We start from the raw sequence: 56785 nt of genomic DNA, 5'->3' as shown, positions 1-56785 counted from the left end.
GCCGCGGATCTCGGAGGCCAGCTCGGTCCACTTCTGGGGGTTCTCGCCCAGGGTGCGGGTCAGCAGCTGGAGGATGACGCGGTGCTCGTCGGACTCGGCGGTGTCGGGCGAGGGGACCTTGCCGTCCTTCTCGTACTGGACGCCGTTGTGGACGAGGAGGGTGGCGTCGCCGCCGTCGTCCAGGATCATGTTCGGGCCGCCGGTGGGGCTGTCCGGCCAGGTGAGCGCCTGCTCGGTGCACCACCAGTACTCGTCCAGGGTCTCGCCCTTCCAAGCGAAGACCGGGACTCCCTTGGGGTCCTCGGGGGTGCCGTCGGGGCCGACCGCGATCGCGGCGGCGGCGTGGTCCTGGGTGGAGAAGATGTTGCAGGACGCCCAGCGGACGCGGGCGCCGAGGGCTACCAGCGTCTCGATGAGGACGGCGGTCTGGACGGTCATGTGCAGGGAGCCGGTGACGCGGGCGCCGGCGAGGGGCTGGGCCTCGGCGTACTCCTTGCGGATCGCCATCAGGCCGGGCATCTCGTGCTCGGCGAGAGTGATCTCCTTGCGGCCGAACTCGGCCAGGGACAGGTCGGCGACCTTGAAGTCCTGTCGGTTGTCGACAGTCGTCATGAGGTGCTGCTCCTCGGTGGTTGGGGCGAGGTGGGTACGGCTGACCTGCGCGGCGGCGGACACAGGGGTGCCCCCGGAAGGACACGGGCAGGCCCGCGTGCGCGCAGCGCAGTCCGTCGGAGGCCCTCTCTCCCTCGGACGGTCCGTCATCGGACCGCCCGACCGCCATCAGCAGCGACGTCTGGCTCCGTCCCAAGCTACACCGGAGCGCGCCGCCGCCCCCAGTCCGCCGGCGAACGGATCCGGCCGTTCGTGGCCGGACCGGGGACGCCGACGGGGCCCGCCGGTGGTCGGCGGGCCCCGTCGGTGCGGGCCGGTCGGTGGGGTCAGTGGCCGCCGGTGTGCGGGGTGGGGCCGCCCGGGGTGGCCTCCGGGTCCGCTCCCCTGGCGGCCTCGGCCTCGCTGTAGACGTCCGGTTCCAGGTAGATCACCCGGGCGATGGGGACGGCGGCGCGGATGCGGGCCTCGGCGGCGTCGATGGCTGCGGCGACCTCGGCGGCGGTGTCGTCGTGGCGTACGGCGATCTTCGCGGCGACCAGCAGTTCCTCGGGGCCGAGGTGCAGGGTGCGCATGTGGATGATGCGGGTGACGCTGTCGCCGTCGACGGTGGCGGCCTCGATCTGCTGGACCACCTCGACGCCGGCGGCCTCGCCGAGCAGCAGCGACTTGGTCTCGGCGGCCAGGACGAGGGCGATGGCGACCAGCAGGACGCCGATGCAGACGGTGCCGACGCCGTCCCAGACGCCGTCGCCGGTGAGCAGGGAGAGTCCGACGCCGCCGAGGGCGAGGACGAGTCCGATCAGCGCGCCGAAGTCCTCCAGCAGGACGACGGGCAGCTCGGGCGCCTTGGCGCGGCGGATGAACTGCCCCCAGGACAGCTTGCCGCGCAGTGCGTTGGACTCCTTGATGGCGGTGCGGAAGGAGAAGCCCTCGGCGCAGATCGCGAAGACGAGGACGGCCACCGGCCAGTACCAGTTCTTCAGCTCGTGCGGGTGGCTGATCTTCTCGTAGCCCTCGTAGATCGCGAACATGCCGCCGACGGAGAACAGCACGATGGAGACGAGGAAGGCGTAGATGTAGCGCTCGCGGCCGTAGCCGAACGGGTGCTGCGGGGTCGCCTCGCGCTGGGCCTTCTTGCCGCCGATGAGCAGCAGGAACTGGTTGCCGGAGTCGGCGAGCGAGTGCACGCCCTCGGCGAGCATCGACGAGGAGCCGCTGAAGGCGAAGGCCACGAACTTCGATACCGCGATCGCGAGGTTGGCGCCGAGTGCCGCCGCGATCGCCTTGGTGCCGCCTGACGCGCTCATGTGTTCGGGTTGTCCCTTCGCCTTCGTGCGGTGGTGTCCGGGGGCGGGTACCCGCGCCGCACGCGTCCGTGCCGCCGCGGCCTTTGCCCGCCCTTTGCCGGTGGGTCATTGTTGCAGCCCGGTCCGGCGGCGGTGCGGCTGGTGGCCGCCGGGAGGACCGGGCCGGGGTCAGACGGCGACCGTGGCCCGGAAGAGGGTGCCGGCGCCGGACACTTCGGCCCGCTCGCCGGCCGGGACGAACACCGACTGCCCCGGGGTCAGCCGGTGTTCGCCGGCCTGTACGGCGCCGGCCGTGCACAGCAGGATCTGCGGCGCGTGGCGCGTGAGGTCGCGGGCGGCGGCGCCGGCCGGGAGGACGTGGCGGGAGAGGCGGAACTCGTCGATGGGGGTCGCGTAGACCTCCTCGCCGTCCGGGCCGGCCTCGGGGCGCAGGACGCCGGGGTCACCGGCCTCGAAGCGGACGACGCGCAGGAGTTCGGGCACGTCGACGTGTTTGGGGGTCAGACCGCAGCGCAGGACGTTGTCGGAGTTGGCCATGATCTCCACGCCCAGGCCGTCGAGGTAGGCGTGCGGGACGCCGGCGCCGAGGAAGAGGGCCTCGCCGGGCTGGAGGCGGACGTGGTTGAGGAGCATCGCGGCCAGGACGCCGGGGTCGCCGGGATAGTGGTGGGCGATGCCGGCATAGGGGGCGTGGTCGCCGCCGAGGCGGTCGCAGGCGGCCGCGGTCTCGTGCACGGTGTGCGCGATCTCCTCGCGGTCGGCGGCGAGGATCGCGGTGAGGACCTCGCGCAGCGCCGCCTCCTCGGGACGGGTGTGCAGCAGGTCGACGTAGGGCTTGAGGGAGTCCACGCCGAGGGCGGCGAGCAGGTCGGCGGCCTCGGCCGGGGCGCGGAAGCCGCACAGGCCGTCGAACTCGGTGAGGGCGCAGATCAGTTCGGGCTTGTGGTTGGCGTCCTTGTAGTTGCGGTGCGGCGCGTCGAGCGGGACGCCGCGGCGCTCCTCGTCGGCGTAACCCTCCCCGGCCTGCTCCAGGTTGGGGTGGACCTGGAGGGAGAGGGGGGCGCCGGCGGCCAGGATCTTGAGCAGGAAGGGCAGGCGGGGGCCGAACTCGGCGACCGTGGCCGCGCCGAGTTCGCGTTCCGGCGCGGCGTCGATGAGGTCGGCGAGGGTGCCGCGCGCGGTGCGCGAGGGCGCGCCCGGGTGGGCGCCCATCCACATCTCCGCCTGCGGTTCGCCGGTCGGCTCGACGCCGAGCAGCCGCGGGATGGCGGTGGTGGAACCCCAGGCGTAGGGGCGGACGGTGTTGTCGAGGCGGTCCATGCGCTTCTCTCTGCGGTTCTTTCCGGACGTCTCTCTGCGGTTCTCTCCGGACGGGCCGGGCGGTGGGCGCGCCGAGCCGTACGGGCCGTACGGGCGTGGGTGCGGTGCCGTACGGCCGTGGGAGGTCGTGCGGGCCGTACGGGCGCCGGGTCGCGGGCGGGCGGCGGGGTGGGTCAGGCGGGCGGCGGGGTGGGTCAGGCGCGGGAGGCGAGCGCCAGGTAGACCGCGGTGAAGTCGGTGACGGCGATCAGTTCGGCGAGGGTCTCGATCTCGCCGCCGGGGTCGGGCTCCAGCTCGCTGATCGGCGTGTCGTGGCCGAGGGCCAGGTCACGGGCGGCGGGGGCGGCGGTCAGGCCGCCGAGCGGGCGGTCGCGCAGCAGCACCACGCGCGCGTGCAGGGCGGGCGCCTCGGAGACCCGGTCGCGGAAGAAGTCGTCCGGGTCGGCGCTGGCGGCCAGCGGGCCGGCGAGCAGAGCGCCGTGCGCGGCGAGCGCCTCGGGCAGTTCGGCGACGGCCGCGGGGACGCCGGACAGTTCGGCGAGCACGGCGGCGAAGCGGCGGCCCGCGGGACCGGCCGAGGCGCCCTCGGTCCAGATCACCGGCAGCCCGTCGGCGAGTTCGGCGGCGAGGGTCTTGGCCGGGTTGTGGTACGTGGCGATGGCGGGGCCGCAGCGTTCGGCGACGAGGTCCAGCCGGTCGGCCGCCGCCGCGAGGGCGTCGGGCGGCGCGGCGAGCAGGCCGATCCGGTCCAGGAGCGCGAGCAGCGGGGTCAGCAGCGCCCACAGCACGCCCGGTGCGGAGCCGGCGAGGGGCTCGTCGTGGTCGTAGGGGGCCGTCGCCATGGGGATGAACAGGCCGTGGGCGCCTTCGACGGCTTCGGCGAGCGGAGTCCCCGCGGGGGCGACGGCGACGACTGTGCAGCCGCGGCGGTAGGCCTGTTCGGCGAGGAGTCCGAGGCTCGGTTCGGTGCCCTCGGGGGTGGTGATCAGCAGCAGGTCGACCGAGCCGGCCCAGCCGGGCAGTTCCCAGCGCAGTGCGCCGGAGGCGGAGGCGACGCCGGTGGGCGCCAGCCGGGTCACGGGGCTGCCTGCGCCGGCCAGGGTGCCGAGCAGGTCGGCGGCGTGGGTGGCGGCGGCGCCCGGCCCGGCGATCAGCACGGCGCGGGGGCGGCCGTCGGGTTTGAGGTCGGCCACGCCGGCCTCGGCCGCGTGCCGGGCGGCGGTGCGCACGCGGGCGCCGGCCTCGGCGGCGCCGCGCAGCAGTCCGCGGCGGTCGGCGACGGCGAGCGCCTCCGGGTCGTCGAGCAGCGATTCGTCGAGCATGGGCGGCAGCCTCCGATCGGGCTCCGAGCGCCGGGGCGTCGGGACGGCGAGTCTCGGGACGGCGGGACGGCGGCGTCAGGTCGCCGGGTCGCCGGTCAGGCGGGGCGGCGGGCCTCGTCGACCAGGAGTACGGGGATGCCGTCGCGCACGGGGTAGGCGAGGCCGCAGTCCTGGCCGGTGCAGACCAGCTCGGCGTCCTGCTCCTCGAGGGGCGAGTGGCAGGCCGGGCAGGCGAGGATCTCCAGAAGGCCGGCTTCGAGCGGCATGGGGGTTCCCTTCGGGGCGCGGGAGTGCGTGTGCGGTTGTACGGACGTGCCTGGTCAGGGTACCGCCGTCAGGGGGCCCGGCGGCGGGGGCGGTCGAGGGCTCCGGCCGGGCACCGGACGGGCCGTCGGGCTGCGGGTGCAGGGGCGCCGGGCGGAGGGGTCGGCCTGTGGGTGGAGGGACGTCGGGCGGTGGGCTCGGTCAGGCCCGGATGATGGCCAGGGCCTCGTCGCGGACCTTGGCCATCGTCGCCTCGTCGCGCGCCTCCGCGTTCAGGCGGAGCAGCGGTTCGGTGTTGGAGGGACGGACGTTGAACCACCAGTCGGCGGTGGAGACGGTGAGGCCGTCGAGGTCGTCCAGGGTGACGCCCGGGCGGTCGGCGTAGGCGGCGCGGATCGCGGCGACGCGGACCGCCTGGTCCTCGACCGTGGAGTTGATCTCGCCGGAGCCGGAGTAGCGGTCGTAGCGCGCCACCAGGGCCGACAGGGGTTCGTCCTGGCCGCCGAGGGCCGCGAGGACGTGCAGGGCGGCCAGCATGCCGGTGTCGGCGTTCCAGAAGTCCTTGAAGTAGTAGTGCGCGGAGTGCTCGCCGCCGAAGATCGCGCCGGTGCTCGCCATCTCGGCCTTGATGAACGAGTGGCCCACCCGGGTGCGCACCGGGGTGCCGCCGTTCTCCCGCACCACCTCGGGCACCGACCGGGAGGTGATGAGGTTGTGGATGACCGCGCCCTGGCCGCCGTGCCGGGCCAGTTCGCGGGCGGCGACCAGCGCGGTGATCGCGGACGGGGAGACCGGCTCGCCGCGCTCGTCCACGACGAAGCAGCGGTCGGCGTCGCCGTCGAAAGCGAGCCCGAGGTCGGCGCCCTCCGCGCGGACCCGCTCGCACAGGTCGACCAGGTTGGCCGGGTCCAGCGGGTTGGCCTCGTGATGGGGGAAAGTGCCGTCCAGCTCGAAGTACAGCGGGACCAGGTCGACGGGCAGGCCGGCCAGGACCGTGGGGACGGTGTGGCCGCCCATGCCGTTGGCCGCGTCGACCACGACCTTCAGACGCCGGATGGAGGTGACGTCCACGAGGGAGCGCAGGTGTGCCGCGTAGTCCTCCAGGGTGTCGCGGCGGGTGACCGTGCCCGGGCGGGCGGCCGGTGCGGGGGCGCCCGACTCGCTCCACTCCTCGACCAGTTCGCGGATCCGGGTCAGGCCGGTGTCCTGGCCGACCGGCGCCGCGCCCGCGCGGCACATCTTGATGCCGTTGTACCGGGCCGGGTTGTGCGAGGCGGTGAACATCGCGCCGGGCAGGCCGAACGCGCCGGAGGCGTAGTACAGCTGGTCCGTCGAGCAGAGTCCGATCTCGGTGACGTCGGCGCCGGACCGGGCCGCGCCGCGCGCGAACGCGGCGGCCAGGCCGGGCGAGGAGGGGCGCATGTCGTGCCCGGTGACGAGGGCGTCGGCGCCGGTCACCTGGACGAAGGCGGCGCCGAACAGCTCGGCCAGCGACTCGTCCCACTGGTCCGGGACCACGCCGCGCACGTCGTACGCCTTCACGAGCTGCGACAGATCAGCAGTCACGGCCAACCCTTCTGAACACCCGACGTCACACCCGACGTCCCGACCGGTCCCCACAAACTACCCGTTGCGGCCGCCGTGACCGGCGCACGATCGGGTGAGGGCGGTGCGGTGCGGGAGGCGGTACGCGAGCCGTGCGCCCCGACTCGCCTCGCGGTGAAGGGTTTTGCCCGTCGTCCGGCGGTCAGTTGTCCGGTGAGCGGAGCACCCGCAGATGGCCGCGTCGCGCGACCTCCATCGGGTCCGCGCCGCGCGCCCCGCCGCCGGCCTCGGCCGCACGCTGCTGCGGACGGGCCGCCTCGCGCACCGCGTTGGCGAGCGCTTCGAGGTCGTCGCCGCTGGGGCGGGCGGGGGCCGAACCGTCGAGGAGCCGGACGACCTCCCAGCCGCGCGGGGCGGTGAGGCGCTCGGAGTGCTCGGCGCACAGGTCGTAGCAGTGGGGTTCGGCGTAGGTGGCGAGCGGGCCGAGGACCGCGGTCGAGTCGGCGTAGACGTACGTCAGCGTCGCTACGGCGGGACGGCCGCAAGCGGTGCGCGAACAGCGACGTACAGGGCTCACGACGTTGGACGGTACCGCACTCTTGAGCGGGCCGCGACGACTCTCCACCAGGTCACTCCCCCGTGTCGTGCTGTGAAACACCCCACACACCCACTCTGACACACGTTTCTGACCTGCGCGGACTGCGGGTGACGAGATCTCCAACACCCCTTCCGCCGGGCACGAGTACGCACAAAATCCGCCAATTGCCGTGAAACTCGCCGTGGTCGACGGGCCTCGGGCGGTTCGGGTGGGAAACGGGGGCGGGTTGGGGACGCGGGATCGAGGGGGACGCGGAAACGAGGTGAGCGGGGCTCGCGCCGGGGTGGGGAGGCCGCGGGGCGGTCGGCTCGGCCGGTCCGCGTGAGCGACATCCGCACGGGTGCGTCCGGGCGGGCGGCGCGGTGGCCAGGACGGCGCGCGCGGCCGGGCGCGGACCGGTGGCGGGGACTACCCTTCAGCAGTGATGGACAACCGTGTACCGCCCCGTTCCGCCGGCCCCGGGCCCCGGCGACGTGATCGCCACGGCCGGGGCATGCGCGGCCCGATCGCACCGCCGCAGGTGCCGCTCGCGGCGAGCCGTGCCGAGGTGTTCGCGGATCTGGTGCAGGACTCCGTGGACCGGCTGGAACGGCGCTGGCCGCAGCTGGCCGAGGTGGACTTCGTCGTGCTGGAGGTGCCCCGTCTGGACGGGCCCGAGCAGACCTGGAGCGACGAGCCGGTGCCGCTCGGCGCGACGGTCGCCGCGCGGGACGGGCACCGGGGGCAGGTGATCGTCTACCGGCGGCCGGTGGAGATCCGCAGCAAGGGGCGCGAGGAGCGGGCCGCGCTGGTGCACGAGATCGTGGTCGAGCAGGTGGCCGACCTGCTGGGGCTCACCCCGGAGACGGTGGACCCCCGGTACGGGGAGGACTGAACCGGGGCGGGCCGGGGGCGGTGCTCCCCCGGGCCACCCGGGTCACGACTTCTGGAGTACGGAGACGTCCTCGTCCGTGTGCGGCACCGACACCGTGCCCCGGTCGTCCGGGAGGGTCTGGACGGTGACGCCGGGGACGCCCTCCTCCGTCGCCGTGAGGGTGCGCGCCCCGTACACCGGGCCGCCGGAGATCCGCTCCACCGTCAGGGCGTAGGTGCCCTTCAGGCCGGCCGGCACCGGCGGGGCGATGTCCTGCGTGGTGCCCGCCTTGATCGTGTACGTCTTCGTCACCGCCGTACCGCCGCCGCTGCCGGCCGAGGCGGTGACCTTGACCTGCGCGGTGGCGGTGGGGGCGGTCAGCGAGAGGGTGGCGCCCTTGGCGCTGTTGTCGGCCGCCGTCGCCCGCGCCGTGAGGGGGCCGGCCGCCGGGATGAACGCCGTCTCCCGCTTGTCGCCCTTGCCGCGTATCACCTGGAGGGCGGCGACCACGGGTGCGGACTGGCCGGACTGGGTCAGCACCAGCGAGCCCGCCTCGCCGCGCGTGACGTCGCCGAGGTCCACGGCGGTCGTCGTCCCGCCCTTCAGGTGCACGCTCTCGTGTCCGGCGGGGGTGATCAGACCGGACGGCGAGGCCAGTTTCACCGTCAGGTCGGTGTCCGTGTCGGCGGGGGTGAAGGCGATCAGCTTCACGGACGAGGCGTCCTTGGGGATGCCCGGCAGGACGACGCCGCCGGTCGGGTCCGCGGCGGCGGCCAGCCAGTCACCGCCGAGCTTGTCGTCCAGCGCCTGCACCGCCGCGCCGACCCGGCCGCTGCGCACGCTCACGTGCACGGTGAGGTCGGCCTGCGCGGTGTCGGCGAGCGTGGACAGCAGGACGGGCTCGCTGGAGTGCGGCGGGACCGTGATGCCCTCGCCCACCGCCGACTTGACCGCGCCGTCCTTGCCGTACAGCCCGATGTCGACGACGGCCGCCGAGTCGTCGGGGTTGGTCAGGTGGACGTAGTCGGCGCGGCCCGCGGCGGTGCTCGCGCCCGGGAACCAGAACTCGGTGTCCGGGGCGGTGCAGTTGACGCCCAGCAGGCCGCGTCCGGCGCCCGCGGCGACCTCGGTGGTCTGCTGCACGGTCCAGCCGGGCGCGGAGCCGCCCTCGGCGGTGCCGATCAGCGCGGGCGCGTCGGCGCCCGAGGTGTCGCCGGTGGCGGGCGTGCCGGGCGCCTTCGGTTGCAGGGCGGCCGTGGCGGCCTTCTTCTTGCCGCCGCCCTTACCGCCTTCCTTGCCGCCGCCCTTGTCGTCACCCTTGCCGTCGCCCGTGCCCGACTCCTCGGCGGCGACCTGGAGTCGGCCCTTGCCGCCGCTCGCGCCCGGGGTGACGGGGGTGAAGGACGTGTACGAGGTGTCGGCGATGTCGGAGGCGCTCGGCGCCGGGCACACCAGGGTGGTGCGCTCGACGGGCAGCCGGGCGGCGGCCTTGGCGGGGCCCGCGCCGGCCGCGCCCGGCGCGTCCAGCGCGGCGAATCCGGTGACGGCGGCGAGCGCGGCCGCACCGGCGATCAGGGACAGGGTCGTGCGGTTCACTGCTGGCTCCCGTCGGGGCGCTCATTGCCGATGCCGTGCGGGTGGTGCTGGGCCGGGTCGTACGGCTGCTCCTCGTACCCCTGATGGCCTTGGCCCTGGTGGCCTTGGCCTTGGTGGCCCTGGTCCTGGGGGTACGGCTGGCCGTAGGGGGCCGCCTGCGTCTGGTCGCCGTACCCGTACGGGTCGTACGCGGCGCCCTGGTAGGGGTCCGGGTGGCCGTCCTGGCCGCTCTGACCGTCCTGGTACGTCTGGTCGTACGCGCCCGCCGGGTACTGCTGGGGCGGGACGGCGCCGTACTGATCGCCGCCGTAGACGCCGTACTCGGGGGCGGCGCCGGTCTCCGCGTAGGGGTGGCCACCGGCGTGGGCGTCCCAGTCGCCGTAGGAGGGCTGGTGCGGTACGGCGGCGGGGGCCTCGTGCGGGGCGTCCGGCGCGCCGGACTGGTCCGGGAAGGGCTGCTGCCGGCCGATCCGCGCGGCCTCGGCGGCCTCGCCTGCCTCGGCGGCGGCTTCGGCGGCGGCCTCGGCGGCCTCCGCCTGGGCGCGCAGTCTGCGGGCGCGGCGGCCGTCGCCGGTGATCTCCTCGGCGGGCGCCGGCTCCTCCTCGGGGAGGTCGTCGTCGATCTCGCGGCGGCGGCCGGGCAGGGCGAGGACGACGAGGACGAGGGCCAGGGCGCCCTGGGCCCAGAGCCAGGCGGTGTGCGCGATCGGGGTGTCGAAGGTGACGTCGAGCTTTCCGCCGGAGGCGGGGAGCTGGAAGCCCTGGGCCCAGCCGTCGACAGTGGTGCGGGTGAGCGGCTTGCCGTCCAGGGTGGCCGTCCAGGCCGGGTCGGCGGCGTCGGCCAGGCGCAGGACGCGGCCCGCCGCGCCGGCCGGGATCGTGGTGTGGATGTCGACCGGCCCGGCGGCCACGGGCTGTGCGGCGGCCGGTCCGGAGCCCGCCGCGTCCCCGGCGCCCGAACCGGCGGCGCCGGCGGGCACGAGGGCGGCGCGCGAGACCTCGCGGTCCACCCGCCACAGGGCGCTGCCGTCCTGCTGGCTGAGCCGGGTCAGGCCGGGCGTGGCGTCCAGGACGCGGCTGATCTCGCGGGGCGCGCCCTTGTGGACGAGGACGTAGCGCACGGCGAAACCGCCGAGCTGGCCGGCCTGGTCGGCGCCGGAGCCGGCGACGAGGTTGGCGACGACCTTGTCCAGGGCGGCGTTCGCACCGGCGGCCGCGGCCAGTTCGGCGTCGCCCATGCGCACCCCGGAGCCGCGGACCAGCGCGTAGCCGACGTGGGCGGCGGAGTCGCTGTCGAGGACGAGGGTGCGGGCCTGGTCGCGGGTGCTGCTCTCCTCGGCGACGAACGCGGGCACCTGTACGGGGTCGCGGCGCTCCAGCGGGCCGTCGGCGCCGCCGATCATCCAGCCGGCGGCGACCAGCAGCGGACCGGCGGCCGAGGCGAAGGCGATCAGCGCGGCCACGGGCTGGCGCCAGCCGAAGCTCTGCTCGGCCACCCGGGCGCGTGCCCCGTCGGCGCCGAGCAGGGCGGCCGCCAGCAGGGCGAGGCCGTAGACGAGGGTGGCCGGGCCCGCCCAGGCGGAGCGGTTGGACAGGACGGCCAGGACGAGCGCCACCAGGGCGACCGCCCAGGCCGCCAGGATGGCGAACCGGCGCTCGGAGCGCAGCAGAGCGGCCAGCGCGGCCAGGACGATGCCGATGAGCATCAGTCCGTGCACCGTGCCGGGGCCGCCGGGCGCGGCGCCGAGCAGGTCGAGGGCGGAGGCGGCCGAGGAGCCGTAGTCCAGGCCGGCCTGGGTGAAGAAGCCGGACGGCAGCAGGGTCAGCGACCAGGGGGCGAGCAGCAGCAGCGGGGTGCCGAGCTGGGCCAGGAAGCGCAGTCCGTAGGCCAGCGGGTCGCGGCGGCGCACGGCCAGCACGCCGACGCCGAGGAGCAGCGCGAGGGGCCAGACGACGGGCGTGAAGGCGGTGGCGACGGTCAGCAGGAGCGCGTACGCCCAGGTGGCGCGCCAGCTGCCGCGGGCGCCGGAGGCGTGGGTCAGGCCGCTGGCGGCGATGCCCGCGCGGGCGATGAGCGGCAGCAGCACGGCCAGGACGGCGGTGCCGATCCGGCCGCCGGCCAGCGCTCCGGTGGTGGCGGGCAGGAAGGCGTAGGCGATGGCCGCCCAGGCGCGCAGCAGCCGGGAGGGGACGAGCGGGCGGGAGGCGAAGTACGCGGTGACCCCGGCCAGCGGGACCGAGCCGATCAGCAGGACGGCGACGGCCAGGCCGGTCGAGCCGAACAGCAGGGAGGCCAGCAGGGCCACGAACGCCAGGTAGGGCGGGGCGGCGGGGGTGCCGCCGGTGCCGATCGGGTGCCAGGCGTCGAGGTAGCGCGCCCACAGGTCGCCGGAGTCGGCGGGGGCGGGCAGCAGGGCGCCGCCGCTGAGCGCGCCGCCGCCCAGCAGGCCCCGGCAGGCGGCCAGGGAGACCAGCAGGAGCACCAGGAAGAGCAGCGGTCCCGGTTTGCGGGCGATGCGCTTGAGGCGGGCGAACTGCTCGATCTCCAGGAAGTCGGCGTCGTCGCCGCCGGGCCCGGACTCGACCGCGCCGCCATGCCGGCCGGCGGAGGACGCCTCGGGGTCGGAGTGGCCCACCACGTTGCCCGCGACCTGTTCGACGGTGGCCCTGATGGTGGCGCCGGGCGGCGGGAACAGGGCGCGCAGTTCGCCCTTGTCGATCTGCGATGCGCCGCGTACGCGCCGTCCGGCGATGATCCGCTCGGGCCGCAGCAGGGTGCCCAGCAGGCCGCGGATCTCGTCGACGGCCTGGCCGGGCACCTTGCCGACCAGGTAGGCGACGGTGCGCAGCAGGGTGCCGAGGACGAGGCGGAACAGCACCCAGGGCAGGGCGGCGGTGCGGGTGTTGACCAGGAGGGTGTAGGCGGCGCCGGCCTTGTCGACCTTGTGCGGGGAGGCGGCGGTGCGGCCGACGCAGTCGACGGTGCGGCGTTCGCGCGAGGCGGCCTCGGCGTGGCGTACGACGGCTTCGGGGGCGATCAGGACGCGGTGGCCGGCGGCGTGAGCGCGCCAGCACAGGTCGACGTCGTCGCGCATCAGGGGCAGCCGGCGGTCGAACCCGCCGAGCTGCTCGAAGATGTCACGGCGGATCAGCATGCCGGCGGTGGACACCGACAGCACCGGGCGCACGTGGTCGTGCTGGCCCTGGTCCTGTTCGCGGCGGTCCAGGCCGGTCCAACGACGGCCGGAGTTGGCGATGCTGACGCCGACTTCGAGCAGTTGCCTGCGGTCGTACCAGCCGCGCAGCTTGGGGCCCACGACGGCCACGTCGGAGCGGCCGAGGTCGTACTCGTTGTCGACGACGCGCAACAGCTCGGCGAGGGCGTCGGGTTCGGGGGCGCAGTCGTCGTGCAGCAGCCACAGCCAGTGCACCGGTTCGCCGTGCGGCAGGTCGGGCAGGTCGTAGGCGTCGTCGCGCCAGGTGCGCGAGACGGGGTCCCAGCCGCTGGGGCGCTTGAGGTAGGGCAGTTGGTCCGGGGTGAGGTACGGGGCGGTGCGGACGGCTTCCTCGACTGCCTGGCCGAAGCCGGTGCGGCGGGCGAGGTGCAGCACGCGGTCGGCGCCGAGGGCGTCGGTGAGCACCTGGGCGGAGGCGTCGGCGCTGCCGGTGTCGGCCGCCACGGCGTACTGCGCGGGGCGTTCCTGGCCGAGCAGGCCGGCGACCGCGTCGGGCAGCCAGCGGGCGCCGTCATGGGCGACGAGGACGGCGGTGACGACGTGTCGCGGGTATTCGGGCGCGCCGCTCGGGTCGGTCGACGGCGCGCGCTCGGGGGCGGTCGGCGCCGCCGCGGTGACGTCGTAGTGGGCTGCCGTATGGCTGTGCACGGACATCGAGAGACACGGCCCCGGTTCGGTGGACTGCGGTGGACGCCGGTGCTCCCTGAGGCAGCGGGGCGTCTCGGACGAGCGACCACACTACTGGCAAGCCATGACGGCGGCCCGCCGCCTGTGGACAACCCACCCGCGACGGGCCGTTCGTGAGGTTTGCCTGTGGATATGTGCGCGTGACCGGTGCGGTGCGCGCGCGGCCGGTGCGGTGCGCGCGGCCGGCGGCCGGGGCTTCGGCCGGACCGGGGAAGGGGCCGGGCGGCGCCGGCGGCGGGGAGGCGCGGTGGCCTCCGCGATGGGAGGTCCGGTGGCCTCCGGCGGTGCGGAGGCTCGGCGGTCTCCGGCGGTGCGGGGGCTCGGTGGCTTCCGGTGGCGGGGAGGCGCGGTGGCCTCCGGCGGGAAGGGCGGCCGGGCGCCCGCGGGGAAGGGCGGGCGGCGGTGGGTCAGACGGCGGCCTTCTTCAGGCGGCGCCGCTCGCGCTCGGACAGACCGCCCCAGATGCCGAAGCGCTCGTCGTTCGCGAGGGCGTACTCGAGGCACTCGGAGCGGACCTCGCAGGCGAGGCAGACCTTCTTGGCCTCGCGGGTGGAGCCGCCCTTCTCGGGGAAGAACGACTCGGGGTCGGTCTGGGCGCACAGCGCGCGCTCCTGCCAGCCGAGTTCCTCGTCCGCGTCGTCGACCAGCAGTTGCTGCACCAGCTCGGTCATGTGCGCCCCTCGTCTGTCTTTCGCGTCCCCGTGATGCAGCCGTTATCGATCGCGGCTGAACGACACGAGTGAAATTACAAGTGTGCTGCTCCGGGCGAGTCAAGCCGAGATCTGCTATTGGGCCCCTTATTCACTCTGCGGAACCAAGCCCCTGCAGTAAGTGTTCAAATCGGCATAAACCTTGACACACCGCAAGGCCCCGGGAACCTCCCGTCCCGCGTGCGACCCCTCTCGGGGCCCACACAGGCAAGGACGCCCAGGCCATCGATCTCGTTCCGACACGCACACCGAAGCGAACCTGATCACAGTCGGATCACGGGATGACAACGGGGCTTGCGTGCCCGGCATGTGCCGCATGTGTCCCGCTACCCCCATGAGCAAACCTTTCACCTGGGAGATGAACCGGATGAGGTGAAACATGTCCCACATACCGGGCGTCGAGTTGACACTGCGGGTGTGAGCCGGTGTCCTTGTGGGCATGCTCGCGAACTCGGCACTCACCTCGACCCGCACCGCCGGGTCCCACGGTGCTGCCCGCTCTCGCTGTAGCTGTCGCTGCCGCGGCTGTTGAGCCACCCCGCGCATCCCCGCGCGCTCCAGCCGCCGTCCGAGCCCCCCACGGCCGGGCGATCCGTTCCCTTTGACCCGCCCTCACCGAGGAACCACCGCACCCCATGAACAGCGACAGCGACCTCCAGATCGCCGGCGACATCCTCGAAGTCCCCCACCTCCTCCAGGCCCCGCGCGAGCACCCCGCCACCGTGGCCGAGTTCGTCGGGCTGGCCCGCTCGATCGCCGCCGACCGCGACCGGTGGCGCGACCTCGTGCGCTACGACGCGACGACCCGCTGGTACCACCGCCTGGCCGTCGGTCCCGGCTACGAGGTGTGGCTCCTGTCCTGGGTGCCCGGACAGGGCACCGGACCGCACGACCACGGCCCGTCCTCGGGCGTCCTGACCGTCCTGGAGGGCACGCTGACCGAGCGCACCGGCCGCGGCGCCCGCGCGCTGGAGGCGGGCGCGCAGCGCGTCTTCGCACCGGGGTACGCGCACGAGGTCGTCAACGACGCGCTGGGCCCCGCGGTCAGCCTGCACGTCTACTTCCCCGGCCTCACCGAGATGCCCCTGCACGACGCCGCGCGGTGCGCCGGCGCGGAGCGAGAGTCGTCCGCACCTTCCGTGCCCTCCGCCCCCTACGAGGCCGTGGGCGCCGTCAACGCGTGAGGTCCGCCGGGCGGAACCGCGTACCGCGTTGTCATACTCGCCTGCCAGACTTGGGCGCATGCGGATTGTGGTTCTGGCAGGCGGCATCGGTGGCGCCCGGTTCCTGCGCGGTCTGAAGAAGGCCGCGCCGGACGCGGACGTCACGGTCATCGGCAACACCGGTGACGACATCCACCTCTTCGGGCTGAAGGTCTGCCCGGACCTGGACACGGTGATGTACACGCTCGGCGGCGGCATCAACGAGGAACAGGGGTGGGGTCGGGCCGAGGAGACCTTCCACCTCAAGGAGGAACTCGCGGCGTACGGCGTCGGCCCGGAGTGGTTCGGGCTCGGCGACCGGGACTTCGCCACGCACATCGTGCGCACCCAGATGCTCGGCGCGGGATATCCGCTCAGCGCGGTGACCGAGGCCCTGTGCGACCGGTGGCAGCCGGGCGTGAAGCTGATCCCGATGACCGACGACCGGGTGGAGACCCATGTCGCCGTCGAGGTGGACGGCGAGCGCAAGGCGGTCCACTTCCAGGAGTACTGGGTGCGGCTGCGGGCGTCGGTCCCGGCCGAGGCCGTCGTGCCGGTCGGCGCGGAGCAGGCCAAGCCGGCGCCGGGCGTGCTGGAGGCGATCGCCGCGGCCGACGTGGTGCTCTTCCCGCCGTCCAACCCCGTCGTCTCGGTCGGCACCATTCTCGCCGTGCCCGGGATAAGGGAGGCGATCGCCGAGGCCGGGGTGCCGGTGGTCGGCCTGTCCCCGATCGTCGGGGACGCGCCCGTGCGCGGGATGGCCGACAAGGTCCTCGCGGCGGTGGGCGTCGAGTCCACGGCCGCCGCGGTGGCCGAGCACTACGGCTCGGGGCTGCTGGACGGCTGGCTGGTGGACACGGTGGACGCGTCCGTGGTGGAGCGGGTCGAGGCGGCCGGGATCCAGTGCCGGGCGGTGCCGCTGATGATGACCGACGTGGACGCCGCCGCGCAGATGGCGCGCGAGGCGCTGGCCCTGGCCGAGGAGGTGCGGGCCGCATGAGCGGTGCGCCGTCGGCGGCCGGGCCGGGCGGCGGGACGGCCCCCGCGTTCCGGGTGTGGGCCGTGCCCGGCATCCCCGAGGTCGCCGAGGGCGACGACCTGGCCAAGCTGATCGCCGCCGCCGAGCCCGCGCTGGCCGACGGGGACGTCCTGCTGGTCACCTCGAAGATCGTCTCCAAGGCGGAGGGCCGGCTCGTCGAGGCGGCCGACCGGGAGGCCGCGATCAACGCCGAGACGGTGCGCGTCGTGGCCCGGCGCGGACCGCTGCGCATCGTGGAGAACCGGCAGGGGCTGGTCATGGCCGCCGCCGGGGTCGACGCTTCCAACACCCCCGCCGGCACCGTGCTGCTGCTGCCCGAGGACCCGGACGCCTCCGCGCGGACCATCCGGGAGGGCCTGCGCGACGCCCTCGGCGTCGACGTCGCCGTCGTCGTCACCGACACCTTCGGCCGGCCCTGGCGGGCGGGGCTCACCGACGTCGCCATCGGTGCCGCCGGGCTGCGCGTCCTGGACGACCTGCGCGGCGGCACCGACGCGCACGGCAACGCGCTCGGCGCGACCGTCGTCGCCACCGCCGACGAACTCGCCGCCGCGGGCGATCTGGTCAAGGGCAAGGCCGCCGGGCTGCCGGTCGCCGTGGTGCGCGGCCTGCCGCACGTGCTGGCCGACGGCGACGGCGAGGGCGCGCGGGCCCTGGTGCGCGACGCGCGCGACGACATGTTCCGGCTCGGCACCTCCGAGGCCGTACGGGAGGCGGTGACCCAGCGGCGTACCGTGCGGGCCTTCACCGACGAGCCGGTGGACCCTGGTGCGGTACGGCGCGCGGTGGCCGCCGCGGTGACCGCGCCGGCGCCGCACCACACCACGCCGTGGCGGTTCGTGCTGCTGGAGACCGCCGAGGTCCGCACCCGGCTGCTCGACGCGATGCGGGAGGCGTGGATCGCGGATCTGCGGCGCGACGGCAAGAGCGAGGAGTCCGTCGCGAAGCGGGTGCGGCGCGGGGACGTGCTGCGGGACGCGCCGTACCTGGTGGTGCCCTGTCTGGTCATGGACGGCTCGCACACCTACGGCGACGCGCGGCGCGACGGGGCCGAGCGGGAGATGTTCGTCGTGGCCGCCGGGGCCGGGGTGCAGAACTTCCTGGTCGCGCTGGCCGGGGAGCGGCTCGGGTCGGCGTGGGTGTCCTCGACGATGTTCTGCCGGGACGTGGTGCGGGAGGTGCTGGGGCTGCCGGCGGGGTGGGACCCGATGGGGGCGGTGGCGGTCGGGCATCCGGCCGAGGCGCCGCGGGCGCGGGCGGAGCGGGACGCGGAGACGTTCGTCGTGGCCTTGTGAGGGCCGGGGGCTTGGGGGCGCTCGTGAGGGGCTCGTGGGAGGGGCTCGCGACCGCCTAGGCTCGTAGCGCATCTCCGGTGCCTCCGGTGCCTCCGGTGCCTCCGGTGCCTCCGGTTTCTTCAGGACTTTTGGGATCTTCTTCGTGGCAGGACGCTTCGCTCCGCGGCCCACGCGTACGACCGTGCGCGGTGGGGACGTCGGCGTGCCCGGCGCGGGCGCCCCGGTCGGCGGGGTGCCCCGGCAGGCCGCGGCGGCCGGACGGGTGCGGGTGTGGGCGCCGGACGGGCCGCTGGACCTGGGGCTCGTGCTCGGGCCGCTGCGGCGCGGGCCCGGCGATCCGACGTTCCGGGCGCTGCCCGACGGGTCGGTGTGGCGGGCCTGCCGTACGCCGCTGGGTCCGGGGACGCTGCGGGTCGGGGCGTACGGCGGCCGGGTGCGCGGCGAGGCGTGGGGGCCGGGGGCGCAGTGGCTGCTGGAGCGGCTGCCCGAACTGTGCGGGGCCGCCGACGATCCGGCCGCGTTCACGCCCAGGCACCGGCTGCTGGCGGTGACCCGGCACCGGCGGCCGGGGCTGCGGCTGACCCGGACCGGGCTGGTGCTGGAGTCGCTGATCCCGTCGATCCTGGAGCAGAAGGTCACGACGGTGGAGGCGTACGCGGCGTGGCGGACGCTGGTGCGGAGGTTCGGTGAGGTCGCGCCCGGTCCGGTGCCGGCGCCGATGTACGTCATGCCGGCGCCGCGCACCTGGGCGCTGATTCCGTCGTGGGAGTGGCACCGGGCCGGCGTCGAGGACAAGCGGGCGGCGACGGTGCTGCGGGCGGTGCGGGTGGCCGCGCGGCTGGAGGAGGCGGTGGCGATGTCTCCGGGGGCGGCGCGGGAGCGGCTGGAGCTGGTGGCGGGGATCGGGCCGTGGACGTCCGCGGAGGCGGTGCAGCGCAGTCACGGGGCGGCGGACGCGGTGACGGTGGGGGATCTGCACCTGCCGGGGATCGTGGGGTTCGCGCTGGCGGGCGACCGGCACGCCGACGACGCGGAGATGCTGCGGCTGCTGGAGCCGTACGCGGGGCAGCGGCACCGGGCCGCCCGGCTGATCCTGCTGAGCGGGCGGATGCCGGAGCGGCGGGGGCCGCGGATGACCCGCGGGGACATCGGGCGGTTCTGAGGCGAGCGCGGCCGCAGCCCGGCGGGGGCTACTCGTCCGGGGAGAAGCGCAGGGCGGCCGGGGGGATGCGGGCGTCGCACCAGACTCTCGCCCCGGCGCGCAGTTCGTTGTCGGAGCCGATGACCGCGCCGTCGCCGATGACCGTGCCGGACAGGACGGTACGGGTGCCGACGCGGGCGCGGGCGCCGATGAGGGAGTCGGTGATGACGGCGCCGGGCTCGATGACCGCGCCGGGCAGGATCGTGCTGCCGCTCACCCGCGCGCCCTCGGCGACGAACGCGCCCTCCCCCACCACCGTGCCGCCGGTCAGCTTGGCGTCGGGGGCGACGACGGCCGTGGGCAGGACCAGCCGGTCGCCGCAGCGGCCGGGGACGGCCGGCGAGGGGGCGCGGCCGAGGACCAGGTCCGCCGAGCCGCGTACGAAGGCGGCCGGGGTGCCGAGGTCCAGCCAGTAGGTGGAGTCCACCAGGCCCTGGAGGTGGGCGCCGGCCGACAGCAGGCCGGGGAAGGTCTCGCGCTCCACGGAGACCGGGCGCCCCTGCGGGATGGTGTCGATGACCGAGCGGCGGAACACGTACGCGCCCGCGTTGATCTGGTCGGTGACGATCTCCTCCGGGGTCTGCGGCTTCTCCAGGAAGGCGAGGACGCGGCCCGTCCCGTCGGTCGGGACGAGGCCGTACGCCCTCGGGTCCGTCACCTTCGTCAGGTGCAGGGAGACGTCCGCGCCGCTGTCCTCGTGGACGCGCACCAGGGCGCGGATGTCCAGGCCGGTCAGGATGTCGCCGTTGAAGACGAGGACCGGGTCCTCGGGGCCGGAGCGCAGGCGGGAGGCGACGTTGCGCAGGGCGCCGCCGGTGCCGAGCGGCTCCTCCTCCGTCACGTACTCCAGGTGGAGGCCGAGGGAGGAGCCGTCGCCGAAGTACGGTTCGAAGACCTCCGCCAGGTACGAGGTGGCCAGCACGACGTGCTCGACGCCCGCGGCCTTGGCCCGCGCCAGCTGGTGGGTGAGGAACGGCACCCCCGCCGCCCGCACCATCGGTTTGGGCGTGTGCACGGTGAGCGGACGCAGCCGGGTGCCCTTGCCGCCGACCAGGAGGATCGCTTCTGTCACCTGTCGTCTCCGCTTCCCGCCGGGACCGGCCGCTCTCGTCGTTCGGCCGGCCAGTTTATGCGGCTCCCCGCGCCGCCCCGGGCAGCGCCGCGCGGCCCCGCCGTCAGCGGCCCTGGTAGCGCGCCGCGGCCGAACGGACCGTGCCGAGCTTGCCGTAGAGCTGCCGTCCGGGGCAGTCGGTGGCGAAGCCGTCCCGGTGGCCGGAGACCACGTTCAGGTGTACGTTCTTTCCCTTTTGGTAGAGGTTGCCACCGGCGGACCTCAGATATGTCTTGGCACGCGGATTCATCCCGTAGAGGCCGGTCTTCCACGCGACCAGCCGGGCGATGGCCGTGACGGCGGCCTTGGCGGGCTTGGTCTTGCTGTAGGTGCCGATGACGGCGACGCCCATGCTGTCGCTGTTGAAGCCCATGGTGTGGGCGCCGAGCACCGCCTTGGCCACTCCGCCGGCGCGGCCCTCGTAGAGGGTGCCGCACTTGTCGACGAGGAAGTTGTAGCCGATGTCGCGCCAGCCCATGCTCTTGACGTGGTAGCGGTAGATGCTGCGGATCACCGACGGCGTCTGTGCGCAGCGGTAGTTGTTGCCGGTGGCGGTGTGGTGGACGAAGACCGCCTTGACCTTCTTCGTGTAGACGAACCCGTGGGCGCGCAGCGACTCGTCCGCGCCCCAGCCGCGGCGGGTGACGATGCGGGGGCGCGATCCGATGTGCGGCTTGGCCCGCTGATCCGCCGTCAGGTCGGCGCCGCGCAGGTCGAGCAGTTCGCGTTCGGTGTCCTCGGGGCCGAGTTCGGGGATCTCGGCGGCGCCGACCGGGACGAGGTCGGAGTTGGCGGCGGAGGCGGCGGTCGCCTCCTCGGTCAGCTCGCCGGTGCGGGGCTGGTCGGGCCCGGGCTCGGTGGTGGGCGGTTCGTCGCCGGGGTCGACGAGTTCGAGGCTCAGGTCGTCGGGGAGCGGGGCGGGGGGCGGGTCGGTGGCGTCGGTGCCGTCGTCGGTGCCGGTGCCGGCGTCGGCGTCGGTGCCGGTGCCGGTGCCGTCGTCGGTGTCGGTGTCGGCGCGGACGTGTACGTCGACGCCGTCGGAGTCGCCCACCCACAGCGGGGCGGTGGCGCCGCGGACATGGCCGGTGGTGCGCTCGGCGGTGCCGGGGTCGGCTCCGTGGTCGGCGTTGTGGGTGTCGACGTCCTGCCAGTCGGACCACGTGCCGGTGGCGGTGGAGCGGGTGCGGATCTGGACGCTGCCGCGCAGTTCGGCGCCGGGATCGGTCCAGACGACGCCGACCAGCGAGAAGTGCCGTACGTGCGCCCGGTACAGGCCCTGTTCGGGGGCGGCGAGGGCGCGGTCGCCGGGGTGGCCCGGGGCGCGGGGCGTGCGGGGCGCGCGGGGCCGGAGAGGCAGGGACTGGGTGCTGCCGGGGACGGACGCGGCCGCCGCCTCGGTCCTGACCGCGGGGTGGCCGGTCGCCCATCTCGCCGGCGCGGCGGTCGCGGGGAGGGCCGGCGACAGGGCGAGGGCCGCCGCGCTCGTGACACCGATCGAGGACGCAAGGAATCCGTATCGACGCATGATCCCGATCTTGAACATAGTCATACATATCTGTCCATCCAGGACCTGACGGTGCGTCGGCCGGCGTTCCGCCGAACCGGTGGCCGGTGCGCGGCCCGGCGGCGGGCGGCACGCGGCGCGCGGGGCGGTGGGCGGCGTACGCTTGCGCGGGTGAGAGCCGTCGAACGCACCCCTGCCGACCTGCTGAGTTCCGCGCTCGCCGCGGACCCCGGGCGCCCCCTGGTGACCTTCTACGACGACGCCACGGGCGAACGCGTCGAATTGTCCGTGGCCACGTTCGCCAATTGGGTGGCCAAGACGGCCAACCTCCTCCAGGGCGACCTGGCCGCCGCCCCCGGCGACCGGGTCGCGCTGCTGCTGCCGGCGCACTGGCAGAGCGCGGTGTGGCTGCTGGCGTGCAACTCGGTGGGCGCGATCGCGGACGTGGGCGGCGACCCGGCCGCGGCGGACGTCGTCGTCAGCGGGCCGGACGCGCTGGAGGCCGCGCGCGCCTGCTCCGGGGAGCGGGTGGCGCTGGCGCTGCGGCCGCTGGGCGGGCGGTTCCCGCAGCCGCCGGCCGGCTTCGCCGACTACGCCGTGGAGGTGCCGTCGCAGGGCGACCGGTTCGCGCCGTTCGCGCCCGTGGACCCGGAGGAGCCGGCGCTGATCGTGGCCGGCGCGGAGTACACGGCGGCCGAGGTCGTGGAGCGGGCGCGCGCCGACGCGCCGGGACTGGATCTGACGGGGCCGGGTTCCCGGCTGCTGTCGGGGCTGGCGTACGACACCTGGGAGGGGCTGAGCGCGGGCCTGTACGCCCCGCTCGCCGCCGGCGCTTCGGTCGTGCTGTGCCGCAACCTGGACCGGCTGGACGGGGACGCCCTGGCCCAGCGCATCGCAAGCGAACGGGTCACCGCCACGGCCCGCTGAGCCCCGGCACGGCGCCGTCCGGCGGCGATCCCCAGGGCAGCACCGCCCGACGACGCACACCCCGGCGGAGTGCGCGGCACCGCCGCCGGGCCGACCGTGCGGCACCCGTCCGGCCCATCAGCACCCCGCCTCCGCCCCGCCCTCGGGGCATGGTCGTAGGAGCGGCACGGTGTGTTCGTACGGCAGGAGGGTGGGTGCTGGGGTGACCCGCGGGGCAGGTGGGGCGGAGGTGGGGCCCGGGCTCGGCGCGTCGGCCACCGGCACCGGTCTCGCGCGGCGCCGGCGCCGCAACCGGCTGCGCGGCGGGGCGCTCGGGCTCGCCGTCCTCGTCGCCGGGGGCACCGGCGCGGGGCTCGCGGCGTACACCACGCTCAGCGGCAACATCACCGCCGACGACGCCGCCGAGGCCGAGCTGCGCCGCTACGAGAAGGAGCGGCCCACCGCCCTGGTCAAGGGCGCGCAGAACATCCTGCTGATCGGCTCCGACACCCGCGCCGGCGGCGGCAACACGCACTACGGGCACGACTCGGGCACCGAGCGGTCCGACACCGTGATCCTGCTGCACCTGGCCGCCGACCGGCGCAGCGCCACCGCCGTCTCCCTGCCCCGGGACCTGATGGTGCGGGTGCCCGCCTGCCACCGTCCGGACGGCGGCACCGGCACGCCGGCGCTCACCGCGCTCAACCGCGCCTACGAGACCGGAGGTTCGGCCTGCACGATCCGTACCGTGGAAAAACTGACCGACATCCGCGTCGACCACCATCTCGCCGTCGACTTCAGCGGGTTCAAGCAGCTGGTCGACGCGATGGACGGCGTGCCGGTGTGTCTGAAGGAGCCCGTCGACGACAAGGACGCGAGGCTGCGGCTGCCGGCGGGGCGGGTGACGCTGAACGGCGAGCAGGCCCTCGGCTACGTCCGCGCCCGCAAGTCGCTGGGCGACGGCAGCGACACCGACCGGATGGAGCGCCAGCAGCACTTCCTCGGCGCCCTCCTCGCCAAGGCACGCGGCGACGACGTCCTGATGAACCCGGCGAAGCTGTACCCGGTGCTGAACGCGGCCACCCGGTCCCTGACCGCCGATCCGCCCCTGGCGAGCCTGCGCGGGCTCTACCAGCTCGTGCGCGGACTGCGCGACGTCCCCGCCGGGCAGGTGCGGTTCCTGACGGTGCCGCGCGAGGCATACGCCCACGACGCCAACCGCGACCAGCTCGTGCAGCCCGCCGCCGGACAGCTGTTCGCCCGGTTGCGCGCGGACCGGCCGGTGGCGGTGGTGAAGGACGCTCCCCGGGATTCCCGGGCGAAGAGCGGCAATTCGGCCGCCTCGGAATCGAGGTCCGGGCCGCGGACGGGACCCGTGCCGCCGACGGCGAATGGTGATTCTCCTGTGCGGTCGGACGACTACGTTCGGTATGTTTTCGAGCACGCCGACTACGCCGACTACGCCGACCGGGCCGCCGGGCGGGCCGCGACCGCCGCGAACCCGCCTGCTCCCGCCCCGACGTTCACCGGCAGCGGCGCCGTCGAGGACGCGTGCGGGTAAAACCGCGGCCAAAGGCGAACTTTTGTCCACGGAAATGGATGGGATTGCCCCCTTGTAGGGACGTGCAATATGTCACCGGCGTCGCTGAATGCTCAATCGGCCGGATAGTGTGAGCGATCCGGTGCAGCCGACCGCGAGGTCTCCCTGGGGTCGTGCACTGTGTGACTGACCCGAGCGCCTTTGAGGGGGAAGGCGCCGCGTGGCCCCGACGGAGGATTCGGACAACCGTGGACGCGCAAGGCCGTGGGCGGGCGGACGACATCGATCCCGCAGACCAATGGGTGCTCAATCCGGAGACCGGCGAATACGAACTGCGACTGACGCCTTCCGCTCCGCAGTCGCCGGTCCCCGGCCCCCGCAGAGCAGGCTCCCGCAGAGCGGGCGCACCCGGGACGTCCGGTGCGTCCGGTACGTCCCGTGCGTCCGCCCCGGCGGGCGCGCGCGGCCCGGCCGGCGCACCCGCCGGCCGGCGCGGCGCCGCGCCCGGACGGGAGCAGACGCGGGAGGACGCCCCCGGCCGGCCGGTGCCCGGCCAGGGCCGCCGCCGCGGCGCGCCGCAGGAGGAGCCGCCGCCGCCCGGGCGGCGGGGCCGCCGGCCGGAGAAGGCCAAGAAGTCGAAGACCAAGAAGGCCCTGATGTGGACCGGCGGCACCATGGCGTTCGTCCTGGTGGGCGCCGGCACCGCCGGCTATCTGATCCTCAAGCACCTTGAGGGCAACATCAGCAGCACCGACGTCGGCAGCGCGGCCAAGAACGGCTTCAGCAAGGACGAGGCGTTCAACCTGCTGATCATCGGCACCGACAAGCGCACCGGCAAGGGCAACGAGGGCTACGGTGACAAGGGCAGCGTGGGCCACGCGGACACGAACATACTGCTGCACGTCTCCAAGGACCGCACCAACGCGACCGCGTTGAGCATCCCCCGCGACCTGATCGTGGACGTCCCGGACTGCCCGACCGTGCAGCCCGACGGCAGCACCAAGGTGATCCCGGGGACGGAGAACGTCCGCTTCAACACCAGCCTCGGCCAGGACGGCCGCGACGCCGGCTGCACCATGCGCACGGTGAAGGCGGTCACCGGGATCGCCCCGGACCACTTCATGATGGCCGACTTCAACGCGGTCAAGACGCTGACGAGCGCGGTCGGCGGTGTCGACGTGTGCCTCAAGCGCGCGGTCAACGACAAGGACTCGCACCTGAACCTGCCCGCCGGCGAGTCGAAGATCGAGGGCGAGCAGGCGCTGGCCTTCGTCCGCACCCGGCACAGCTTCGGCAACCACGGCGACCTGGACCGGATCAAGGTGCAACAGCAGTTCCTCAGTTCGCTGATGCGCAAGATGGCCTCCGGCGACACCCTCAGCAACCCGGCGAAGCTGTACGACCTGGCCGACGCCGCCACCAAGGCGCTCACCGTCGACCAGGGCATCAACAAGGTCGGCACGCTCAAGGACATGGCCCTGGAGCTGAAGAAGGTGCCGCCGAAGAACATCACCTTCCTGACCGTGCCGGTGCTCGACAACCCGGCCGACGGACCGGTGCACAAGACGGTCATCGTCAACCAGGCCCAGGCCCCCCAGGTCTTCGACGCCATCAGCAACGACGTCTCCTTCACCGAGGTGAAGCGGAAGCAGAAGGCGGCCAAGGACGCCGAGGCCGCCCGGCTGAAGGGCGCCAAGTCCGCGGCCTCCGACGTGCGCGTGCGCATCCTCAACGGCGGCGCGCCTCCCGGTTCCGCGCAGGAGACCCTCACCTGGCTGCAGAACACCAAGGGCGTGACCAAGTCGGAGAACGGCAGCAACGCGCCCGCCAAGCTCGCCAGGACCCAGCTCGAATACGCCCCCGACCAGGCCGCCCAGGCCCGTGAACTCGCCTCGCTCATGGGGCTGTCCGGGTCCGCGCTCAAGCCGGGCGAGAGCGTGCTCAACGCCCAGGGACTGCCCGCGATGACGCTGACGCTGGGCAAGGACTTCAAGGGCGCGGGGATCTCGCTCACCGCTCCGGCCAAGGCGCCCACGGTCGACGGGCAGTCCACGGCCGACAAGGTTCAGTGCGCCAGTTGAGCGCAACCGTGTGACCTGACGGGCCTGTCCTACGTCTTACGAGGCGTACGACAGGCCTGTTCGATGACATGCAGCAGGGTGGGGAGGATGGGGAGTTGACCCAGAGCGGTCTGCGCGGGGAAGGGCATGCGGTCGATGACACGATGCCCCTCGCGTCGCGGGGTGGCAGCGCGCCGGACGGCAGCGGCCGGCCCGGCGCCGGGGAGGGCGACGGCGGGAAGGGCGGCGGCCGAAGAGGCCGCGGTACGGGCGGAAGACGGCCCAAGAGACGGGTGCTGCGCTGGTCGGCGACGGTGCTCGCGGTCGTCATACTCGGCACGGCCGGCGCCGGATACCTGTACTACGAGCACCTCAACGGCAACATACGCAAGGGCGAGCGCGACAGCGGCGACTCCAAGGCGCACAAGGCACAGCCCAACGCGGCCGGCCAGACGCCCGTGAACATCCTGCTGATCGGCTCCGACAGCCGCAACTCGGACGCCAACGTCGCCCTCGGCGGCAGCAAGGAGAACCGGGGCAGCCCGCCGCTGGGCGACGTGCAGATGCTCATCCACCTGTCCGCGGACCGCGAGAGCGCCTCCGTGGTGAGCATCCCCCGCGACACCCGGGTCGACATCCCCAAGTGCAAGGACCCGAAGACCGGCAAGGAGTTCGCGCCGGTCAACACCATCATCAACGAGTCGCTGGCACGCGGCGGCGCCGGCTGCACCCTCGCCACCTGGCAGAACCTCACCGGCGTCTACATCGACCACTGGATGACGATCGACTTCGCGGGCGTGGTGAGCATGGCCGACGCCATCGGCGGCGTCGACGTCTGCGTGAAGCAGAACGTGTGGGACCACTCGACGCCCGCCCAGCGCGGCGGATCCGGTCTGAAGCTGAGGGCGGGCACCCAGAAGGTCCAGGGCAAGCAGGCCCTCCAGTGGCTGCGCACCCGGCACGCCTGGGGCAGCGACCTGATGCGGGCCCGCGCCCAGCACATGTACCTGAACTCGATGATCCGCACGCTCAAGGGCCAGAACGTCTTCACCGACAGCGGCCATCTGATGGACCTGGCCGAGGCGGCCACCAAGTCGCTCCAGGTCTCCGAGGAGATCGGCACCGTCAAGAAGCTGTACGACCTCGCCATGCAGCTCAAGACGGTCCCCACCGACCGCATCACCATGACGACGATGCCCAACGTCACCGACCCGCAGAACCGCGACCACGTCGTGCCGGCCGGCACGGACGCCCAGAAGATGTGGCAGATGCTCCGCGACGACGTGCCCTTCGACGCCAACGGCAAGCCGACCGAGGGCGGTTCGGGCGGCAAGGGCGCGAAGGCCGCGGCCGCTTCCGCGGACCCCGCGCATCCGGACGACCAGATCGGCGTCATGGTGCAGAACGGCACCCGTACGTCGTCGCTCTCCCCGGTGCGCCACCGGGCGGCCGACATCAGCGACGTACTGGTGGGCAAGGGCTTCACCAAGGCGTCGGCGGACGCGTCGGTGACGCCGGACGCCGACAAGACGGTGGTCCGCTACCCGAGCGCCGATCTGAAGGGCGACGCCGAGCGGGTGGCCAAGGCGCTGGGCATCCCGGTGAGTTCGCTGGAGAAGTCGACCGACGTCTCCGGCGTCACCCTCGTCGTGGGCGCCGACTGGCGCACGGGGTCCTCCTACCCGAAGGAGGCGGCCCCGAAGGCGGGCGACATCCCGAAGACCTCCGACGCCATCAACGGCGCGGACACCGGGCAGTGCATGGACGTGAGCGAGAAGATCTACACCTGGTAGCCCGGCGAACAGGAAAGGGCCCCGTCCTCGGACGGGGCCCTTTCCCGTGTTCGTACGGCGCGGGCGGCGGTCAGCCGGCGGCGGGGACGACCGCCGGGCGGCGGGAGGCGATGACCTTCCTGGCCAGCGACCTGGGGCTGGTGAGGAAGCCCCAGCCCCACGACATGTGCATGGTGGCCAGGGCCACCGGTATCCGCAGCCGCGCCTTCGGCGGCAGGCCCTTGCCCGCGGGCAGCGAACCGGCGGCGATCGCCGCCAGGTAGCCGGCCGGGACCACGAACGCCCACGGAGTCACCGCGACGCCCGCCACGATCCCGGCCGCGATCGCGCACACCGCGGTCGGCGGGGCGAGGTAGCGCAGGTTGATGGAGCCCTCGTGGTAGCGGGCGACGACGTGCCGCCAGCGGCCGTAGTCCTTGTACTGCTTGGCCAGCGCGCGCACGCTCGGACGGGGGCGGTAGGAGACCCGCAGCTCGGGCGAGAACCAGATCAGGCCGCCCGCCTCGCGGATGCGGAAGTTCAGCTCCCAGTCCTGGGCGCGGATGAACTCCTCGTTGTAGCCGCCCTGCTGCTCCAGCGCGGCGCGGCGGAAGACCCCCAGGTAGACGGTCTCGGCCGGGCCGGCCTGGCCGCCGGTGTGGAAGGCCGCGTTGCCGACGCCGATCCTGGAGGTCATGGCGGCGGCGACCGCGTGCTCCCAGGCGTTCTCGCCCTCGGCGTGCATGACGCCGCCGACGTTCTGCGCGCCGGTCTCCTCCAGGAGCCGGACCGCGGTGGCGATGTAGTTCGGCGAGAGCATGCCGTGGCCGTCGACGCGGACCACGATCGGATGGCGGGACGCCTTGATCGCGGCGTTCAGCGCGGCGGGGGTGCGGCCGGTGGGGTTCGGGACCGTGTGCACGCGCGGGTCGTTCCGTACGAGTTCGGCGGCGATCTCGTCCGTGCGGTCCGCGGACGGACCCAGGGCGATGACGACCTCCATCTCGCCGGCGTACTCCTGCGCGAGGATCGCTTCGACGGCCCCGCGCAGATGCCGCTCCTCGTTGAGGACGGGCATGATCACAGACACGGCGGGGAACCGCACGTCGGGCTTGGCGTTCATCGGTGCTCACGTTACCGCGAACGGGGGACACCGGTGCGCGCCGCGGGGGCCCGCTCACCGGTCAGCCGATCGTATGGCCCTACGGTGCTCACGGTGTCCACCCACGCCATATGCGGAGGTGTCCCCCATGTCCACCACGTCGCACCGGCCGCCCCGGCCGCCCGCGCAGTCGCGGCGCGCACCGCGCCGGCCCTCGCCCCCGCCCCCTCCCTCGCCCCGGCCGGACCACCTGCCCTACGCGCCCGCGCCGCGGCGCAGACCGCGCTGGGCCATGCGGGCGGCGATCACCCTGTCGGTGGTGCTGCTCGCCTCCGCCGGGATCGGGCACGCGGTGGTCTCCAGCCTGGACGCCGACATCAGCCGGGTCGATCCGTTCCGGGACATGAAGAACCGCCCGCCGAGCGGGCACGGCATGAACGTGCTGCTGGTCGGCACCGACGGCCGGGACCGGATCAGCGAGCGGGAGCGGCGGGCGTACCGGCTGGGCGGCCAGCCCTGCCACTGCACCGACACCATGATGATCGTGCACGTCTCCAGCGACCGGGAGCGCGCCAGCGTCGTCAGCCTGCCCCGGGACACCTACGTCGAGCTGCCCGCCCACGTCGACCAGGTCACCGGCAGGCAGCGCCCGCCGCACCCGGTGAAGCTGAACGCGGCGTACGCGGAGGGCGGCCCGAACCTCACCGTGCGCACGGTCGAGGACCTGACGCACCTGAAGATCGACCACTACCTGGAGGTCGACTTCACCACCTTCATGCGGACCGTGGACGTCCTGGACGGCGTGCCGCTGTGCACCGCCGAACCGCTCAAGGACGCGTACACGGGGCTCGACCTGCCGGCCGGCACGCACACCCTGACCGGCGGGCAGGCCCTCCAGTACGTCCGCTCCCGGCACGTCGACTCGGGCAGCGACTTCGGCCGGATGCAGCGCCAGCAGCGGTTCCTGGCCGCGCTGCTGGAGCGGGCGACCGCCTCGCGGGTGCTGCTGAACCCGATGCGGTTCCGGGACGTGACCCGGGCGGTGCTGGGGTCGGTCCGCGCGGACCGCGGCTTCCACACCGACGAGCTGCTCGACCTCGGGCGGGCGATGCGGAACTTCTCCCCCTCGTCCTCGGAGTTCACCACCGTCCCGATCGCCCAGACCGCCTTCCCGGTCAAGGGCCTCGGCTCGACCGTGAAGTGGGACCCGGTCAAGGCGCGGGAGCTGTTCCGCTCGCTGCGCGAGGACCGGCCGCTGGCCGCGCGGGAGCAGGCGCCGCGCACCGACCCCTCGGCGTCGGTGGAGATTGCCCCGCGGCGGGTGCGGGTGCAGGTGGAGAACGGCACCGACACGGCCGGTCTCGGGCGACGGGTGGACACGGCGCTGGCCGGGGTCGGCTTCGTCACGACCAAGGCGCCGGTGGACTCCCGCGAGCGCGGCGTCAAGCGGACCGCCGTGCTCTACGACCCGCGCTGGGACCGTTCGGCCCGGTCGGTGGCGGCCGCGCTGCCCGGCAGCGAGCTGCGCGCCGTCCCGGGCATGGGCGCCACGATGCGGGTGATCGCCGGCGCCGACTTCCGCCAGGTCCGCCCGGTCCGCGTCGAGGACCCGGTCAAGCGCGCCACCAAGGTGGTGCGCGGCGACGAGGTCTCCTGCGAGTGAGCGCGCCGTGCCCGCGGGGCGCGGCGGGGACGAGGACGGAGACAGGGGCCGGCGGGGCCGCGCGGCTCAGTCCTCGAAGCCCTCCGCGGCGCGCTTCTCGCGCAGTTCCCGGATGGCGCGGCGGCGGGCCAGACGGTGGGTGCGGCGGATCTGGGCCTCCTCGTAGCGCCGCTTGTCCCGCTCGGTCTCGGGCAGGACGGGCGGTACGGTGCGCGGCCGACCGTCGGCGTCCACGGCGGCGAAGACCAGGTAGGCGGAGCCGACCTGGGTGGCGGGCGTGGACTCGTTCCAGCGCTCGGCCAGCACCCGGACGCCGACCTCCATGGAGGTCCGGCCGGTCCAGTTGACCTGGGCCTTCACATGGACCAGGTCGCCGACCCGGACGGGTTCGAGGAACACCATCTCGTCCATGGAGGCGGTGACGGCGGGGCCGCCGCTGTGCCGGCCGGCCACCGCGCCGGCCGCGTCGTCGACCAGCTTCATGATCACTCCGCCGTGCACCGTACCCAGCAGGTTGGTGTCGCTGTGGGTCATGATGTGGCTGAGGGTGGTGCGGGAGGCCGAGGTCGGCTTGCCCGGGATCTCCGGGGCACCGGATCCCACGGCCGAGGACTGATCTGTCATGGCCCCCACCCTATGCCGAGGCGACAATCGGGCTGATTTGTGTCAGCTTCGCAACAGCGAGGCCCTGATTTTCCGACGGCCCTTGTAAGGCACACCCCGCCGCCCGGCACACTGGGCCACATGAATGAATGGCCCGAGGGGCGGTCCGACCGAGACGGCGGACCCCGGTACGGACGCGGCAGCGCCGGGGCGCAGCCGGAAGGCGCACAGGTGATGCGCCAGGTACGGCGCGGCGGCCAGGTGCCGCCCGGACAGCGCGCCCCCGGCGGCCGCGGCCGCCCCTCGGCGCCGCCCCACGGGGTGCCGCAGCAGCCGTCGTACGTCGACGGCGGCGAGGGCCGGGGCTTCGCCGGCGGCGACGGCTACGACAGCGGCTACAACACCGGCCAGGTGTACGGCACCCCCGGCGGTGGCGGCCCGGCGGGCCCCGGCGGCTCGCACCCGCGCGGTCCGCGCCCCGCGCCGAACTGGCGGCGCCGGATCAAGTGGACCGCGATCACGGTGGTCACGGTCGTGGTGGTGACGTCGGTCGCCACCTACTTCTGGGCCGACTCCAAGCTGCACCGCGACGTCGACCTGTCCAAGGTCATCGACCGCCCGGACTCCGGCGACGGCACCAACTACCTGATCGTCGGCTCCGACAGCCGCGCCGGGATGTCCGCCGAGGACAAGAAGAAGCTGCACACCGGCTCCGCCGAGGGCAAGCGCACGGACTCGATGATGATCCTGCACGTCGGCGGCAACGGCGACACGCTGATCTCCCTGCCGCGCGACTCGAACGTGGAAATACCTTCGTACAAGGGCGCGGAGTCGGGCAAGACGTACCCGGCGACGGGACGGCAGACCAAGCTGAACGCCGCCTACGCCGAGGACGGCCCGACGCTGCTGGTGCGCACCGTCGAATACAACACCGGTCTGCACATCGACCACTACGTGGAGATCGGCTTCGCCGGCTTCGCCAACATCGTGGACGCGGTCGGCGGTGTGGAGATGACCATCGACAAGCCGTTCAAGGACAAGTGGTCCGGCGCCGACTTCCAGGCGGGCAAGCAGAAGCTGAACGGCCAGCAGGCCCTCGCCTTCGTCCGCACCCGGCATGCCTTCGCCGCCTCCGACCTCCAGCGCACCAAGAACCAGCAGAAGTTCCTCTCCGCGCTGGCGCACGAGGTGGCCACGCCGTCCACGGTGCTCAACCCGTTCGCGTTCTACCCGACGATGAGCGCGGGACTGGACTCCCTGGTCGTCGACAAGGACATGAGCCTGTGGGACCTGGCCTCCATGTTCTGGGCGATGAAGGGCGTCAGCGGCGGCGACGGCACCTCCATGAACATGCCGATCTCGGGCTCCACGGGCGGCAACCTCGTCTGGGACAAGGCGAAGGTCAAGACGCTGGTGAACGAGCTGAACCACGACGAGAAGGTCACCGTCTCGGGCGACTGACGGCAGGCAGGGCGCGCCCGGCGCGCGCAGCGGGGCCCCGCGGTACGAGACCGCGGGGCCCCGCCGCCGTGCCGGGGCGGGTCACATGGGAGCGCCCGCCATCGAGCGGCACATCTCGGCGCAGCGGCGACACGCCTCCGCGCAGCGCATCATCATCTGGTCGTCGGGCATCGACATGCACGCCTCGGCGCACATGTCGCACGCCTTGGCGCACATCGCGCACATGTCGCCGGCCATCGGCGAGCGGCGCATCATCATGTCCGCGCACATCCGGGTGGTCTCGGAGCAGTCCATGAGCGCGCGCATGATCTGCATCTGCGCCTGACCGCCCATCTGCATGCAGGAGCTCATGGCCTCCTCGCAGATGTTGTGGCAGGTCATGCAGGCGTCGACGCAGTCCTGCATCTCCTTGCTCATGGCGGTCATGGCGCTGGGCTGGGTGTGGGTCATGGCTCCTCCAGGGGGGACGACGGGAGCGGGGGCCGGGGACGGACCCCGTGCCCTTCCGTCGTACAGCCGCCCGCCGCCGCCCGCCATTCGGAGCAGCGGCCGCCGCCAGGGCCGTTGGAGTGGCGGCCCGCTCCCGGCCGCCGGACGCGCGACGGCCCCCGGCGGTGTCCGCCGGAGGCCGTGCGCGAGGAACCCGGGAGCCAGGGGCGACCGGTTACGGCAGGTTGCGGGCCATGACGATCCGCTGGACCTGGTTGGTGCCCTCGTAGATCTGGGTGATCTTGGCGTCGCGCATCATGCGCTCCACCGGGTAGTCACGGGTGTAGCCGTAGCCGCCGAGCAGCTGGACGGCGTCCGTGGTGACCTCCATGGCGATGTCCGAGGCGAAGCACTTGGCGGCCGCGCCCAGGTAGGTGAGGTCGGCGTCGCCGCGCTCGGAGGCGGCCGCGGCCTGGTAGGTCAGGGCGCGCGCGGCCGAGACCTTCATGGCCATGTCGGCGAGCATGAACTGGATGCCCTGGAAGTCGGCGATCGGCTTGCCGAACTGCTTGCGCTCCTTGACGTAGCCCTTGGCGTAGTCGAGGGCGCCCTGGGCGATGCCGAGGGCCTGGGCGGCGATGGTGATGCGGGTGTGGTCGAGGGTCTTCATCGCGGTGGCGAAGCCGGTGCCCTCGGCGCCGATCATGCGGTCGGCGGGGATGCGCACGTTGTCGAGGTAGACCTCGCGGGTCGGCGAGCCCTTGATGCCGAGCTTCTTCTCCGGGGCGCCGAAGGAGACGCCCTCGTCGGACTTCTCCACGACGAAGGCGGAGATGCCCTTGGAGCGCTTCTCCGGGTCGGTGACCGCCATCACCGTGTAGTACTCGGAGACGCCCGCGTTGGTGATCCAGCGCTTGACGCCGTTGAGCACCCAGAAGTCGCCGTCGCGCACGGCCCTGGTCTTCATGCCGGCCGCGTCGGAGCCCGCGTCGGGCTCGGAGAGGCAGTACGAGAACATGCCGTCGCCCTTGGCGAGCGGCGTCATGTACTTCTTCTTCAGCTCCTCGGAGCCGGACAGGATCACCGGGAGCGAGCCCAGCTTGTTCACGGCCGGGATCAGGGAGGAGGACGCGCAGACGCGGGCCACCTCCTCGATGACGATGACCGTCGCGAGGGCGTCGGCGCCCGCGCCGCCGTAGCTCTCGGGCACGTGCACGGCGTGCAGGTCGTTCGCGGTCAGGGCGTCGAGGGCCTCCTGCGGGAAGCGGGCCTCCTCGTCCACCGCTGCGGCGTGCGGCGCGATCTTCGCCTCGGCCAGCGAACGGATGGCGTCGCGGAGCATGTCGTGCTCCTCGGACGGGCGGTACAGGTCGAAGTCAGCCGATCCGGCCAAGGTCTCTCACGCTCCAAAGACGACCAGGGAATGCTAATTACCGTTAAGTAACACAAATTTTAGGGGCCGCGCCCACGCGAGGGATACGTGAGCTTGGCGACAGCCGGGACATCGCCCGTCGTGGGCGGCGCCCACGCCCCGGATATGCTCGGGCAGCGCATTGCCATCATCCCTCCTGGAGCACCGCATGAGCCTGAAGATCACCGTGATCGGCACCGGCTATCTCGGCGCGACGCACGCCGCGGCCATGGCCGAGATGGGCTTCGAGGTGCTCGGGCTCGACGTCGTCGCCGAGAAGATCGAGATGCTGCGGCGCGGCGAGGTCCCGATGTACGAGCCGGGCCTGGAGGAACTGCTGCGCCGGCACGTGGCCGGCATCGAGGGCTCCACCGGCCGGCTGCGCTTCACCCAGGACTGGGCCGAGGCGGGCGCCTTCGGCGACGTCCACTTCATCTGCGTGAACACTCCGCAGAAGCACGGCGAGTACGCCTGCGACATGAGCTACGTCGACTCCGCGATCGCCTCCCTCGCCCCGCACCTGACCGGTCCGGCGCTGGTGGTCGGCAAGTCGACGGTGCCGGTCGGTTCGGCGGACCGGCTGGCCCGCAAGGTCGCCGAGCTGGCGCCCGCGGGCGAGGACGCCGAACTGGCCTGGAACCCGGAGTTCCTGCGCGAGGGCTTCGCCGTCCAGGACACCCTGCACCCGGACCGGATCGTGGTCGGCGTGCGCGGCGAGCGGGCGGAGAAGCTGCTGCGCGAGGTGTACGCCGCGCCGATCGGCGAGGGCTCCCCGTTCGTGGTCACCGACTTCCCGACCGCCGAACTGGTGAAGACCTCCGCGAACTCCTTCCTGGCCACCAAGATCTCCTTCATCAACGCGATGGCCGAGGTGTGCGAGGCGGCCGGCGGCGACGTGGCCAAGCTGGCCGAGGCGATCGGGTACGACGACCGGATCGGAAAGAAGTTCCTGCGCGCCGGGATCGGCTTTGGCGGCGGCTGCCTGCCCAAGGACATCCGGGCCTTCATGGCGCGCGCCGGCGAGCTGGGCGCCGACCAGGCGCTGACGTTCCTGCGCGAGATCGACTCGATCAACATGCGCCAGCGCGGGCAGATGGTGGAGCTGGCCCGGCAGGCGCTGGGCGGCGGGCCGTTCCTCGGCAAGCGGATCGCGGTGCTCGGCGCCACCTTCAAGCCCGACTCGGACGACGTGCGCGACTCGCCCGCGCTGAACGTGGCCGGCCAGATCCACCTCCAGGGCGGCCAGGTCACCGTCTACGACCCCAAGGGCATGGCCAACGCCCGCCGCGTCTTCCCGACCCTCGGCTACGCCGACTCCGCGCTGGCGGCGGTCCGGGGCGCCGACGCGGTGCTGCACCTGACCGAGTGGCGGGAGTTCCGCGAGCTGGACCCGGCCGAGCTGGGCGAGGCCGTCGCCGCCCGCCTCGTACTGGACGGCCGCAACGCGCTGGACCCGGACCTGTGGCGCCGCGCGGGCTGGACCTACCGGGCGATGGGCCGCCCGACGGCGTAACGACACCGGGCGACGGGTGCCGCTGCCGTACGGCGACGGCTTCCGTGGCCGGACCGGTGACGGCGACGGCTTTCGCGGCCGGACCGGTGACGCCGGTTCGGCCGAGGCTCAGTCGGCCGAACCGGCGTCCTCCCGCATTCTGCACCACCGGCGCGCCGCTCAGCCCGCCCGCGCCCGGTAGCGGCGCATCTTCGCGCGCGCCCCGCACACCCGCATCGTGCACCAGCGGCCGCGGCCGGCCGGACTGCGGTCGTAGTACGCCCAGTGGCAGTCCGCCGCCTCGCAGGCCTTCAGCCGGGTCCAGGTGCCCGCGACGAGCGCCTCGGCGACCGCGGCGGCCACCCGGCAGAGCAGCGGCCCGGCGTCGGCCGGGGCCAGGGCGGCGGAGCCGTCCCGGGCGTCGACGGCCACCAGCAGCGGGGCCCCGGCCAGCAGCTCGCCCAGCGGGGCCACCGCGCGGTGCGGCGGACGGCCGGCGTGCGCCAGCAGCGCCGCCCGCAGCGACTCGCGCAGGGCGCGCGCCGCGGGCAGGCCGGCCGCGTCGATCCCGAACTCCGCCCGGCCCTCCGGCGTGTCGAGCCGGTCGGCGCCCCCGTCGAGATCCAGCGTGTTGACCAGGGACTGGAGCAGAGCCAGGCCGCCGGGTGCGGGCGATCTCTCACTCATACGGCGACGGTACCGCGCAAAACCGTTGCGCGGTTACCGGCAATGGGCCAGCATGCGGTAACCGTTACCGGTTACCCGTCCTTTCAGGTAACCGCCACCGCAGGTAACCGTCATCGCTCTCTGGGAGGAAGTCATGGCTCTCGCCAAGCTGGGTGTCGTCGTACTGGACTGTCCCGACCCGCGCGCGCTCGCCGCGTTCTACGCCGAGGTGCTGGGCGGGACGGTGGAGGGGGAGGGCGACTGGGTGGACCTGACGGTGCCCGGCGGGCCCGCGCTGGCGTTCCAGCGGGCGCCCGGCCTGACCGCGCCGGAGTGGCCGCGCGCGGACCGCAACGCGCAGCAGTTCCACCTGGACCTGACCGTGGCGGACCTGGACGCGGCCGAGCGGGGCGTGCTCGCGCTCGGCGCCAAGCCGCTGGCCGAGCCGGACGGCAAGAGCTTCCGGGTTTACACGGACCCGGCCGGGCACCCGTTCTGCCTCTGCGCCTGCTGACGTCCCGGGCCGCCGGGAGGGTCCCGCCGACGTCCCAAGACACCGGGAGCTGTCATGCCTGCCGTGGCCCGTCTGCGTTCCGTCGTCCTCGACTGCCCCGACCCGCACGCGCTCGCCGGCTTCTACGCCGGCCTCGGCGGGGGCACACCGCGGGCCGAGGACGACGACTGGGTGGTCCTGGCGATCCCCGGCGGGCCGCGGCTCTCCTTCCAGCGGGCGCCCGGCCTGACCGCGCCGGAGTGGCCGCGCGCGGACCGCAACGCGCAGCAGCTGCACCTGGACTTCGACGCCGGGTCCACCTGGGAGGAGATGGACGCCGCCCACGAGCGGGTGCTGGCCCTCGGCGCGCGCCCGCTGGACCTGGAGGACAGCGAGAAGAAGGACTTCCGGGTCTACGCCGATCCGGCGGGGCATCCGTTCTGCCTCTGCCGGATCGAGCACCCGTAAGGGAGCACCCATGGGGGAGCGCCCGTAGGGGAGCACCCATAGGGGAGCGCCCGTAGGGGGCCGCCGCGACCGACGGCCCCCGGTGACGGCCGGCTCCGTCAGCCGTCCAGTTGCGCGAACGTCGCGTGGGACGGTGCCCGCGTGGCTTGGACGTCGCGGGCGACGTCCTCGGCCGCGCCCAGCACCCGTACCGCGTTCTGCCAGGTCAGCTTGGCCAGGTCGGACGTCGACCAGCCGCGGTCCAGCAGTTCGGCGAGCAGGTTCGGGTAGCCGGAGACGTCGTCGAGACCGGCCGGGGTGAAGGGCGTGCCGTCGTAGTCGCCGCCGATGCCGAGGTGGTCGACGCCGGCGACCTCGCGCATGTGGTCGAGGTGGTCGGCGACGGTGGCCGCGGTCGCGACCGGCCGCGGGTGCGCCTCCTCGAAGGCCCGGTGCACCTTCATGCCCTCCTCGGTGGTGTCGAGGTGGTGCAGGCCGTGCGCGCGCATGTTCTCATCCGCGGCGACCGTCCAGTCGACGGCGGCCTGGAGCACGAACTTGGGCACGAACGTCACCATCGCCATGCCGCCGTTGGCCGGCAGCCGCTCCAGGACGTCGTCCGGGACGTTGCGCGGGTGGTCGCAGACGGCGCGCGCGGAGGAGTGCGAGAAGATCACCGGGGCCACCGAGGTGTCCAGCGCGTCCCGCATCGTCGTCGCGGCGACGTGCGAGAGGTCCACCAGCATCCCGAGGCGGTTCATCTCCCGCACCACCTCGCGCCCGAACGCCGACAGACCGCCCACGACCGGCTCGTCGGTCGCCGAGTCCGCCCACGCCGTGTTGTCGTTGTGGGTGAGGGTCATGTAGCGCACGCCGAGCGCGTACAGCTGGCGCAGCACGCCCAGCGAGTTCGCGATCGAGTGGCCGCCCTCGGCGCCCATCAGGGAGGCGATGCGGCCCTCGCCGCGGGCCGCCTCCATGTCGGCGGCGGTCAGCGCGGGCGCCAGGTCCGCCGGGTGGCGCTCCAGCAGCCGCCGTACGCAGTCGATCTGCTCCAGCGTCGCGGGGACCGCGTCGGGCAGGTCGGAGCGGACGTAGACCGACCAGTACTGCGCGCCGACGCCGCCCGCGCGCAGCCGGGGCAGGTCGGTGTGCAGATGGGCGTTCTGCGGGACGGCGATGTCGCGGGCGCCGAGGTCGTAGTCGACCTGCTCGCGCAGCGCCCAGGGCAGGTCGTTGTGGCCGTCGACGACGGGGAAGTCGCGCAGCAGTTCCCGGGCCCGGTCCAGTGAACTCATCGCGGTCACTTCCCCCCGCCGAAGCCGAAGCCGGCCGCGCCCTCGACCTTGGCGCGCAGCCGCTTGCCCTTCTCGGTGGCCTGGTCGTTGAGGTCCTGGAGGAAGTCGGTCATCCGGTGCCGCAGCTCCTCGTCGTGGGCGGCGAGCATCCGGACGGCCAGCAGACCGGCGTTGCGCGCGCCGGCCACCGACACCGTCGCGACCGGGACGCCGGCCGGCATCTGCACGATCGACAGCAGCGAGTCCATGCCGTCCAGGTACTTCAGCGGCACGGGCACGCCGATCACCGGCAGCGGGGTGACGGAGGCGAGCATGCCGGGCAGGTGGGCGGCGCCGCCCGCGCCCGCGATGATCGCCTTGAGCCCGCGCTCGGCCGCCTGCTCGCCGTACGCGATCATCTCGCGCGGCATCCGGTGCGCGGAGACGACGTCGACCTCGTAGGCGATCTCGAACTCGTCGAGCGCCTTGGCGGCGCCCTCCATCACGGGCCAGTCGGAGTCCGACCCCATGACGATGCCGATAACGGGGCTCATTCGGTGATCGTGCCCTTCAGGTAGCCGGCTGCGTGGTGGGCGCGTTCCAGTACGTCGTCCAGGTCGTCGCCGTAGGTGTTGACGTGGCCGACCTTGCGGCCGGGCTTCACGTCCTTGCCGTACATGTGGATCTTGAGCTGGGGGTCGCGGGCCATGCAGTGCAGGTACGCGGAGTACATGTCCGGGTAGTCGCCGCCCAGGACGTTGGCCATGACCGTCCACTTCGCGCGCGGGCGCGGGTCGCCCAGCGGCAGATCGAGGACAGCGCGGACGTGGTTGGCGAACTGCGAGGTGATCGCGCCGTCCATCGACCAGTGGCCGGAGTTGTGCGGGCGCATCGCCAGCTCGTTGACGAGGATGCGCCCGTCGCGCGTCTGGAACAGCTCGACGGCGAGGTGGCCGACGACACCGAGTTCCTTGGCGATGGTCAGCGCCATCTCCTCGGCCCTGAGCGCGAGGGCCTCGTCCAGGTCGGGGGCCGGCGCGATCACGGTGTCGCACACGCCGCCGACCTGCCGCGACTCCACCACCGGGTAGGCCACCGCCTGCCCGTGCGGGGAGCGGACCACATTGGCGGCCAGCTCGCGGACGAAGTCGACCTTCTCCTCGGCCAGCACGGGCACACCGGCGCGGAACGGGTCGGCGGCCTCCTCGGCCGAGCCGACCACCCACACGCCCTTGCCGTCGTAACCGCCGCGGACGGTCTTGAGGACCACCGGGAAGCCCGCGCCCTCGGCCGCGAACGCCGCCACGTCGGCCGGATCGGCGACGATCCGGTGCCGCGGGCAGGGCACGCCGAGCGCGTCGAGTCGCGCCCGCATCACGCCCTTGTCCTGGGCGTGCACGAGCGCGTCGGGGCCGGGGCGCACGGGGATGCCGTCCGCCTCCAGGGCCCGCAGATGCTCGGTGGGTACGTGTTCGTGATCGAAGGTGATCACGTCGCAGCCCCGTGCGAAGTCCCGCAGCGTGTCCAGATCGCGGTAGTCGCCGATGACGACGTCGCTCACGACCTGTGCCGCGGAATCCTGAGGGGTGTCACTGAGGAGCTTGAACCTGATGCCGAGCGGGATGCCCGCCTCGTGTGTCATACGAGCGAGCTGTCCACCGCCGACCATGCCGACTACCGGGAACGTCACGCCCCTAGGGTATCGGCCGGGCCACGGCGGCCGGATCCCGCGCTCCCGCCCCGCCCGCACCCGCGCTCCCCCGGCCCGCGCCGGGGCGTCTTACCGAGCCCTTCACCGTCTCTTTCCCGTCTTTTCCGGGACTCTTTCCGACCCGTTCGGGGGGTCATGAGCCGTCCGCGGGCGCGGGCACCCGCCGCTGGTTAGCATGGCGGGGTTGACGAAACCGACCCGGACGGGGGCCTGCACGACCATGGGACATGGTTCCTCGGGACGCCCACCGGCGTCCCCGGCCTCCCCGGCGACCCCCGCACCGCCCGCGTCCGGCGCGTCCGGCGCGTCCGGCGGCGGCCTGCTCGGCCGGATCCGCCGGGCCTGGCGCGAGGTCGTCAAGTTCGGCGCGGTGGGCGGAGCGGGCCTGCTGGTCAACCTGCTCGTGTTCAACCTGGTACGGCACACCACCGACCTCCCGGTGGTGCGGGCGAGCGTCATCGCGACCGTCGTGTCGATCGTCTTCAACTACATCGGGTTCCGCTACTTCACCTACCGGGACCGCGACAAGAGCGGCCGCACCAAGGAACTGACGCTGTTCCTGCTGTTCAGCGCCATCGGCCTGGTGATCGAGAACGGCGTGCTCTACCTGGCGACGTACGGCTTCGGCTGGCACAGCCCGCTCCAGAGCAACGTCTTCAAGTTCCTCGGCATCGGCATCGCCACCCTGTTCCGCTTCTGGTCCTACCGCAGCTGGGTCTTCCGCGCCCTGCCGGCCGGCCGGGAGAGCGGCGCGGCGGCCGGCGACCCGGGGTCCGGCGCCCGTGAGCCGGTGGCGGACGCGGAGTCGTACCTGAAGGCGCAGCCGAAGGGCCCGCAGAGCCCGCGGCCGAAGAAGCCGCAGCCGAAGGTCTACCGCTAGCGAGGTCCACCGCTAGCGCACGGTCGGCAGGTCCTCCGCGGTCCGCTTCGGCGGGGGCGTGCGGGACAGGAACAGGCCGAAGACCGGCGGCTGGGCCTGGAGCAGCTCCAGCCGGCCGCCGTCCGCCTCGGCGAGGTCGCGGGCGACCGCCAGGCCGATGCCCGTGGAGTTGCGGCCGCTGATCGTGCGCTCGAAGATGCGGGCGCCCAGGTCGGCGGGGACGCCGGGACCCTCGTCGGTGACCTCCACGACCGCCTGGTTGCCGGTGACGCGGGTGCGCAGCGCCACCGTGCCGCCGCCGTGCATGAGGGAGTTCTCGATCAGCGCGGCCAGCACCTGCGCGACCGCGCCCGGTGTGCCCACCGCCCGCAGATGCCGCTTGCCGGAGCTGACGATGGCCCGGCCCGCGCTGCGGTAGGCGGGGCGCCACTCGGCGATCTGCTGCTGGATGACCTCGTCGATGTCGAAGGTGACCGCGGAGCCGGTGCGCGGATCGCGGGAGTTGGTCAGCAGCCGCTCCACCACGTCCGTCAGCCGCTCGACCTGGGTGAGCGCGACGTTCGCCTCCTCCTTCACCGTGTCCGGGTCGTCGGTGAGGGTGATCTCCTCCAGACGCATGGACAGCGCGGTCAGCGGCGTGCGCAGCTGGTGGGAGGCGTCGGCGGCCAGGCGCCGTTCGGCGGTGAGCATCCGGGCGATGCGCTCGGCGGAGCCGTCCAGCACGTCCGCGACCCGGTCCAGCTCGGGGACGCCGTAGCGCTTGTGGCGGGGGCGCGGGTCGCCCGAGCCGAGGCGTTCGGCGGTCTCGGCGAGGTCGGTCAGCGGGGAGGCGAGCCGGTTGGCCTGGCGGATCGCGAGCAGCACCGCGGCGATCACCGCGAGCAGCGCGACCAGCCCGATGATCAGCAGGGTGCGGCCGACCTCGCGGGTGACGGAGGAGCGCGGCTCCTCCATCCGCACGGTCTCGCCCTGTTCGCCGGTGGCCGTGGAGTGGATCACATCCCCGGTGGGCTTGACGCCGACCTCGATCGGCGCGTGCCCGGGGATGCCGATGACCGCGTACTGGCCCGGGGCCACCTGGTCGCGCAGGATCTCCGCGTTGACGGTCTCCGCGCCCAGCAGCCGGCTGTCGACGATGCTGGCCAGCCGCAGCGCCTCGGAGTCGACGCGCTCCTGCGCGCTGTTGCTGATCGTGCGGGTCTCCACGATCACCAGGGAGACGCCGAAGACGGCGATCACGACGAGCACCACGGCGAGCGTGGACTGGATCAGTCGACGGCGCATGACCTCTTACCTGCCGGGACGGGAGCCTCGGGCCGCTCGGCCCGTCGCGAGCCGGCTCTTGGCTCGGCTCCGGGGGCTCTAGCTCTTCTCGAAACGAAAACCGACGCCGCGCACGGTCGCGATGTACCGGGGGTTGGCCGCGTCGTCGCCGAGCTTCTTGCGCAGCCAGCTGATGTGCATGTCGAGGGTCTTGGTCGACGACCACCAGGTGGTGTCCCAGACCTCGCGCATCAGCTGGTCGCGGGTGACGACCCGGCCGGCGTCGCGCACCAGCACCCGCAGCAGGTCGAACTCCTTGGCGGTGAGCTGGAGTTCCTCGTCGCCCATCCAGGCGCGGTGCGACTCGACGTCGATGCGCACGCCGTGCGTGGCGGGCGGCTGCTGCGGCTCGGCGGCGCCTCGGCGCAGCAGGGCCCGGACCCGGGCGAGCAGTTCGGCGAGCCGGAACGGCTTGGTCACGTAGTCGTCGGCGCCCGCGTCCAGGCCGACCACGGTGTCCACCTCGTCGGCGCGCGCGGTCAGGATCAGGATGGGCACGGTGTGGCCGTCGGCGCGCAGCCGGCGGGCGACCTCCAGGCCGTCCATACCGGGCAGACCGAGGTCCAGCACGACCAGGTCGACACCGCCCTGCATTCCGGCGTCGAGCGCGGTGGGTCCGTCCTCACGCACCTCGACCTCGTAGCCTTCCCGGCGCAGTGCGCGGGCCAGCGGCTCCGAGATGGACGCGTCGTCCTCGGCGAGCAGTACACGGGTCATGGAGTGATGGTAGTCCGCCCGCGCCACCCCCATGGGCGGTGCTGCGGTGTGATCGAATCCGGCCACTCTTACCTTGCCGCCCGGGGGCGGGAGAGCGTCGGACGGGCCGCCACGAAGCCTCCACCGGGTCCTTGCGGGGCGTCCACCGTGACCGGTCGCGACCGGTGAGGCAGGGGTGCGATCCTTGAGAACACCTTCGAAAACACGTGTGCGGTTCCGTTGGTTCCTGTGATCCGCGTCTCAAGTCCTTCCATTTCCGGCACTGTCCTGTCGTATGGTGACCTGAACGCCTGTAGCACGCAGCGGACCTTTGGCGCTCATTAGACGCTGAGGGTCCCTTTTGTGTGCCGGCCGGATCTTTCCGGCCTCGAAAGGAACGACCTAGGGCCGGGCCTCGCTGGACGCACCGTCGCGTTGCGAGGCGTGGATCCCGGTGGCCGCCGTCCGTCGCTCCGCAACCCGGGGCGTACTCCCCTGGGCGTGGGGTGGACGACAGGTCCTGCCGGTGCCGGCCAGCCCCCCACCGGGCGCGCCGTCCGCTCGTCGAAGCGCGCGTCCCGACCAGCAAGGAACGACCATGGCGTCCAGCCTGACGAAGGACTCGGTCCGCCCGGGCACCCCCGGTTCCGCGAAGACCTTCTTCGGCCACCCCCGCGGCCTGGCCACACTCTTCATGACCGAGATGTGGGAGCGCTTCTCCTACTACGGCATGAAGGCCCTGCTCCCGCTGTACCTGGTGGCCCCTGCCGGGCTCCACATGAACGCGGCCACCGCGACCGCGATCTACTCGGTGTACCTCTCGCTCGTGTACCTGCTGGCCCTGCCGGGCGGCTGGTTCGCGGACCGGGTCCTCGGCCCCCGCAAGACCGTCGCCGTGGCCGGCGCGATCATCATGCTGGGCCATCTGACGCTGGCCCTGCCGTGGTCGGGCAGCTTCTTCGGCGGCCTCGGCCTCGTCGCCATCGGCTCGGGCCTGCTGAAGGCCAACATCTCCACGATGGTGGGCCACCTCTACAAGGGTGCGGACGACCCGCGCCGTGACGGCGGCTTCACGCTCTTCTACATCGGCATCAACCTGGGCGCCTTCGCCGCGCCGCTGATCATCGGCACCGTCGGCGAGAACGTGAACTGGCACTTCGGCTTCGCGCTCGCCGCGCTCGGCATGGCGCTGGGTCTGGTCCAGTTCCTGCTCGGCTCGCGCCACCTGGACGCCCGCTCGGACGTCGTTCCGACGCCGCTGTCGGAGCAGGAGAAGAAGGCCACGCTGGCCAAGGCCGCTCTGTGGGCGGGCGTCGCGGTCGTCTTCTACGCGATCGTCGGCTTCTCCGGCGTCTACACCCTGAACTGGCTGCTGGTCCCGATCACCGTCGCCGGTCTGGTCATCCCCGTCCTGGTCATCGCCCGGATCAAGCGGGACAAGGAGCTGGACCGCGCCGACCAGTCGAAGATGAGCGCGTACATCTGGTTCTTCGTCGCCGCGGCCGTCTTCTGGATGATCTACGACCAGGGCGGTTCGACCGTGTCGCTGTTCGCCGAGTCCTCGGCGAAGAACACGGTCTTCGGCTGGGGCTTCCCGGTCTCCTGGTACCAGTCGGTCAACCCGGTCATGATCATGGCGCTGGCCCCGGTCTTCGCCTGGGCCTGGCTGGCCCTCGCCCGGCGCGGCAAGGAGCCGAGCACCGCGGTGAAGTTCACGATGGGCCTGGTGCTGATCGGCGCGTCCTTCTTCCTCTTCCTCGCCCCGCTGGCGATCGCCGACGGCGGTCACAAGGCGGCCGCGATGTGGCTGGTGGCGATCTACTTCGTGCAGACCGTCGGTGAGCTGACGCTCTCGCCGGTCGGCCTGTCGGTCACCACGAAGATGGCGCCCGCGAAGTACGCCTCCCAGATGATGGGTGTCTGGTTCCTGGCCGTCACCGCCGGTGACGCCACGACCGGCCTGCTCTCCATCGCCGGCGTCAACCTCAACAAGACGGGCATCGTGACCCTGGAGGCCGCCCTCGCCGTCGTCGCCGGTGTGGCGGTGTGGATGTACCGCAACAAGGTCAAGCAGCTCATGGGCGACGTCCGCTGACCCGAGCCGCCCCTTCCTCCCCGGAGGGCCACCCCACTCCCCCGACGGGACGTGCGGTGGCCCTCCGGGCGTTTCCGGCACCGCGCCCGCCCTGCCGGGGGGTGAGGCGGCCACGGCGCCCGCCCCCGGCACGGGCGCCCACGGTGACGTACGGCGACTACGGCGCCCGGAGGTGTGCGGCCCCCACCGGCGACGGCACCGGGGGCCGCCCCGGCCGCGAACGCGCCCGCGCCGGTCCGGAGGACCACGGCGACCACCGGGGGCCCCGGTTACGCGCCCCGTGGCGACCGTGGTGGCCCCGCGGACGCCGAACCACCAGCCCGGTTGGCCAGCCGGGCACCCAGGGCCGGCAAGCCGGACCGACCGAGCCGGATCGGAAGGCGGGCACGGCGGAGCAAGCCCCAGCGCCGAGCCGAACGAGCCGAGGCCGGAGACCAGGCCGGGCGGGCAGGGAAGGCCGGGGCGGTGGGTCGAGCCCGAGGGCCGGTGGGGCGGGCCGGTGGGGCGGGCGGCCAGACCGGGCCGGAGCCCGAGCCGGGAGGCCAAGGCGGACCAGGCGAGCCAGAAGACGAGGAAGGCGAGACGAGCCCAAGGCCCGGACCGGACGAGCCACGCCATGCGGGCCAGGCCGGACCGGAAGGCCGGATAGGTGGAGCAAGCCCGAGAGCCGAGCCGGACGAGCCGAGCCAGTGGGGCAGGCCGGAAGGCCGGGCGGCCGAACCAGACCGGAGCCCGAGCCGGGCGGGCGGGCCGAGCCAGGAGGTCAAGCGGACCAGCCGGGCCGAAAACGGGGAAGGCGAGGCGAGCCCGAGGGCCGGGCCGGTGGGGCAGGCCGGGGAGACCGGGCGGCCAAGCCGGCCCCGAGCCCGAGCCGGGCGGGCCGAGCCGAGAGGTCAAGCGGACCAGGCGGGCCGGAAGACGGGGAAGGCGAGGCGAGCCCGAGGGCCGAACCGGACGAGGCGGGGCGTGCGGGCCGAGCCGGGCCGGAAGGCCAGGCTGCCAAGCCGGGCCGGAGGCCGGGCCGGGTGGGACGGGCCGGGGGCAGGTGGGCCCGCCGGGCCGGGGGGTGGCGGGGCCGGGGGCAGGCTGGGGAGTGTCCCGGAGGGCTAGGCGGGGGCGCCCAGTTCTGCCCAGACCTTTTTGCCGGGGATGCCCGGGGCGCGTACGACGCCCCAGTCCAGGCACAGGCGCTGGACGATGAACATGCCGTGGCCGCCGGGGCGGCCGGCGCGGTGCGGGGTGCGCGGCGCGGGTTCGCCGGCGCCGCGGTCGGCGACCTCGATGCGGATCACCTTGTTGTCGCAGACGAGCTCCAGCTCCTCGGGCCCCTCGGCGTGCAGGCACGCGTTGGTGACCAGCTCGGAGACGACGAGGAGCACGTCCTCCGCGGCCGCCCGCTGGTCGGCGCCCGCGGCGGGCAGCCACCCCCACGCGTGCAACGCCTGGCGGGTGAAGTCGCGCGCCATCGGCACGACGCCGCTCTCGTCCGCGAAACTCAGCCTGCGGACCTGACGACCCCCCGACGGAGCCGCCGGCACGGCCGTCGCACCAGCGGACGCACCGTCGTCCGCCGGCACGCCCCCCTCGGACACCCCCGAAGCGCCGCTGGGCTCCGGGCCGCGGTCGCCCGGCGGGTAAGGCCGGGTGGTGCTCATCAGCGCTTCACCTCACCGATTCACCAAGTTCAACGATTCAGAAGTCACTACACATGTAAGGCACTGCACACGCGGACATGTCCGTCCCCGCACACGCCGTCCGGCTCCTCGCCGGCTCCCGGTCCGGGCGACCGGCACGTTCAGGATGTCTCCTGCCCGACCGTTCCCGCGGGACACCCCCGTTTTCCGGCCCCCGAGGCGCGACGCCCGGGACGGGCGGGCCAGGAGGCACCGGTGCGTACGGATGCGTATACGTAGGGAACACGTCGTCTGCTCGGCGGCCGGCTCAGCCGGTCTCTTCGACCAGCGCGTCCTCCAGCGTGTCGTGCACGCTGAAGACGGCGTCCGCTCCGGTGATCTCGAAGACCCGGGCCACCACCGGCAGCATTCCGGCGAGATGCACCCCGCCCCCGGCCGCCTCGGCCTTCAGACGCGCCCCGAGCAGGACGTTCAGCCCCGTGGAGTCGCAGAACTCCAGGCGTGAACAGTCCACCACCAGGCGCGAGCGCCCCTTGTCGAGGCACTCCTCCAGCGGCTCGCGCAGCAGGTCGGCCGTGTGGTGGTCCAGCTCCCCCGCAGGGGTCACGACGGCACTCGAACCTTCCTGCCGTACCTCCACCAGAAGCCGGCCCGACTGTGCACTGCCGACCGTCCCGCGGTCCATGCCGTCTCTCTCCCGGGGTCTTGGCTGCTGACTGACGCCCTCGAACACTACGCCTTCCCGCAGCGCTCCGACACCCGAACAACCGCACACAAACGGACATACTTCCACAGAACGCACTTGCGGCGGCCCCGGGAAAGCGGGTAGGGCTAGTAGAGACACGTACCCGACACGGCCGGCTTTGGAGGCGCCGCACACCGCAGTGCACGAACTGGCTTCGGCAGCCATATGCCGAGAACGATGGAGGACATCATGTCATCCCGGCTCGACGCCTCGCACACCCCGAGGGCGACGTCGACACCCACTCCGGTCCACCTGGAGCCGATCGGCGCAGCGGACGCACTGGCCGGACTCCCGGACATCCCGCCCTACGAGGACGTGGCCCCCGACGACGCCCGGGCCCTGTCCAAGACCCTCTTCGAGCGGCTGGAGTCGCTGGAGGAGGGCACCCACGAGTACGCCTACGTCCGCAACACCCTCGTCGAACTCAACCTCGCCCTGGTCAAGTTCGCCGCCTCCCGCTTCCGCTCCCGCAGCGAGCCGATGGAGGACATCATCCAGGTCGGCACGATCGGCCTGATCAAGGCCATCGACCGGTTCGAACTCTCGCGTGGGGTCGAGTTCCCCACCTTCGCGATGCCAACCATCATCGGCGAGATCAAGCGCTTCTTCCGCGACACCTCGTGGTCCGTGCGGGTCCCGCGCCGGCTCCAGGAACTGCGGCTCGACCTGGCCAAGGCCGGCGACGAGCTGGCCCAGCGGCTGGACCGCGCCCCCACCGTGACGGAACTGGCCGCCCACCTCGGCCTGTCCAACGAAGAGGTGGTCGAAGGCATGGCGGCGTCGAACGCGTACACCGCCTCCTCGCTGGACGCCCAGCCCGAGGAGCACGAGTCGGAGGGCGCGCTCGCGGACCGCATCGGCTACGAGGACCACGGGATCGAGGGCATCGAGTACGTCGAGTCGCTGAAGCCGCTCATCGCCGAACTCCCCTCCCGGGACCGCAAGATCCTGTCCCTGAGGTTCGTCGCCAACATGACCCAGTCGGAGATCGGCGAGGAGCTGGGCATCTCCCAGATGCACGTCTCCCGGCTGCTGTCGCGCACCCTGGTACGCCTGCGCAAGGGCCTCACCGTCGTGGAGTGACCGGGCAGCGTCCCCGACGCCCCCGACGTCCCCGGCATCCCCGCATCCCCGGCGCCTCCGGCGCCGTCTCCGGGCCGCGGGCGGCCGGGACGTCCTGTGCGGCGCCCGGAGGTCCCCGGGCGCCGCACAGGACGGCTCAGACCTCGCGCACCCCGCGCCGCCACACCTGGGAGACCAGCGGCACACCCGGCCGGTAGGCCAGGTGGACGTGGCTGGGCGCGTCCAGGAGGAGCAGGTCGGCGCGGGCGCCGGGGGCGAGGCGGCCGATGTCGTCGCGCCTCAGCGCCGCCGCGCCGCCGGCCGTGGCCGACCAGACCGCCTCGTCTGGTGTCATGCCCATGTCCCGCACGGCGAGCGCGACGCAGAACGGCACCGAGGACGTGAAGGACGAGCCGGGGTTGCAGTCCGTGGACAGCGCCACGGTGACGCCCGCGTCCAGCAGCCGGCGCGCGTCGGGCCAGGCGGCGCGGGTGGAGAACTCGGCGCCCGGCAGCAGCGTGGCGACCGTGCGGCCGCTCGCCAGCGCGTCCACGTCCGCGTCGGTGAGGTGGGTGCAGTGGTCGGCGCTGGCCGCGTCGAGTTCGACGGCGAGCCGCACGCCGGGGCCGTAGGAGAGCTGGTTGGCGTGGATGCGCGGGTGCAGGCCCCTGGCCCGGCCCGCGGTGAGGATCGCGCGGGCCTGGTCGCCGTCGAAGGCGCCCTTCTCGCAGAACACGTCGATCCAGCGGGCGTGGGGGGCGCAGGCGTCCAGCATCTCGCCGGTGACCAGGTCCACGTACGCGGCCGGGTCATCGGCGAAGTCCGGGGAGACGATGTGCGCGCCGAGGTAGGTGACCTCGTCGGTGTGCCGGGCGGCGATGCGCAGGGCGCGGGCCTCGTCGGCGACGGTGAGGCCGTAGCCGGACTTCGTCTCGAACGTGGTGGTGCCCTGGCGCAGGGCCTCGGCGAGGTGGCGGACCAGGCCCGCCTCCAGTTCCTCGTCGCTCGCGGCGCGGGTGGCGGCGACCGTGGTGCGGATGCCGCCGGCGCTGTAGGCCCGGCCGGACATGCGGGCGTTGAACTCCTCGGTGCGGTCGCCCGCGAAGAGCAGGTGGGAGTGGGAGTCGACGAACCCCGGCAGCACCGCCCGGCCGCCCGCGTCGACCCGGTTGTCAGTGGCGGGTGCTTTGCTTGACTCACCGGTCCACACGACGCGGTCGCCCTCGATGACGACGGCCGCGTCCCGGACCAGACCGAGAGGGCTTCCGTCGCCGAGGGAGGGGTCGTTGGTGACCAGCGTGCTGATGCCGGTGATGACCGTGCTGACGGCGGTGTCCGTGCTGCTCATGGTGTCCTCGCAGATGGCGGTGGGGGTCAGCCGTGCAGGGCGGCGACGGCGGCCGTCAGCGCCCGCGGCACGTCGGGTACGAGGGCGTGCGCCCCGTCGCGCACCACGTGCCGCCCGGCCACGACCGTGTGCCGCACGTCCGCCGCGGTCGCCGCGAATACGGCCGTCTCGACGCCGAGCCTGGGCGCCGGCCCCGCGGTTCTGACCGAGTCCAGCGCGACCGTCGTGAAGTCGGCGAGCGCGCCGGGCACGAGGCTGCCCGCCTCGTCCCAGCCGAGGGCCGCGTGACCGTCGGCGGAGGCGGCCCGCAGCAGGGCGGCGGCCGTCCAGTGACCGCGGGTGCGGGTGCGCAGCCGCTCGTTCAGCTCCATCGCGCGGGCCTCTTCGAACAGGTCGATGACGGCGTGGCTGTCGGAGCCCAGGGAGAGCGGGGAGCCGGCGCGCTGGAGGGCGGGCGCGGGGCCGATGCCGTCGGCCAGGTCCCGTTCGGTGGTCGGGCACATGCAGGTGCCGGTCGCGGAGTCGCCGAGCAGCGCGATGTCCGCCTCGGTGAGGTGGGTGTTGTGCACGCCCGTGGTGCGCGGCCCGAGGACGCCGTGGTCGGCCAGGAGCCGGGTCGGGGTGCGGCCGTGGGCCGCCAGACAGGCGTCGTTCTCGGCGGTCTGCTCGGACAGGTGCACATGGAGCGGCGCCCGCCGTTCCTCAGCCCAGCGCGCCACCGTCGCCAACTGGGCCGCGGGCACCGCCCGCACCGAGTGGACGGCGGCGCCGATCCGTGCGTGATCACGGTCCTTGAGAACTGAAGAGCGTTCGGCCCAGGCCTCGGCGGTCCGGTCGGAGAAGCGGAGCTGGTGGTGCTGGGGCGGCTCGCCGAAACCGGCGGACAGGTAGCAGGTGTCGAGGAGGGTGATGCGCACCCCGGCCTCGGCGGCGGCCGCGATCAGCGCCTCGCCCATCGCGTTCGGGTCGGCGTAGCGGGCGCCGCCCGGGGCGTGGTGGACGTAGTGGAACTCGCCGACGGCGGTGACGCCGGCGAGGGCCATCTCGGCGTACACCGCGCGGGCGAGGGCGTGGTAGGTCTCGGGGGTGAGCCGGTCGGCCACCGAGTACATGACCTCGCGCCAGGTCCAGAAGGTCCCGCTGCCGACCTGGACGGTGCCGCGCAGCGCGCGGTGGAAGGCGTGCGAGTGGGCGTTGGCCAGGCCGGGGAGCGTCAGGCCCCGCAGGGGCTCGGCGCCCGGCGGCGGGGCGGTCACGCCGGTGCGGACGGCCGCGACGCGGCCGTCGCGCACGTCGAGGGCGACGCCCGGCTCGACGTGGGTGCCGAGCCAGGCGTGCTCCAGCCAGTACGTCCGCGTCTGCGCGGCGGAGGTCTGCGCGGCGGGGTTCGGCTCGGTGGGGCTCACGTGCAGGCCAGTCCTTCCAGTACGTCGGCGAGCGCGAGCACCCCGGCCACGCAGTCGTCCTCGGCCGCGGACTCGGCCGGGGAGTGCGAGACGCCGGTGGGGTTGCGCACGAACAGCATGGCGGTCGGCACCCGCGCGGACAGGATGCCCGCGTCGTGTCCGGCGCCCGTGCCGAGGACGGGCACGGTCAGACCGGTGTCCTTGCCGAGGACGCGGGCGAGTTCGTCGCGCAGGGCGTGGTCGAACTCGACCACGGGCGTGAAGGACTCGCGGACCACGTCGAGGTCGACGCCGTGGGCGGCGGCGTACTCGCGGGCCGCCTTCTCGATGCCGGTGACCACCGTGTCCAGGCTGTGCTGGTCGGCGGCGCGGGAGTCGAGCCAGCCGCGCACCAGGGAGGGGATGGCGTTGACGCCGTTGGGCTCGACGGCGATCTTGCCGAAGGTGGCGACGGCGCCGGCGAGTTCGGCCTCGCGGCGGGCGGCTAGGACCGTCTCGGCGTACGACATCATCGGGTCGCTGCGGTCCGCGAGGCGGGTGGTGCCGGCGTGGTTGGCCTCGCCGCGGAAGTCGAACCGCCAGCGGCCGTGCGGCCAGATCGCGCTGGCCACGCCGACGGCGTCGCCGGTGAGGTCCAGGGCGCGGCCCTGCTCGACGTGGAGTTCGACGTAGGCGCCGACGCGGGCGAGGCGTTCGGGGTCGGGGCCGATGGCCTCGGGGTCGTACCCGGCGGCCTCCATGGCCTCGGGCAGGGTGATCCCGTCGCCGTCGGTGAGGCGGTGCGCGTCCTCGACCGTGAGCGCCCCCGCGGTCAGCCGCGATCCGACGCAGGCGAGCCCGAACCGGGCGCCCTCCTCGTCGCCGAAGTTGACGATCGCCAGCGGCCTGGCGAACCGCGCTCCCCTGCGGCGCAGTTCGTCCAGGGCCGCGAAGGCGGAGACCACGCCGAGGGGACCGTCGAAGGCGCCGCCGTCGGGCACGGAGTCGAGGTGCGAGCCGGTCACGACGGCGTCCCCGGCGGCCGGGTCGCCGAGCCAGGCCCACTGGTTGCCGTTGCGGTCGGTCTCACAGGCCAGTCCCCGGGTGCGGGCCTGGTCCTCGAACCAGGCGCGGCACTCGGCGTCGGCGCCGGTCCAGGCGAAGCGGCGGTACCCGCCGGAGGCGGAGCTGCGGCCGACCGGCAGCAGCTCCGCCCACATGCTGTGGAAGCTCACGCCCCGTCACCCTCGCGCATCGGGACCCGCACGCCCCGCTCGCCGGCCACCGAGTCGGCGATGTCGTACCCGGCGTCCACGTGCCGGATGACGCCCATGCCGGGGTCGTTGGTGAGGACCCGGCGGATCTTCTCGCCGGCGAGCGCGGTGCCGTCGGCGACCGTGACCTGGCCGGCGTGGAGGGAGCGGCCCATGCCGACGCCGCCGCCGTGGTGGAGGGAGACCCAGGAAGCGCCGGAGGCGACGTTCACCATGGCGTTGAGCAGCGGCCAGTCGGCGATCGCGTCGGAGCCGTCGAGCATGGCCTCGGTCTCCCGGTACGGGGAAGCGACGGAGCCGCAGTCGAGGTGGTCGCGGCCGATGACGATCGGGGCGGCGAGTTCGCCGCTCGCGACCATGTCGTTGAAGCGCTCGCCGGCCTTGTCGCGCTCGCCGTAGCCGAGCCAGCAGATGCGGGCCGGCAGGCCCTGGAAGTGGACGCGCTCGCCGGCCAGCTTGATCCAGCGGGCCAGCGACTCGTTCTCCGGGAAGAGCTCCAGGATCGCCTTGTCGGTCTTGGCGATGTCGGACGCCTCGCCCGACAGGGCGGCCCAGCGGAAGGGGCCCTTGCCCTCGCAGAACAGCGGGCGGATGTAGGCGGGGACGAAGCCGGGGAAGGCGAACGCGCGGTCGTAGCCCGCGAGCTGGGCCTCGCCGCGGATGGAGTTGCCGTAGTCGAAGACCTCGGCGCCGGCGTCCATGAAGCCGACCATCGCCTCCACGTGCCGGGCCATGGACTCGCGGGCGCGGGCGGTGAAGCCGGCCGGGTCCTTGGCGGCCTCGTCGGCCATGTCGTCGAAGTCGACGCCCAGCGGCAGGTAGGCCAGCGGGTCGTGGGCGGAGGTCTGGTCGGTGACGATGTCGATGGGCGCGCCCATGGCGAGGAGCTGCGGGGCCAGTTCGGCGGCGTTGCCGAGGACGCCGATGGACAGCGGGCGGCGCTGGTCGCGGGCCTCGGTGGCGAGCTGGAGGGCGTGGTCGAGGGAGTCGGCCCGGACGTCCAGGTAGCGGTGCTCGATGCGGCGGTCGATGGCGCGGGGGTCGCAGTCGACGCAGAGGGCGACGCCGTCGTTCATCGTCACGGCGAGCGGCTGGGCGCCACCCATGCCGCCGAGGCCGGCGGTGAGGGTGATCGTCCCGGCGAGGGTGCCGCCGAACTTCTTCGCGGCGACGGCGGCGAAGGTCTCGTAGGTTCCCTGGAGGATGCCCTGGGTGCCGATGTAGATCCAGGAGCCTGCGGTCATCTGGCCGTACATGGTCAGGCCGAGGGCCTCCAGGCGGCGGAACTCCTCCCAGTTGGCCCAGTCGCCGACGAGGTTGGAGTTGGCGAGCAGGACACGCGGGGCCCACTCGTGGGTCTGCATCACGCCGACCGGGCGGCCGGACTGGACGAGCATCGTCTCGTCGGCCTTGAGGGTCTGCAAGGTGCGGACCATGGCGTCGAAGGAGCGCCAGTCGCGGGCGGCCTTGCCGGTGCCGCCGTAGACGACGAGCTTGTCGGGGTGCTCGGCGACCTCGGGGTCCAGGTTGTTCTGGAGCATCCGCAGCGCGGCCTCCTGCTGCCATCCCAGGGCGCTCAGTTCCGTACCGCGCGGCGCTCGTACTCCACCAGGGGGCGGCCCGGAGGGCCTCGTTTGAGGGCGGTGGTGGGAGGCGGGCGGGCGGGGTCCTGACATGAGCTGCCTCCTGGCGGTTGCTCCCGAGGGATTGTTTCTGCGTCTATTCACATAGTGGCTCGCTGAATAGACCTAGTCAATACGTTCGGTCGTGGCGCGTGGGGTGCGAGGCCGGGAGGGGCGGGACCGGAGCGCAGCGGGGCGGGGCCCGGGGCGGGAAGAGGCGCCCGGAGCGGAGGGGGAGCGGAAGGGGGCGCTCGGCGCGAAGCTGGGGCGCGTGGGTGGCTGCTCACCACGCCCTACGCGTCCACACGCCGCCCGCGGAACGCCGCGGAGGCGCGGCGCGGGCGCTGGGAAATCCGGGTCAGTCGACCCACGTTAGCCCCTCGGGCGCATGTTCCACTGGAAAATGCCGTAACCCTCACCGCCCCCGTGCACCGTGCGTAGCGTCTGCATCACTCAGCCGAACCCCAGGCGGGAGGGGAACAACGGTGCCCGGAATCGACGAGTGCCTACTGGAAGCCATGCGGCTGCCCGGAGCCAGAGGCGCCGCGCTGGTCGACTGGACGAGCGGCCTGGCCCTGGGCACCGTCGGGGAGTCCCCGGGCGGCGACCACGAGACCACCGCGGCGGAGGCCGCCGAACTGGCCCGGCTCGCCGCCGAGCACGGGGCGTTCGCCGCCGGCGACGACCCCGGCGGCGAGCGGCCCCCGGTGGAGGACCTGATCGTCAGCAACCGGGACAGTTACCACCTGCTGCGGTTCGTGGACACCTCCTTCGACAGCAGCGTGTTCCTGCACCTGTGGCTGACCCGCGCGGAGGGCAACCTCGCGCTGGCCCGAATACGCCTGGGCGAGATGGCCGAGCGGCTGGTGCTGGGATGACCGTGGTCGACACCCCTCCCCCGCTGCCCGTGCGGGACAAGGCCACCGCCGCCGAGCGGGCCTGGGGCGGCGTCTCGCCGATGCTGACCCGGCTCGCCGCGGAACGGGCCACCGGCGTCCTGGTCCGCGAGGGCGGCGCCCTCCACCTCGAAGAGGGCCTGGTGACGTACGCCGAGAGCCCGCTGTCGCTCGGTCTCGACGCCCTGCTCACCGCGCACGGCACCGTACGGGCCGAGGTCTGGAGCGAGGCCCTGTCCCGGGCCGACGAGCACCGCGGCGCCGCGAGGTTCCTGCTGGCCGGCGGCCACCTGACCGAGGGAGCCCTCCAGGTGTGCCACCTGGGCGCGCTCTACGACGCCGCCTACTTCGCGCTCGCCCCGAGCAGCACCCCGGGCCGGTTCCGTTACGGCGTCGCCCACCGGCTCGGCCCCGTCCTGCCGGTGCCGGTCGCCGCGCTGGAGCGCGAGACGCTGCGCCGCCGCGACCTGCTGCACCGCGTCTGGCCCGACCCGCGCCCCGACCACGCGCCGCTGGTGCGGACGCACACCGCCGCCGCGCCCCGGCCCACCGCCCGTCAGCAGCGCCTGCTGGACCGGCTCGACGGCACCCGCACCGCCGCCGACCTGGCCCGGGAGCTGGGCCGGCAGGCGTTCCACACGCTGGTGGACGTACGCCGGCTGGCCGCGGCCGGCCTGCTCGCGCCCCGCCCCGAACCCGTACCCGCCCCGGGACCGGCGACGCCCGCCGCCGCCACCGCAGCGCCGCACCCGTCCTCCGCGCCGCACCCGGCCTCCGCACCCGACGCCGAACCGCGACGGCCTCCCGCGGCCGGCGCGCCGCCCCCGGCCCTCGCCGACCCGCCGCCGCCCGGCCTCACCGAGCGGCTCGCACAGCACGCCACCGACCCCCACATCACGCTGCTGAAGAGGCTCAGGGATGCGCTGGAGGCCCTTTGAGAGGAGACACCGGATGGCAGCCGAGCCCGAGATCCTGGAGGAGCTGCGCAGGCTGCGCGCCCGCGTCCCGCAGCTCACCGGCGCCCTCGCCGCGAGCGTGGACGGCCTGGTGCTGGCCCACGACACACCCGGAGTGGAGGCCGAGAGCCTCGCCGCGCTGACCGCGACGGCGCTCGGCGTGTCCGTGCGCCTGACGGACGTGACCGGCCAGGGCGACCTGCGCGAACTGCTGGTGCGCGGCGTCCACGGCTACGTCGCCACCTACGCGGCCGGTCGCACCGCCGTGCTGACGCTGCTCGCTGAGGACCGCGTCAACGTCGGCCGCCTCCACCTGGAGGGCCGCCGGGCCGGCGCACGTATCGGCGAACTCGTCGACGCCGAGGCCACGGCTCGCGGCGTCGGCCCGGCGGCCGCGCGCACGGCGAAACCGGCCGCACCCCGGCCCGCCCCGC

Annotated in this window: 48 protein-coding genes (1 of these 48 cut by a window edge); 20 read left to right on the top strand and 28 right to left on the bottom strand. The window is 73.7% G+C overall.

The window, feature by feature from the left end; genetic code table 11:
- The 7 genes from ahcY to ABEB07_RS23815 form a co-directional block, all read right to left on the bottom strand.
- On the bottom strand, positions 1-612 hold the 5' end (the start) of the coding sequence (ahcY, locus tag ABEB07_RS23845; RefSeq protein ID WP_164582273.1) for an adenosylhomocysteinase. 846 nt of this gene lie to the left of the window's left edge; 612 of the gene's 1458 nt are visible here — the first part of the coding sequence; its start codon is at positions 610-612; the stop codon falls past the left edge of the window.
- A gap of 326 nt (positions 613-938) precedes the next feature.
- Entirely contained in the window at positions 939-1919 is a 981-nt protein-coding gene (locus ABEB07_RS23840; protein ID WP_176149241.1) for a cation diffusion facilitator family transporter, read from the bottom strand.
- Positions 1920-2087: 168 nt separating this feature from the next.
- Entirely contained in the window at positions 2088-3239 is a 1152-nt protein-coding gene (gene manA / locus ABEB07_RS23835; RefSeq protein ID WP_345670203.1) for a mannose-6-phosphate isomerase, class I, read from the bottom strand.
- Positions 3240-3433: 194 nt separating this feature from the next.
- Positions 3434-4561 carry an SIS domain-containing protein gene (locus tag ABEB07_RS23830; RefSeq protein ID WP_345670202.1) on the bottom strand — a complete coding sequence of 376 codons (1128 nt, stop codon included), beginning with the start codon at positions 4559-4561 and terminating at the stop codon, positions 3434-3436.
- Between the two features lie 95 nt (positions 4562-4656).
- Positions 4657-4827 carry a Trm112 family protein gene (locus ABEB07_RS23825; RefSeq protein ID WP_145827005.1) on the bottom strand — a complete coding sequence of 57 codons (171 nt, stop codon included), beginning with the start codon at positions 4825-4827 and terminating at the stop codon, positions 4657-4659.
- A gap of 199 nt (positions 4828-5026) precedes the next feature.
- The gene (locus ABEB07_RS23820) at positions 5027-6391 is read right to left on the bottom strand and encodes a phosphomannomutase/phosphoglucomutase (RefSeq protein ID WP_345670201.1); all 1365 of its coding nucleotides are present in this window, start codon (positions 6389-6391) and stop codon (positions 5027-5029) included.
- A gap of 181 nt (positions 6392-6572) precedes the next feature.
- Entirely contained in the window at positions 6573-6995 is a 423-nt protein-coding gene (locus ABEB07_RS23815) for a DUF3499 domain-containing protein (RefSeq protein ID WP_027758397.1), read from the bottom strand.
- 397 nt (positions 6996-7392) lie between these two features.
- Here ABEB07_RS23815 and ABEB07_RS23810 point away from each other — a divergent pair, with 397 nt between their 5' ends.
- Positions 7393-7842, top strand: a complete 450-nt coding sequence (locus ABEB07_RS23810; protein ID WP_164584971.1) for a metallopeptidase family protein — start codon at positions 7393-7395, stop codon at positions 7840-7842.
- Between the two features lie 42 nt (positions 7843-7884).
- On the opposite strand, the gene ABEB07_RS23805 is transcribed toward ABEB07_RS23810, so the two are convergent.
- From ABEB07_RS23805 to ABEB07_RS23795, 3 genes are all read right to left on the bottom strand, one after another.
- The gene (locus tag ABEB07_RS23805) at positions 7885-9417 is read right to left on the bottom strand and encodes a DUF5719 family protein (protein ID WP_345670199.1); all 1533 of its coding nucleotides are present in this window, start codon (positions 9415-9417) and stop codon (positions 7885-7887) included.
- Positions 9414-13307: a glycosyltransferase family 2 protein gene (locus ABEB07_RS23800; protein ID WP_345670198.1), complete on the bottom strand. Its 3894-nt coding sequence runs from the start codon at positions 13305-13307 to the stop codon at positions 9414-9416. The genes ABEB07_RS23805 and ABEB07_RS23800 overlap by 4 nt, the downstream gene beginning before the upstream one ends.
- A gap of 440 nt (positions 13308-13747) precedes the next feature.
- On the bottom strand, positions 13748-14011 hold the full coding sequence (locus ABEB07_RS23795) for a WhiB family transcriptional regulator (protein ID WP_003975777.1): 264 nt from the start codon (positions 14009-14011) through the stop codon (positions 13748-13750).
- A gap of 674 nt (positions 14012-14685) precedes the next feature.
- On the opposite strand from ABEB07_RS23795, the gene ABEB07_RS23790 reads away from it, so the two are divergent.
- The 4 genes from ABEB07_RS23790 (at position 14686) to ABEB07_RS23775 (ending at position 18748) form a co-directional block, all read left to right on the top strand.
- Positions 14686-15234: a cysteine dioxygenase gene (locus ABEB07_RS23790; protein WP_345670197.1), complete on the top strand. Its 549-nt coding sequence runs from the start codon at positions 14686-14688 to the stop codon at positions 15232-15234.
- Positions 15235-15292: 58 nt separating this feature from the next.
- The gene (cofD, locus tag ABEB07_RS23785; RefSeq protein ID WP_345670196.1) at positions 15293-16252 is read left to right on the top strand and encodes a 2-phospho-L-lactate transferase; all 960 of its coding nucleotides are present in this window, start codon (positions 15293-15295) and stop codon (positions 16250-16252) included.
- On the top strand, positions 16249-17586 hold the full coding sequence (locus ABEB07_RS23780) for a coenzyme F420-0:L-glutamate ligase (protein ID WP_345670195.1): 1338 nt from the start codon (positions 16249-16251) through the stop codon (positions 17584-17586). Before cofD ends, ABEB07_RS23780 begins: the two co-directional genes overlap by 4 nt.
- A 142-nt stretch (positions 17587-17728) precedes the next feature.
- Positions 17729-18748 carry a DNA-3-methyladenine glycosylase family protein gene (locus ABEB07_RS23775; protein WP_345670194.1) on the top strand — a complete coding sequence of 340 codons (1020 nt, stop codon included), beginning with the start codon at positions 17729-17731 and terminating at the stop codon, positions 18746-18748.
- Between the two features lie 28 nt (positions 18749-18776).
- Here the strand turns inward: ABEB07_RS23775 and manB are convergent, their stop codons facing one another.
- Together manB and ABEB07_RS23765 are read right to left on the bottom strand one after the other, a co-directional pair.
- Positions 18777-19859, bottom strand: a complete 1083-nt coding sequence (manB, locus tag ABEB07_RS23770) for a mannose-1-phosphate guanylyltransferase (RefSeq protein WP_345670193.1) — start codon at positions 19857-19859, stop codon at positions 18777-18779.
- 103 nt (positions 19860-19962) lie between these two features.
- Positions 19963-21441, bottom strand: coding sequence for a peptidoglycan recognition protein family protein (locus tag ABEB07_RS23765; RefSeq protein ID WP_345670209.1), 1479 nt, complete (start codon positions 21439-21441; stop codon positions 19963-19965).
- Between the two features lie 132 nt (positions 21442-21573).
- Between ABEB07_RS23765 and ABEB07_RS23760 the strand changes: the two genes are divergently transcribed.
- The 4 genes from ABEB07_RS23760 (at position 21574) to ABEB07_RS23745 (ending at position 27701) form a co-directional block, all read left to right on the top strand.
- Positions 21574-22329, top strand: a complete 756-nt coding sequence (locus ABEB07_RS23760) for a TIGR03089 family protein (protein WP_345670192.1) — start codon at positions 21574-21576, stop codon at positions 22327-22329.
- A gap of 190 nt (positions 22330-22519) precedes the next feature.
- Positions 22520-23869 carry an LCP family protein gene (locus ABEB07_RS23755; protein WP_425589066.1) on the top strand — a complete coding sequence of 450 codons (1350 nt, stop codon included), beginning with the start codon at positions 22520-22522 and terminating at the stop codon, positions 23867-23869.
- A gap of 227 nt (positions 23870-24096) precedes the next feature.
- Positions 24097-25929 (top strand): LCP family protein, encoded by a 1833-nt coding sequence (locus ABEB07_RS23750; protein WP_345670190.1) that lies wholly within the window; start codon positions 24097-24099, stop codon positions 25927-25929.
- A gap of 143 nt (positions 25930-26072) precedes the next feature.
- The gene (locus ABEB07_RS23745; protein WP_345670189.1) at positions 26073-27701 is read left to right on the top strand and encodes an LCP family protein; all 1629 of its coding nucleotides are present in this window, start codon (positions 26073-26075) and stop codon (positions 27699-27701) included.
- Between the two features lie 70 nt (positions 27702-27771).
- Here ABEB07_RS23745 and ABEB07_RS23740 read toward each other — a convergent pair whose 3' ends face one another.
- Entirely contained in the window at positions 27772-28803 is a 1032-nt protein-coding gene (locus ABEB07_RS23740) for a glycosyltransferase family 2 protein (RefSeq protein ID WP_345670188.1), read from the bottom strand.
- Positions 28804-28930: 127 nt separating this feature from the next.
- Between ABEB07_RS23740 and ABEB07_RS23735 the strand changes: the two genes are divergently transcribed.
- Positions 28931-30445 (top strand): LCP family protein, encoded by a 1515-nt coding sequence (locus ABEB07_RS23735; RefSeq protein ID WP_176149256.1) that lies wholly within the window; start codon positions 28931-28933, stop codon positions 30443-30445.
- Between the two features lie 66 nt (positions 30446-30511).
- Here the strand turns inward: ABEB07_RS23735 and ABEB07_RS23730 are convergent, their stop codons facing one another.
- Complete coding sequence (locus ABEB07_RS23730; protein WP_345670187.1) at positions 30512-31069, bottom strand: acyl-CoA thioesterase; 558 nt, start codon at positions 31067-31069, stop codon at positions 30512-30514.
- Positions 31070-31189: 120 nt separating this feature from the next.
- Between ABEB07_RS23730 and ABEB07_RS23725 the strand changes: the two genes are divergently transcribed.
- Positions 31190-32509: an LCP family protein gene (locus ABEB07_RS23725; RefSeq protein WP_345670186.1), complete on the top strand. Its 1320-nt coding sequence runs from the start codon at positions 31190-31192 to the stop codon at positions 32507-32509.
- A gap of 81 nt (positions 32510-32590) precedes the next feature.
- On the opposite strand, the gene ABEB07_RS23720 is transcribed toward ABEB07_RS23725, so the two are convergent.
- Together ABEB07_RS23720 and ABEB07_RS23715 are read right to left on the bottom strand one after the other, a co-directional pair.
- Positions 32591-32959: a four-helix bundle copper-binding protein gene (locus ABEB07_RS23720; RefSeq protein WP_164585101.1), complete on the bottom strand. Its 369-nt coding sequence runs from the start codon at positions 32957-32959 to the stop codon at positions 32591-32593.
- A gap of 214 nt (positions 32960-33173) precedes the next feature.
- Positions 33174-34331 (bottom strand): acyl-CoA dehydrogenase family protein, encoded by a 1158-nt coding sequence (locus tag ABEB07_RS23715; protein WP_164585100.1) that lies wholly within the window; start codon positions 34329-34331, stop codon positions 33174-33176.
- A 187-nt stretch (positions 34332-34518) separates the two neighbouring features.
- Here ABEB07_RS23715 and ABEB07_RS23710 point away from each other — a divergent pair, with 187 nt between their 5' ends.
- Positions 34519-35862: a UDP-glucose dehydrogenase family protein gene (locus ABEB07_RS23710; protein WP_176149258.1), complete on the top strand. Its 1344-nt coding sequence runs from the start codon at positions 34519-34521 to the stop codon at positions 35860-35862.
- Positions 35863-36021: 159 nt separating this feature from the next.
- On the opposite strand, the gene ABEB07_RS23705 is transcribed toward ABEB07_RS23710, so the two are convergent.
- Complete coding sequence (locus ABEB07_RS23705) at positions 36022-36528, bottom strand: CGNR zinc finger domain-containing protein (protein ID WP_176149259.1); 507 nt, start codon at positions 36526-36528, stop codon at positions 36022-36024.
- A gap of 133 nt (positions 36529-36661) precedes the next feature.
- On the opposite strand from ABEB07_RS23705, the gene ABEB07_RS23700 reads away from it, so the two are divergent.
- Both ABEB07_RS23700 and ABEB07_RS23695 read left to right on the top strand, forming a co-directional pair.
- Positions 36662-37021: a VOC family protein gene (locus tag ABEB07_RS23700; RefSeq protein WP_345670184.1), complete on the top strand. Its 360-nt coding sequence runs from the start codon at positions 36662-36664 to the stop codon at positions 37019-37021.
- Positions 37022-37075: 54 nt separating this feature from the next.
- Positions 37076-37468, top strand: coding sequence for a VOC family protein (locus ABEB07_RS23695; protein WP_345670183.1), 393 nt, complete (start codon positions 37076-37078; stop codon positions 37466-37468).
- Positions 37469-37566: 98 nt separating this feature from the next.
- On the opposite strand, the gene ABEB07_RS23690 is transcribed toward ABEB07_RS23695, so the two are convergent.
- From ABEB07_RS23690 to ABEB07_RS23680, 3 genes are read right to left on the bottom strand one after another with little or no spacing between them, the layout of a single operon-like run.
- A complete protein-coding gene (locus ABEB07_RS23690) occupies positions 37567-38745 on the bottom strand; it encodes a dipeptidase (RefSeq protein ID WP_345670182.1) in 1179 nt (392 codons plus the stop codon).
- Between the two features lie 5 nt (positions 38746-38750).
- Complete coding sequence (gene purE, locus ABEB07_RS23685) at positions 38751-39278, bottom strand: 5-(carboxyamino)imidazole ribonucleotide mutase (RefSeq protein WP_345670181.1); 528 nt, start codon at positions 39276-39278, stop codon at positions 38751-38753.
- The gene (locus tag ABEB07_RS23680) at positions 39275-40414 is read right to left on the bottom strand and encodes a 5-(carboxyamino)imidazole ribonucleotide synthase (RefSeq protein WP_345670180.1); all 1140 of its coding nucleotides are present in this window, start codon (positions 40412-40414) and stop codon (positions 39275-39277) included. Before ABEB07_RS23680 ends, purE begins: the two co-directional genes overlap by 4 nt.
- A gap of 241 nt (positions 40415-40655) precedes the next feature.
- Between ABEB07_RS23680 and ABEB07_RS23675 the strand changes: the two genes are divergently transcribed.
- On the top strand, positions 40656-41315 hold the full coding sequence (locus tag ABEB07_RS23675; RefSeq protein ID WP_345670207.1) for a GtrA family protein: 660 nt from the start codon (positions 40656-40658) through the stop codon (positions 41313-41315).
- 12 nt (positions 41316-41327) lie between these two features.
- On the opposite strand, the gene ABEB07_RS23670 is transcribed toward ABEB07_RS23675, so the two are convergent.
- Both ABEB07_RS23670 and ABEB07_RS23665 read right to left on the bottom strand, forming a co-directional pair.
- A complete protein-coding gene (locus tag ABEB07_RS23670; RefSeq protein ID WP_176149264.1) occupies positions 41328-42599 on the bottom strand; it encodes a HAMP domain-containing histidine kinase in 1272 nt (423 codons plus the stop codon).
- 78 nt (positions 42600-42677) lie between these two features.
- On the bottom strand, positions 42678-43355 hold the full coding sequence (locus tag ABEB07_RS23665; RefSeq protein ID WP_020940464.1) for a response regulator transcription factor: 678 nt from the start codon (positions 43353-43355) through the stop codon (positions 42678-42680).
- A 577-nt stretch (positions 43356-43932) separates the two neighbouring features.
- On the opposite strand from ABEB07_RS23665, the gene ABEB07_RS23660 reads away from it, so the two are divergent.
- Positions 43933-45429: an oligopeptide:H+ symporter gene (locus tag ABEB07_RS23660; RefSeq protein WP_164586557.1), complete on the top strand. Its 1497-nt coding sequence runs from the start codon at positions 43933-43935 to the stop codon at positions 45427-45429.
- 1106 nt (positions 45430-46535) lie between these two features.
- On the opposite strand, the gene ABEB07_RS23655 is transcribed toward ABEB07_RS23660, so the two are convergent.
- Complete coding sequence (locus tag ABEB07_RS23655) at positions 46536-47084, bottom strand: ATP-binding protein (RefSeq protein ID WP_176149266.1); 549 nt, start codon at positions 47082-47084, stop codon at positions 46536-46538.
- A 286-nt stretch (positions 47085-47370) separates the two neighbouring features.
- Positions 47371-47748, bottom strand: coding sequence for an STAS domain-containing protein (locus ABEB07_RS23650; protein ID WP_164589203.1), 378 nt, complete (start codon positions 47746-47748; stop codon positions 47371-47373).
- Positions 47749-47997: 249 nt separating this feature from the next.
- On the opposite strand from ABEB07_RS23650, the gene ABEB07_RS23645 reads away from it, so the two are divergent.
- The gene (locus ABEB07_RS23645) at positions 47998-48891 is read left to right on the top strand and encodes an RNA polymerase sigma factor SigF (protein ID WP_176149267.1); all 894 of its coding nucleotides are present in this window, start codon (positions 47998-48000) and stop codon (positions 48889-48891) included.
- A gap of 136 nt (positions 48892-49027) precedes the next feature.
- Here ABEB07_RS23645 and hutI read toward each other — a convergent pair whose 3' ends face one another.
- Genes hutI through hutU form a run of 4 tightly spaced genes read right to left on the bottom strand, consistent with a single transcriptional unit; the run spans position 49028 to position 54553 of the window.
- Positions 49028-50218: an imidazolonepropionase gene (gene hutI / locus ABEB07_RS23640; RefSeq protein ID WP_345670177.1), complete on the bottom strand. Its 1191-nt coding sequence runs from the start codon at positions 50216-50218 to the stop codon at positions 49028-49030.
- 26 nt (positions 50219-50244) lie between these two features.
- A complete protein-coding gene (locus tag ABEB07_RS23635; RefSeq protein WP_425589067.1) occupies positions 50245-51630 on the bottom strand; it encodes a formimidoylglutamate deiminase in 1386 nt (461 codons plus the stop codon).
- Positions 51621-52838: an allantoate amidohydrolase gene (locus ABEB07_RS23630; RefSeq protein ID WP_345670175.1), complete on the bottom strand. Its 1218-nt coding sequence runs from the start codon at positions 52836-52838 to the stop codon at positions 51621-51623. The genes ABEB07_RS23635 and ABEB07_RS23630 overlap by 10 nt, the downstream gene beginning before the upstream one ends.
- Positions 52835-54553 carry a urocanate hydratase gene (hutU, locus tag ABEB07_RS23625; RefSeq protein WP_345670174.1) on the bottom strand — a complete coding sequence of 573 codons (1719 nt, stop codon included), beginning with the start codon at positions 54551-54553 and terminating at the stop codon, positions 52835-52837. Before hutU ends, ABEB07_RS23630 begins: the two co-directional genes overlap by 4 nt.
- 431 nt (positions 54554-54984) lie before the next feature.
- Between hutU and ABEB07_RS23620 the strand changes: the two genes are divergently transcribed.
- The 3 genes from ABEB07_RS23620 to ABEB07_RS23610 form a co-directional block, all read left to right on the top strand.
- Positions 54985-55377: a hypothetical protein gene (locus tag ABEB07_RS23620; protein ID WP_164589196.1), complete on the top strand. Its 393-nt coding sequence runs from the start codon at positions 54985-54987 to the stop codon at positions 55375-55377.
- Complete coding sequence (locus tag ABEB07_RS23615) at positions 55374-56333, top strand: hypothetical protein (RefSeq protein ID WP_345670173.1); 960 nt, start codon at positions 55374-55376, stop codon at positions 56331-56333. Before ABEB07_RS23620 ends, ABEB07_RS23615 begins: the two co-directional genes overlap by 4 nt.
- Before the next feature lie 13 nt (positions 56334-56346).
- Positions 56347-56785 (top strand): roadblock/LC7 domain-containing protein (locus tag ABEB07_RS23610; RefSeq protein ID WP_345670172.1); only part of this gene is annotated, 439 nt, incomplete at its 3' end.

The organism is Streptomyces similanensis (assembly GCF_039543625.1).
Taxonomy (GTDB): Bacteria; Actinomycetota; Actinomycetes; order Streptomycetales; family Streptomycetaceae; genus Streptomyces; species Streptomyces similanensis.
Note: the sequence above shows the minus strand (reverse complement) of the source record. Positions and strands in the feature narration are given on the sequence as shown.

Excerpts from the sequence above, each read along its gene's own strand:
- ABEB07_RS23720 (WP_164585101.1), bottom strand. The coding sequence starts at position 32,959 with ATGACCCACACCCAGCCCAGCGCCATGACCGCCATGAGCAAGGAGATG.
- hutU (WP_345670174.1), bottom strand. The coding sequence starts at position 54,553 with ATGTCAGGACCCCGCCCGCCCGCCTCCCACCACCGCCCTCAAACGAGG.
- ABEB07_RS23670 (WP_176149264.1), bottom strand. The coding sequence starts at position 42,599 with ATGCGCCGTCGACTGATCCAGTCCACGCTCGCCGTGGTGCTCGTCGTG.
- ABEB07_RS23810 (WP_164584971.1), top strand. The coding sequence starts at position 7,393 with ATGGACAACCGTGTACCGCCCCGTTCCGCCGGCCCCGGGCCCCGGCGA.
- ABEB07_RS23790 (WP_345670197.1), top strand. The coding sequence starts at position 14,686 with ATGAACAGCGACAGCGACCTCCAGATCGCCGGCGACATCCTCGAAGTC.
- ABEB07_RS23745 (WP_345670189.1), top strand. The coding sequence starts at position 26,073 with ATGCCCCTCGCGTCGCGGGGTGGCAGCGCGCCGGACGGCAGCGGCCGG.
- ABEB07_RS23800 (WP_345670198.1), bottom strand. The coding sequence starts at position 13,307 with ATGTCCGTGCACAGCCATACGGCAGCCCACTACGACGTCACCGCGGCG.
- ABEB07_RS23795 (WP_003975777.1), bottom strand. The coding sequence starts at position 14,011 with ATGACCGAGCTGGTGCAGCAACTGCTGGTCGACGACGCGGACGAGGAA.
- purE (WP_345670181.1), bottom strand. The coding sequence starts at position 39,278 with ATGAGCCCCGTTATCGGCATCGTCATGGGGTCGGACTCCGACTGGCCC.
- ABEB07_RS23695 (WP_345670183.1), top strand. The coding sequence starts at position 37,076 with ATGCCTGCCGTGGCCCGTCTGCGTTCCGTCGTCCTCGACTGCCCCGAC.
- ABEB07_RS23650 (WP_164589203.1), bottom strand. The coding sequence starts at position 47,748 with ATGGACCGCGGGACGGTCGGCAGTGCACAGTCGGGCCGGCTTCTGGTG.
- ABEB07_RS23735 (WP_176149256.1), top strand. The coding sequence starts at position 28,931 with ATGTCCACCACGTCGCACCGGCCGCCCCGGCCGCCCGCGCAGTCGCGG.
- ABEB07_RS23825 (WP_145827005.1), bottom strand. The coding sequence starts at position 4,827 with ATGCCGCTCGAAGCCGGCCTTCTGGAGATCCTCGCCTGCCCGGCCTGC.
- ABEB07_RS23780 (WP_345670195.1), top strand. The coding sequence starts at position 16,249 with ATGAGCGGTGCGCCGTCGGCGGCCGGGCCGGGCGGCGGGACGGCCCCC.
- ABEB07_RS23730 (WP_345670187.1), bottom strand. The coding sequence starts at position 31,069 with ATGACAGATCAGTCCTCGGCCGTGGGATCCGGTGCCCCGGAGATCCCG.
- ABEB07_RS23725 (WP_345670186.1), top strand. The coding sequence starts at position 31,190 with ATGAATGAATGGCCCGAGGGGCGGTCCGACCGAGACGGCGGACCCCGG.
- ABEB07_RS23690 (WP_345670182.1), bottom strand. The coding sequence starts at position 38,745 with ATGAGTTCACTGGACCGGGCCCGGGAACTGCTGCGCGACTTCCCCGTC.
- ABEB07_RS23700 (WP_345670184.1), top strand. The coding sequence starts at position 36,662 with ATGGCTCTCGCCAAGCTGGGTGTCGTCGTACTGGACTGTCCCGACCCG.
- ABEB07_RS23840 (WP_176149241.1), bottom strand. The coding sequence starts at position 1,919 with ATGAGCGCGTCAGGCGGCACCAAGGCGATCGCGGCGGCACTCGGCGCC.
- ABEB07_RS23665 (WP_020940464.1), bottom strand. The coding sequence starts at position 43,355 with ATGACCCGTGTACTGCTCGCCGAGGACGACGCGTCCATCTCGGAGCCG.
- ABEB07_RS23660 (WP_164586557.1), top strand. The coding sequence starts at position 43,933 with ATGGCGTCCAGCCTGACGAAGGACTCGGTCCGCCCGGGCACCCCCGGT.
- ABEB07_RS23740 (WP_345670188.1), bottom strand. The coding sequence starts at position 28,803 with ATGAACGCCAAGCCCGACGTGCGGTTCCCCGCCGTGTCTGTGATCATG.
- ABEB07_RS23645 (WP_176149267.1), top strand. The coding sequence starts at position 47,998 with ATGTCATCCCGGCTCGACGCCTCGCACACCCCGAGGGCGACGTCGACA.
- ABEB07_RS23615 (WP_345670173.1), top strand. The coding sequence starts at position 55,374 with ATGACCGTGGTCGACACCCCTCCCCCGCTGCCCGTGCGGGACAAGGCC.
- ABEB07_RS23705 (WP_176149259.1), bottom strand. The coding sequence starts at position 36,528 with ATGAGTGAGAGATCGCCCGCACCCGGCGGCCTGGCTCTGCTCCAGTCC.
- hutI (WP_345670177.1), bottom strand. The coding sequence starts at position 50,218 with ATGAGCAGCACGGACACCGCCGTCAGCACGGTCATCACCGGCATCAGC.
- ABEB07_RS23765 (WP_345670209.1), bottom strand. The coding sequence starts at position 21,441 with ATGTTCAAGATCGGGATCATGCGTCGATACGGATTCCTTGCGTCCTCG.
- cofD (WP_345670196.1), top strand. The coding sequence starts at position 15,293 with ATGCGGATTGTGGTTCTGGCAGGCGGCATCGGTGGCGCCCGGTTCCTG.
- ABEB07_RS23710 (WP_176149258.1), top strand. The coding sequence starts at position 34,519 with ATGAGCCTGAAGATCACCGTGATCGGCACCGGCTATCTCGGCGCGACG.
- ABEB07_RS23830 (WP_345670202.1), bottom strand. The coding sequence starts at position 4,561 with ATGCTCGACGAATCGCTGCTCGACGACCCGGAGGCGCTCGCCGTCGCC.
- manA (WP_345670203.1), bottom strand. The coding sequence starts at position 3,239 with ATGGACCGCCTCGACAACACCGTCCGCCCCTACGCCTGGGGTTCCACC.
- ABEB07_RS23675 (WP_345670207.1), top strand. The coding sequence starts at position 40,656 with ATGGGACATGGTTCCTCGGGACGCCCACCGGCGTCCCCGGCCTCCCCG.
- ABEB07_RS23655 (WP_176149266.1), bottom strand. The coding sequence starts at position 47,084 with ATGAGCACCACCCGGCCTTACCCGCCGGGCGACCGCGGCCCGGAGCCC.